53 protein-coding genes, 1 pseudogene and 1 riboswitch (1 of these 55 only partly in view) are annotated in these 57,671 nt (G+C 37.6%); of the genes and pseudogenes, 3 read left to right on the top strand and 51 right to left on the bottom strand.

All coding sequences use genetic code 11. The features are described from left to right. Nucleotides 1–281 precede the first annotated feature (281 nt). The 4 genes from ACIPKN_RS06720 to ACIPKN_RS06705 form a co-directional block, all read right to left on the bottom strand. On the bottom strand, nucleotides 282–917 hold the full coding sequence (locus ACIPKN_RS06720) for a queuosine precursor transporter (protein WP_142507623.1): 636 nt from the start codon (nucleotides 915–917) through the stop codon (nucleotides 282–284). Next, the gene (queF, locus tag ACIPKN_RS06715; protein ID WP_400934467.1) at nucleotides 917–1,417 is read right to left on the bottom strand and encodes a preQ(1) synthase; all 501 of its coding nucleotides are present in this window, start codon (nucleotides 1,415–1,417) and stop codon (nucleotides 917–919) included. Before queF ends, ACIPKN_RS06720 begins: the two co-directional genes overlap by 1 nt. Nucleotides 1,418–1,883: 466 nt before the next feature. Further along, nucleotides 1,884–2,441 carry a hypothetical protein gene (locus ACIPKN_RS06710; RefSeq protein WP_400934466.1) on the bottom strand — a complete coding sequence of 186 codons (558 nt, stop codon included), beginning with the start codon at nucleotides 2,439–2,441 and terminating at the stop codon, nucleotides 1,884–1,886. A gap of 183 nt (nucleotides 2,442–2,624) precedes the next feature. Beyond that, nucleotides 2,625–3,980, bottom strand: a complete 1,356-nt coding sequence (locus ACIPKN_RS06705; protein WP_400934522.1) for a YjiH family protein — start codon at nucleotides 3,978–3,980, stop codon at nucleotides 2,625–2,627. A gap of 912 nt (nucleotides 3,981–4,892) precedes the next feature. Between ACIPKN_RS06705 and ACIPKN_RS06700 the strand changes: the two genes are divergently transcribed. Then, nucleotides 4,893–5,279, top strand: a complete 387-nt coding sequence (locus tag ACIPKN_RS06700; protein WP_400934464.1) for a CotD family spore coat protein — start codon at nucleotides 4,893–4,895, stop codon at nucleotides 5,277–5,279. 140 nt (nucleotides 5,280–5,419) lie between these two features. Here the strand turns inward: ACIPKN_RS06700 and glnA are convergent, their stop codons facing one another. From glnA to ACIPKN_RS06685, 3 genes are all read right to left on the bottom strand, one after another. Continuing rightward, the gene (gene glnA, locus ACIPKN_RS06695; protein WP_142507362.1) at nucleotides 5,420–6,754 is read right to left on the bottom strand and encodes a type I glutamate--ammonia ligase; all 1,335 of its coding nucleotides are present in this window, start codon (nucleotides 6,752–6,754) and stop codon (nucleotides 5,420–5,422) included. A gap of 84 nt (nucleotides 6,755–6,838) precedes the next feature. Beyond that, nucleotides 6,839–7,213, bottom strand: a complete 375-nt coding sequence (locus tag ACIPKN_RS06690) for a MerR family transcriptional regulator (protein WP_142507363.1) — start codon at nucleotides 7,211–7,213, stop codon at nucleotides 6,839–6,841. A 290-nt stretch (nucleotides 7,214–7,503) separates the two neighbouring features. Further along, nucleotides 7,504–8,754 carry a methionine gamma-lyase family protein gene (locus ACIPKN_RS06685; RefSeq protein WP_400934463.1) on the bottom strand — a complete coding sequence of 417 codons (1,251 nt, stop codon included), beginning with the start codon at nucleotides 8,752–8,754 and terminating at the stop codon, nucleotides 7,504–7,506. A 413-nt stretch (nucleotides 8,755–9,167) separates the two neighbouring features. Here ACIPKN_RS06685 and ACIPKN_RS06680 point away from each other — a divergent pair, with 413 nt between their 5' ends. Continuing rightward, entirely contained in the window at nucleotides 9,168–9,773 is a 606-nt protein-coding gene (locus tag ACIPKN_RS06680; protein ID WP_400934462.1) for a trimeric intracellular cation channel family protein, read from the top strand. Between the two features lie 75 nt (nucleotides 9,774–9,848). Here the strand turns inward: ACIPKN_RS06680 and ACIPKN_RS06675 are convergent, their stop codons facing one another. Together ACIPKN_RS06675 and cobT are read right to left on the bottom strand one after the other, a co-directional pair. Continuing rightward, nucleotides 9,849–9,977: a hypothetical protein gene (locus ACIPKN_RS06675; protein ID WP_400934460.1), complete on the bottom strand. Its 129-nt coding sequence runs from the start codon at nucleotides 9,975–9,977 to the stop codon at nucleotides 9,849–9,851. A gap of 23 nt (nucleotides 9,978–10,000) precedes the next feature. Further along, nucleotides 10,001–11,056, bottom strand: a complete 1,056-nt coding sequence (gene cobT, locus ACIPKN_RS06670; RefSeq protein WP_400934459.1) for a nicotinate-nucleotide--dimethylbenzimidazole phosphoribosyltransferase — start codon at nucleotides 11,054–11,056, stop codon at nucleotides 10,001–10,003. Between the two features lie 113 nt (nucleotides 11,057–11,169). Next, nucleotides 11,170–11,347, bottom strand: a riboswitch (cobalamin riboswitch). A 506-nt stretch (nucleotides 11,348–11,853) separates the two neighbouring features. Between cobT and ACIPKN_RS06665 the strand changes: the two genes are divergently transcribed. Then, a complete protein-coding gene (locus ACIPKN_RS06665; RefSeq protein ID WP_400934458.1) occupies nucleotides 11,854–12,915 on the top strand; it encodes a hypothetical protein in 1,062 nt (353 codons plus the stop codon). Nucleotides 12,916–13,242: 327 nt separating this feature from the next. Here ACIPKN_RS06665 and ACIPKN_RS06660 read toward each other — a convergent pair whose 3' ends face one another. From ACIPKN_RS06660 to ACIPKN_RS06455, 42 genes and pseudogenes are all read right to left on the bottom strand, one after another. Next, nucleotides 13,243–13,467: a hypothetical protein gene (locus ACIPKN_RS06660; RefSeq protein ID WP_400934456.1), complete on the bottom strand. Its 225-nt coding sequence runs from the start codon at nucleotides 13,465–13,467 to the stop codon at nucleotides 13,243–13,245. A 113-nt stretch (nucleotides 13,468–13,580) separates the two neighbouring features. Continuing rightward, complete coding sequence (locus ACIPKN_RS06655; RefSeq protein ID WP_400934455.1) at nucleotides 13,581–14,057, bottom strand: SMI1/KNR4 family protein; 477 nt, start codon at nucleotides 14,055–14,057, stop codon at nucleotides 13,581–13,583. A 148-nt stretch (nucleotides 14,058–14,205) separates the two neighbouring features. Then, nucleotides 14,206–14,698, bottom strand: a pseudogene (locus ACIPKN_RS06650) (DUF6584 family protein). Between the two features lie 374 nt (nucleotides 14,699–15,072). Next, nucleotides 15,073–15,375, bottom strand: coding sequence for a rhodanese-like domain-containing protein (locus ACIPKN_RS06645; protein WP_142507375.1), 303 nt, complete (start codon nucleotides 15,373–15,375; stop codon nucleotides 15,073–15,075). Between the two features lie 99 nt (nucleotides 15,376–15,474). Then, a complete protein-coding gene (gene hfq, locus ACIPKN_RS06640) occupies nucleotides 15,475–15,705 on the bottom strand; it encodes an RNA chaperone Hfq (protein ID WP_049668557.1) in 231 nt (76 codons plus the stop codon). A gap of 87 nt (nucleotides 15,706–15,792) precedes the next feature. Beyond that, nucleotides 15,793–16,698, bottom strand: a complete 906-nt coding sequence (miaA, locus tag ACIPKN_RS06635) for a tRNA (adenosine(37)-N6)-dimethylallyltransferase MiaA (protein WP_400934454.1) — start codon at nucleotides 16,696–16,698, stop codon at nucleotides 15,793–15,795. Continuing rightward, the gene (locus ACIPKN_RS06630; RefSeq protein WP_400934453.1) at nucleotides 16,685–17,599 is read right to left on the bottom strand and encodes an alpha/beta fold hydrolase; all 915 of its coding nucleotides are present in this window, start codon (nucleotides 17,597–17,599) and stop codon (nucleotides 16,685–16,687) included. The genes miaA and ACIPKN_RS06630 overlap by 14 nt, the downstream gene beginning before the upstream one ends. A gap of 3 nt (nucleotides 17,600–17,602) precedes the next feature. Then, complete coding sequence (locus tag ACIPKN_RS06625; protein ID WP_400934452.1) at nucleotides 17,603–19,249, bottom strand: glycerol-3-phosphate dehydrogenase/oxidase; 1,647 nt, start codon at nucleotides 19,247–19,249, stop codon at nucleotides 17,603–17,605. A 373-nt stretch (nucleotides 19,250–19,622) separates the two neighbouring features. Further along, on the bottom strand, nucleotides 19,623–21,488 hold the full coding sequence (mutL, locus tag ACIPKN_RS06620; RefSeq protein ID WP_400934451.1) for a DNA mismatch repair endonuclease MutL: 1,866 nt from the start codon (nucleotides 21,486–21,488) through the stop codon (nucleotides 19,623–19,625). 14 nt (nucleotides 21,489–21,502) lie between these two features. Continuing rightward, on the bottom strand, nucleotides 21,503–24,082 hold the full coding sequence (gene mutS / locus ACIPKN_RS06615; protein WP_400934450.1) for a DNA mismatch repair protein MutS: 2,580 nt from the start codon (nucleotides 24,080–24,082) through the stop codon (nucleotides 21,503–21,505). A 120-nt stretch (nucleotides 24,083–24,202) separates the two neighbouring features. Further along, a complete protein-coding gene (cotE, locus tag ACIPKN_RS06610) occupies nucleotides 24,203–24,817 on the bottom strand; it encodes an outer spore coat protein CotE (RefSeq protein WP_400934449.1) in 615 nt (204 codons plus the stop codon). Between the two features lie 403 nt (nucleotides 24,818–25,220). After that, nucleotides 25,221–25,658, bottom strand: a complete 438-nt coding sequence (locus tag ACIPKN_RS06605) for a YlbF/YmcA family competence regulator (protein WP_142507381.1) — start codon at nucleotides 25,656–25,658, stop codon at nucleotides 25,221–25,223. Continuing rightward, nucleotides 25,659–27,203 (bottom strand): tRNA (N6-isopentenyl adenosine(37)-C2)-methylthiotransferase MiaB, encoded by a 1,545-nt coding sequence (gene miaB / locus ACIPKN_RS06600; protein WP_400934447.1) that lies wholly within the window; start codon nucleotides 27,201–27,203, stop codon nucleotides 25,659–25,661. It abuts the gene before it with no gap. Between the two features lie 131 nt (nucleotides 27,204–27,334). Then, nucleotides 27,335–27,661, bottom strand: coding sequence for a hypothetical protein (locus ACIPKN_RS06595; protein WP_400934445.1), 327 nt, complete (start codon nucleotides 27,659–27,661; stop codon nucleotides 27,335–27,337). Between the two features lie 58 nt (nucleotides 27,662–27,719). Further along, complete coding sequence (locus ACIPKN_RS06590) at nucleotides 27,720–28,727, bottom strand: histidinol phosphate phosphatase domain-containing protein (RefSeq protein WP_400934444.1); 1,008 nt, start codon at nucleotides 28,725–28,727, stop codon at nucleotides 27,720–27,722. Next, the gene (locus ACIPKN_RS06585) at nucleotides 28,720–29,508 is read right to left on the bottom strand and encodes a DeoR/GlpR family DNA-binding transcription regulator (RefSeq protein ID WP_400934442.1); all 789 of its coding nucleotides are present in this window, start codon (nucleotides 29,506–29,508) and stop codon (nucleotides 28,720–28,722) included. Before ACIPKN_RS06585 ends, ACIPKN_RS06590 begins: the two co-directional genes overlap by 8 nt. Continuing rightward, entirely contained in the window at nucleotides 29,505–30,506 is a 1,002-nt protein-coding gene (locus tag ACIPKN_RS06580; protein WP_400934440.1) for an ABC transporter ATP-binding protein, read from the bottom strand. Before ACIPKN_RS06580 ends, ACIPKN_RS06585 begins: the two co-directional genes overlap by 4 nt. Continuing rightward, on the bottom strand, nucleotides 30,503–31,288 hold the full coding sequence (locus ACIPKN_RS06575; protein WP_400934438.1) for an ABC transporter permease: 786 nt from the start codon (nucleotides 31,286–31,288) through the stop codon (nucleotides 30,503–30,505). Before ACIPKN_RS06575 ends, ACIPKN_RS06580 begins: the two co-directional genes overlap by 4 nt. Further along, a complete protein-coding gene (locus tag ACIPKN_RS06570; protein WP_400934521.1) occupies nucleotides 31,288–32,130 on the bottom strand; it encodes an ABC transporter permease in 843 nt (280 codons plus the stop codon). Before ACIPKN_RS06570 ends, ACIPKN_RS06575 begins: the two co-directional genes overlap by 1 nt. A 401-nt stretch (nucleotides 32,131–32,531) precedes the next feature. After that, nucleotides 32,532–33,368, bottom strand: a complete 837-nt coding sequence (locus tag ACIPKN_RS06565; protein ID WP_400934436.1) for an alkaline phosphatase family protein — start codon at nucleotides 33,366–33,368, stop codon at nucleotides 32,532–32,534. After that, complete coding sequence (locus ACIPKN_RS06560; protein WP_400934434.1) at nucleotides 33,358–34,446, bottom strand: ABC transporter substrate-binding protein; 1,089 nt, start codon at nucleotides 34,444–34,446, stop codon at nucleotides 33,358–33,360. The genes ACIPKN_RS06565 and ACIPKN_RS06560 overlap by 11 nt, the downstream gene beginning before the upstream one ends. Before the next feature lie 249 nt (nucleotides 34,447–34,695). Further along, entirely contained in the window at nucleotides 34,696–35,067 is a 372-nt protein-coding gene (locus tag ACIPKN_RS06555) for a 2-oxoglutarate ferredoxin oxidoreductase subunit beta (RefSeq protein ID WP_400934433.1), read from the bottom strand. A 420-nt stretch (nucleotides 35,068–35,487) separates the two neighbouring features. Next, nucleotides 35,488–36,750 carry a sensor histidine kinase gene (locus ACIPKN_RS06550; RefSeq protein ID WP_400934431.1) on the bottom strand — a complete coding sequence of 421 codons (1,263 nt, stop codon included), beginning with the start codon at nucleotides 36,748–36,750 and terminating at the stop codon, nucleotides 35,488–35,490. Between the two features lie 101 nt (nucleotides 36,751–36,851). Then, nucleotides 36,852–37,514, bottom strand: coding sequence for a response regulator transcription factor (locus tag ACIPKN_RS06545; protein ID WP_400934429.1), 663 nt, complete (start codon nucleotides 37,512–37,514; stop codon nucleotides 36,852–36,854). 28 nt (nucleotides 37,515–37,542) lie between these two features. Next, entirely contained in the window at nucleotides 37,543–38,298 is a 756-nt protein-coding gene (locus ACIPKN_RS06540) for a lantibiotic immunity ABC transporter MutG family permease subunit (protein WP_400934428.1), read from the bottom strand. A 3-nt stretch (nucleotides 38,299–38,301) separates the two neighbouring features. Then, entirely contained in the window at nucleotides 38,302–39,030 is a 729-nt protein-coding gene (locus tag ACIPKN_RS06535; protein ID WP_400934426.1) for a lantibiotic immunity ABC transporter MutE/EpiE family permease subunit, read from the bottom strand. A gap of 1 nt (nucleotide 39,031) precedes the next feature. Beyond that, nucleotides 39,032–39,739 (bottom strand): lantibiotic protection ABC transporter ATP-binding protein, encoded by a 708-nt coding sequence (locus tag ACIPKN_RS06530; RefSeq protein ID WP_400934424.1) that lies wholly within the window; start codon nucleotides 39,737–39,739, stop codon nucleotides 39,032–39,034. Nucleotides 39,740–40,196: 457 nt separating this feature from the next. Continuing rightward, complete coding sequence (locus ACIPKN_RS06525) at nucleotides 40,197–41,063, bottom strand: 2-oxoacid:ferredoxin oxidoreductase subunit beta (RefSeq protein WP_132357351.1); 867 nt, start codon at nucleotides 41,061–41,063, stop codon at nucleotides 40,197–40,199. Beyond that, the gene (locus ACIPKN_RS06520) at nucleotides 41,063–42,802 is read right to left on the bottom strand and encodes a 2-oxoacid:acceptor oxidoreductase subunit alpha (protein WP_400934423.1); all 1,740 of its coding nucleotides are present in this window, start codon (nucleotides 42,800–42,802) and stop codon (nucleotides 41,063–41,065) included. Before ACIPKN_RS06520 ends, ACIPKN_RS06525 begins: the two co-directional genes overlap by 1 nt. 311 nt (nucleotides 42,803–43,113) lie before the next feature. Next, nucleotides 43,114–43,380, bottom strand: coding sequence for a stage V sporulation protein S (locus tag ACIPKN_RS06515; RefSeq protein WP_004224903.1), 267 nt, complete (start codon nucleotides 43,378–43,380; stop codon nucleotides 43,114–43,116). Nucleotides 43,381–44,329: 949 nt separating this feature from the next. Next, nucleotides 44,330–45,127, bottom strand: a complete 798-nt coding sequence (locus ACIPKN_RS06510) for a TIGR00282 family metallophosphoesterase (protein WP_142507399.1) — start codon at nucleotides 45,125–45,127, stop codon at nucleotides 44,330–44,332. Nucleotides 45,128–45,316: 189 nt separating this feature from the next. Then, nucleotides 45,317–46,030, bottom strand: coding sequence for a CpsD/CapB family tyrosine-protein kinase (locus tag ACIPKN_RS06505; protein WP_400934421.1), 714 nt, complete (start codon nucleotides 46,028–46,030; stop codon nucleotides 45,317–45,319). Continuing rightward, the gene (locus tag ACIPKN_RS06500; RefSeq protein WP_400934420.1) at nucleotides 46,030–46,752 is read right to left on the bottom strand and encodes a YveK family protein; all 723 of its coding nucleotides are present in this window, start codon (nucleotides 46,750–46,752) and stop codon (nucleotides 46,030–46,032) included. The genes ACIPKN_RS06505 and ACIPKN_RS06500 overlap by 1 nt, the downstream gene beginning before the upstream one ends. A 161-nt stretch (nucleotides 46,753–46,913) precedes the next feature. After that, on the bottom strand, nucleotides 46,914–47,933 hold the full coding sequence (locus ACIPKN_RS06495) for a glycosyltransferase family 2 protein (RefSeq protein WP_400934419.1): 1,020 nt from the start codon (nucleotides 47,931–47,933) through the stop codon (nucleotides 46,914–46,916). Then, nucleotides 47,912–49,456 (bottom strand): oligosaccharide flippase family protein, encoded by a 1,545-nt coding sequence (locus ACIPKN_RS06490; RefSeq protein ID WP_400934417.1) that lies wholly within the window; start codon nucleotides 49,454–49,456, stop codon nucleotides 47,912–47,914. The genes ACIPKN_RS06495 and ACIPKN_RS06490 overlap by 22 nt, the downstream gene beginning before the upstream one ends. Nucleotides 49,457–49,497: 41 nt before the next feature. After that, on the bottom strand, nucleotides 49,498–50,250 hold the full coding sequence (locus ACIPKN_RS06485) for a glycosyltransferase family 32 protein (protein WP_400934415.1): 753 nt from the start codon (nucleotides 50,248–50,250) through the stop codon (nucleotides 49,498–49,500). Nucleotides 50,251–50,303: 53 nt separating this feature from the next. After that, nucleotides 50,304–51,212, bottom strand: coding sequence for a glycosyltransferase family protein (locus tag ACIPKN_RS06480; protein WP_400934413.1), 909 nt, complete (start codon nucleotides 51,210–51,212; stop codon nucleotides 50,304–50,306). Nucleotides 51,213–51,310: 98 nt separating this feature from the next. Beyond that, nucleotides 51,311–52,456, bottom strand: a complete 1,146-nt coding sequence (locus ACIPKN_RS06475) for an O-antigen ligase family protein (RefSeq protein ID WP_400934411.1) — start codon at nucleotides 52,454–52,456, stop codon at nucleotides 51,311–51,313. A gap of 34 nt (nucleotides 52,457–52,490) precedes the next feature. Continuing rightward, the gene (locus tag ACIPKN_RS06470) at nucleotides 52,491–53,261 is read right to left on the bottom strand and encodes a tyrosine-protein phosphatase (protein WP_400934409.1); all 771 of its coding nucleotides are present in this window, start codon (nucleotides 53,259–53,261) and stop codon (nucleotides 52,491–52,493) included. Between the two features lie 196 nt (nucleotides 53,262–53,457). Then, a complete protein-coding gene (rny, locus tag ACIPKN_RS06465) occupies nucleotides 53,458–55,017 on the bottom strand; it encodes a ribonuclease Y (protein WP_142507408.1) in 1,560 nt (519 codons plus the stop codon). Between the two features lie 482 nt (nucleotides 55,018–55,499). Next, complete coding sequence (gene recA / locus ACIPKN_RS06460; protein WP_142507409.1) at nucleotides 55,500–56,564, bottom strand: recombinase RecA; 1,065 nt, start codon at nucleotides 56,562–56,564, stop codon at nucleotides 55,500–55,502. 230 nt (nucleotides 56,565–56,794) lie between these two features. Beyond that, nucleotides 56,795–57,671 carry the 3' portion of a competence/damage-inducible protein A gene (locus ACIPKN_RS06455; protein WP_400934407.1) on the bottom strand. The gene runs 380 nt beyond the window's last position, so the window shows 877 of its 1,257 coding nt (coding positions 381–1,257); the start codon falls outside the window, past its right edge — the gene reads right to left on this strand; it ends in the stop codon at nucleotides 56,795–56,797.

Below are 57,671 nucleotides of genomic sequence, written 5' to 3'. Positions count from 1 at the left end.
CGAGGGATTGATTTCCATTCCGACTGGGCGCTTTCTCGGGGGCGTCAAGTCTTCGCTCTATTTTATATCAGCTGAAGTTTTTTGTGGGAAAGTGAAGCGACAGCAACACCAAATGTTTTATGTCTGAAAAACAAAGCCTCCTAGCTATGATGATCCGTGCGAAAGCGGAGTGTCAGTGGAATTGTTTATTGCTAAGTTACGAAGTGTACGCAACAACAAAGTGCAGTAAGTGACACACCATTTCTTATACCCCATTTTTGTTTTTCATCACATTAATCATTTCAGTAATGAGATGCTTCAAAGCCTTTTCGTTTATCAAATTTTCGCGCAACGAAGACTAGCCCATAAACAAGCGGTGTTGCTACAATGGACGCAAAAAATTTAAACAAATACTGTGTTATAAATAATGTCAGTAACACTTTAATTGGCATTATTCCATAAAAGGCTATCGTAATAAACAATGCAGTATCGATGAGTTGACTTAACATCGTAGACGCATTGTTTCGAAGCCAAAGTTTACCGCTTCCATGCTTTTCTTTTAATTTATTGAATATCACTACATCCAAATTAACACTTACCGTATAGGCTACAAGACTTGCAATAATGACACGCATACTGCCGCCGAGAATTGTCTCAAACTCCTGTTGATGAACAAAGGCTTCTGCAGGTGGTAGTGCAATGGCAATCGCGATAAAGCATGCTGCAAACACCTGTGCCATAAGCCCTGTTCTTACCGTGCGAGCGCCCGCTTCCTTGCCATATACTTCACAAATTACATCAATAAGAGGATACGTAAAAATAATTAAAATAGCTGCTGCCGGAAGCATCATCCATTCGCCTATACTAAACACTTTAACAGCTAAAACATTTGCTAAAATTAAAAAACCTACAAACAATCCATTTAAATAGTAAAGCATCAACGATTATCTACCTTTTCTGGATACAGATCGTGGTTCATCAAACGATGCTCCGCCATTTTTTCATATTTTGTGCCAGGGCGACCATAGTTACACCATGGATCAATGGACAGGCCACCACGTGGCGTAAACTTACCCCACACTTCAATATAGCGCGGCTCAATCAGTTTAATTAAATCATTCATGATGATATTAACACAATCCTCATGGAAGTCCCCGTGATTACGGAAGCTAAATAAATAGAGCTTTAAAGATTTACTCTCCACTAGCTTTTTATCTGGAATAAAAGATATATACATAGTCGCAAAGTCAGGCTGCCCTGTCATTGGACAGAGGCTCGTGAATTCTGGGCAATTAAATTTCACAAAAAAATCGTTTTTCGTATGTAAATTGTCAACTGCCTCAAGTATCTCCGGAGAGTATTCAAATAAATACTTTGTGTTTTGGTTACCAAGTAGGGTTAAACTCTGTAATCCTTGTTCTTCATTTCTTCCTGCCATAAAAATGCCTCCTCAAGTTGTGAGAAGTCCATTACGCATTAAATCTAATAAAAAAAAATCGCCATATCCGCATTTTGGGGATATGGCGTAAATGACGTCATCCATAGTTTTTTATAGAGGGTATGCGCTATGAACCTCTTTCTTATTCGCTAGTAATATTAACTTAATGAACGCATTCAGTCAACTAAATTCTTCATAATTTAGCATTGACAAAAATATACTGTCGTACTTTACTCTATCCTATCTATGGCGATTCGAAATGCTCCTGTTAATCCAGCATAATTCTAGATGCTATTAACCGTGCAGAATAGTTCCATAAGGATTACTTAAATACCCAATGCTTTTTCGATGTATTTAATTTTATAGAGTAAATCACATCTTGAAGTGAAGACTTTTTGTTTTAACAGCAACAATCTTTAAGAAAACAGTAAATGATGCCAAGCCCATATTGTCTTGGCATTTTTTATTATCCATGTTCATCCTCTTGCGTTATATAGTCAATGGAATTAGCTATGTCAACTAAAACTTCAGGTGTCACCTTATTTGAAACCCTTTTATCAATCCACAGCATGTATTGCCAATCTTCTCTTTCAAAAGCAAGAACATTAAAACCTGATATTTCCATATAAATAGAAGTCATTCCGTTTTTCAACTTGAATGTCTTTACTATATTTTCTTTTTTAGATGGGAACTTAAACTCAATAGGTCGAACCGTTATTTTATAATGATGCTCAGGAAGTTGATGATTAATAAATGTCGCTTCAAAAAAATCATTCATATCATCATCAAGATCATTAAATCGACCAAAATGATGTGTAAAACTAATAGGAGGTACTCGAAGTGGTAGCTTTAGCCCTTGATGAAAGTGCCGTTCAAAATCGGAGGCAGCTGCTTCAACCGTTTTATAGCCTATCTCTGGATAAATTTCTTCATAAGAACTGAGCGAATCATTGATATAGGCATCACTTGGTTGAGAAAATAATAAATAACAGGAACTTAAGCAGAGAGAAAAAATTCTGTCCATTTTATCACCTCAGTATCACTTTACGTGTAGTTTTTCCCAACTCAATGAAATTATGTGTCAAGTTGTATTCTGTTCACAGTTATTTATTCATTTTTCCTACGGATATTTTCCATTAACGCGCGATATAGATAAAGAAAAAAGCAATTGTTCGCGTTAATAAGTTCGAACAATTGCCTTTTTAGTCTAAAAGAGTATATGTGCAACTAATGCCGCGATTGGTAGAGAAATAATCGTACGTATTAAGAAAATAACAACTAGATCAAAAAATTTAAGTGGAATCTTTGTACCTAAAATAAGTCCACCAACTTCAGACATATAAATAAGCTGTGTCACAGAAACGACAGCAATTACAAATCGTGTAGTGTCAGCTTCAATCCCTGCTCCTAAAATTGAAGGTAGGAACATGTCAGCAAAACCAACAACCATCGTTTGTGCTGCCTCAGCTGCTTCCGGTAAACCAAGCACTGTTAAAATAGGTTCAAACGGCTTTCCTAAAAATGCAAAAATATTAGTGAATTCAGCAAGCATTAAAGCAACCGTACCAAATGCCATAACAACCGGTGCTACACCAACCCATAAATCCAAAACATTTCTAATGCCATCTTTCAAAAATTGACGTGGGTCACGATTTGCATGCGCAATAGTTAAAGCATTTTCTAAGCCATGTGACACAGAATTATAACCTTCTGGTAATTCCTCACGCGATAAATCTACTGGTGTTCCGTCGATATAAGTATCTTCTTTGTTAGCAAGTGGGAAAATTCGTGGCATTACTACCGCTAACACAAGACCACAAAGAACTACTGTTAAGTAATATGGAATAAAATAGCGTGACAAATCCACCGTATCTAATACTACGATACAGAATGTGATAGATACTACCGAGAAGCTCGTTGCAATAATGGCAGACTCTTTTTTCGTGTAGTTCCCCATTTCATATTGCTTACTCGTCATAAGAACACCAATTGTTCCATCCCCAACCCACGATGTAAGTGCATCAACCGATGAGCGACCAGGGCTTTTAAAGAGAGGACGCATGATTTTTACCATCATCGTTCCGAAAAATTCAAGCAAGCCGAAGTTTGTTAGAAACGGTAATAGTAGGCCTGCAAATAAGAAAATCGTGAATAAAAATGTTACTAAACCACCGTCTGGGTTCATTAATAATCCACCAGTATTTTCATTATTAATCGCCGATGGTCCAAAATCAAAGACAACCATTGAGGCAAATACTAAACCAATGACTCTTATAATTGTCCAAAACCAATTGACATAAAATAATGTATCTAAAATACTAGGCTCTTTTGAATTATTTCGCGGAATAAATTTGGCAATGAGTGAACCAATTGCCGAAATCGCAAACATAATTATAGTAAAATAACTAATAACCGGAGCAATAAAACCTGCTAGTAAATTTGCTAAAATAGCAATTGGAACTTTCCATCCATCTTCCGTTAAGACTGGTGTCATAAATAACAGGACACCAATAAGAGACGGAATTATGAAGAAAAAGTATGTAGAAGTAGGATATTTTTTCATCATTTAAAGCCTCATTTCTCTTGGTTTTCGAAGTTCTATATATCAAGCTTGTTAGTTATGGACTGATCAATTTTACCTCGGCATAATTGCGTCCGGAATCGGCCTAATTCCGTGACATCCGCCGGAGGCTTTAACTTCTTTTGTGCGAATGTCTTTTGTACCGAAAGCGTAGCGACAGGTACTGATGTTTGGACACCGGCTGAAAGAAGTTATCCCGCTAAGAAAAGTATATCTGCACTTTAACAGTAGGAATTTTTTTATGCCTCACTGATTATTAGTCTTTACCAATTAGGCATTTACGAGCCGTTAATCTCCCACTCTTTTTACTTTAGGCGAGAGCGTTGTTACCTGAGCTTCTCTTTTTTGTACAGATAAATTACTGTCCGTTAATGCGCGATAAAAATGGAATACGGATAAAATAAAAAACATCCCTCTAAAAAGTAATAAAGGAATGCCCAAACATACTTTTTTATAGTTAACATCCGCAATGCAAAATTTCTATTCATTAAGTCATAGCTATAAAATATCATAAACCAACAATACATCGGTTAATTCTACAACAAAATGCATTTTTATTCAATCCATAAAAATTTGTTATTATGATAATTCTCTTCTAATTATCCACACTTCTTCTTTGTATCATTCCCTTTCAACAATGCTCAATTTTACATTGTTTAAAAGAAGACCCATTTGGCCTTGCATACTTGCGTCCGGAAGCTTTAAGTTCTCTCAGCAGGTGTCCAAACATCCGCTGAGAGAACTTAAAGTTTGGTGAAACTCTCCATTAATCATATCTATTTTAATTGCCTAAGAGATTTAACCAGCCCTTAATAGGCATACAAATAGACCATACTGTCTTTCATCTCATATGTTAATTATGAACCACAACTTATCAAAACAGGAGGTTTTACCATGCATAGACGTATGCATCATCATCATGCAGGTCCACATTGTTGTCCACCACAGCATTGCCCAACTCAATTTGATCCACCACACTTTTGTCCGCCAGAGGAATTTGTTCGCACTAATTACATCCATACGGTCGTACCTCATGTACAACCAGCACATATTACAACAGTTAACAAACATATAATTGATCATCAATATCATTTCCCATGCACTGAATGTGTAGTGGAAGAATGTTGCGAAACTCATACACTTTGCGAGATGCCACCTGATCCTTGCCATATGCCACATCATCATATGGGACACCATCACCATCACATGGGCCATCATCATATGTGCCATCATATGGATCATCATATGGGCCATCATATGGGTCATCATATGGGCTATTAAAAAATATGCGATGAGGTTAGAAATACCTCATCGCTTCATTTTTTTATAGCATACTGCTATGAAAATACCTAGTTCTATTATTGATCTCTTAATTTCATAAGAAAAACCGAGCACCTATACTAGGTACTCGGTTACTATTTTTAGTACATTTTTAAATATTGATCGCGTTCCCATTGGTGTACTGTTGTACGATACATGTCAAACTCGATTTCTTTTGCCTCTTTAAAGTTTGCATAGATATGCTCACCTAAAGCTGCTTGCGCTACTTCATCTTGAGCAAGTAATATTAAAGCATCGTCCAGTGCTGCTGGTAAGTTTGCGATACCATTCGCTTTACGCTCTTCATCAGACATCACGTAAATGTTACGGTTAATAGCTGCTGGTGGTGTTAAGCTACGGCGAATACCTTCAAGACCCGCTTCTAAAATAACAGCCATCGCTAAATATGGATTAGCAGATGGGTCCACAGAACGTACTTCTACACGAGTTGAAAGACCACGTGCTGATGGGATACGGATAAGTGGTGAACGATTTTGAGCTGACCATGCTACATAACATGGTGCTTCATAACCCGGTACAAGACGTTTATAAGAGTTAACCGTAGGGTTTGTCACAGCTGTGAAGCCTTGAACGTGAGCAAGGACACCTGCCATGAATTGCATCGCTGTTTCAGAAAGACCTAGTTCAGTAGATTCATCGTAGAATGAATTCTCTTTACCTTTAAATAATGAAACGTTGAAGTGCATACCAGAGCCAGCTTCACCGAATAATGGTTTTGGCATAAATGTAGCATGTAAACCGTGTTTACGAGCAATTGTTTTAACAACTAATTTAAACGTTTGGATATTGTCACAAGCTGTAATTGCATCTGCATATTTAAAATCAATTTCGTGTTGTCCTGGAGCTACCTCATGGTGAGATGCTTCAATTTCGAAGCCCATTTCTTCTAGCTCTAATACGATATCACGACGGCAGTTTTCGCCAAGATCAGTTGGTGCTAAGTCGAAGTAACCACCGTGGTCATTTACTTCTAGTGTCGGTTCACCTTTGGCATCTAATTTAAATAAGAAGAATTCTGGCTCAGGCCCTAAATTGAAGCTTGTGAAGCCCATGTCTTCCATTTTCTTAAGGATACGTTTTAAGTTGTTTCGTGGGTCACCAGCAAATGGCTCGCCTTTAGCAGTGAATACATCACAGATGAAACGTGCTACTTTCCCTTTTTCAGAAGTCCAAGGGAACACTACGAAAGTATCCAAGTCAGGATATAAATACATATCTGATTCTTCGATACGTACGAAGCCCTCAATAGATGAGCCATCAAACATCATTTTGTTTTCTAGAGCTTTGTCTAATTGGCTTACAGGAATCTCAACATTTTTGATTGTGCCAAGAATATCTGTAAATTGTAGACGTATAAAGCTTACGTTTTTTTCCTCGATTAGACGTTTAATGTCCTCTTTTGTGTATTTACCCACAGTTTTCCACACTCCTATAAAATGTCTAGCTTTTTTATCATTACCCTACCCTATTAATAAAGTAATTAATGATGTTGCTTTTTATTAATAGAATCGAGATAAATCCCCACGACGGATGGATGATTTTTGCATGCGCTGCGCTTGAAGCATTTCCTCACGCATGATGCGACGTAATTCTGAGTCACTTAAATTAGGTTCATCTGTTGAAACAGGTTCATTCTTTTTAGCGAACAGCTTTTTAATTTTTGCCATGTTCATACCCTGTTCCAAGTAATCTTTTATTTCTAGCAATGCATCGACGTCATTTAATGAAAACATTCGACGGTTGCCTTCTGTTCGGTGCGGCTCAATTAAATGGTGTTCTTCATAATAACGAATCTGACGTGCCGACAGCTCGGTCAATTGCATTACGATATTCATTGATAATAACGGCATAGTTCGTCTAATTTCACGACTCATTTAAGTCCCCTCCAATACCTGCTAATAATATAACGAAAAATTTACACTGTCAACCGCTCATGTGAGGTTTCCTAACATGAGTTAAAAAAATTTTTTCGAAATTGTAAAAAACTAAAATTATTATCCTAACGCGGAGATTGATTTCCGTTCCGACTTGGCGCTTTTCCTGGGGCGGCCGATGTCCAATTCACTTAATTACATTTCTACGTTTTAACAAATGAAATCTTCAACTTTTCATCTATAAATAAAAAACTATTCAAAATAGAAATTTTGAATAGTTTTTTCTCTACTTATTTTTGGATTTTTTGAACAGCACTACAAATTGCAAATTTTACGTGTTCGTATGTTAACCCACCTTGAATAAATGCTGTAAATGGCGGACGAATAGGACCGTCTGCTGTAAGCTCAATACTAGAACCTTGAATGAATGTTCCAGCTGCCATGATGACATCATCCTCATAGCCAGGCATATAAGCAGGCTCTGGTGCATAATGCGCATTAATTGGTGAATTCGCTTGAATTTCACGGCAAAAAGCAATCATTTGTTCCGCAGTTTGGAAAGAAACCGATTGAATTAAATCTGTACGATTAGCATCATAGCTCGGTGATGTATTCATACCAATTTCTCCTAGTATAGCAGCCGTGAAAATCGCACCTTTTAAAGCTTGAGATACAACATGTGGTGCAAGGAAAAATCCTTGATAGAAATCACCAAGCGTATTTAATGTTGCTCCTGCTTCAGCACCTATACCTGGTGATGTCATACGATAAGCACATTTTTCTACTAAATCTGCACGGCCAGCAATGTAACCTCCAATTTTCGCTAAGCCTCCGCCTGGATTTTTAATGAGTGAGCCTGCAATTAAATCAGCCCCAACCTCTGTCGGTTCCTGTGCCTCAACAAATTCACCGTAGCAATTATCAACGAAAATAACTGCATCCGGTGCTAATTCACGGATTTTTGCACACATGACTGTAATTTGCGAAATGGTAAATGATGGGCGTGTTGCATAGCCCTTCGAACGTTGGATAGCAATCATTTTTGTGTTTGGTGTAATTGCAGCTGCAACACCTTCCCAATCGATCGCTTGATTATCGATTAAATCTACATGGCTATAACCGATTTTATAATCTTTTAAAGAGCCAGTATCTTTATCGCCACCATCAACTATTGATTGCAATGTATCATAAGGCTGACCCGAAATATAAAGTAATTCATCACCCGGACGTAGTACTCCGAATAAGCTAAGTGTAATTGCATGTGTACCAGAAATAATTTGCGGACGTACAATGGCAGCTTCCGCTCCAAAGACCTCTGCATAAACTCGTTCTAGATTGTCACGCCCCTCATCATCATAGCCATAACCATTAGACGGGTGCAGATGATAGTCACTTACTTGATGCTTTCGGAACGCGGCAAGCACTTTTTGTTGATTGAAGAACGCCATGTCTTCTACCTTTGCATGAAAAGGGCGTACCTTTTCTTCTATTTTAGCAGCTAATGCTAGTGTTTCTTCTGATAAATTGGTTGTAAAAGTCATACTGTTCTTCTCCATTTCACATTTGTTCAAATCTTATCTTAACAATTTGTGAGCTTGCCTGCAAAGCTTGCTAATTGCATTAGGCACTAAGATCAATTATGACTCGGCATAATTGCGTGACATCCAACGAAGGCTTTCATTTCTTTTTAGCTATCCTTTTGCGACAGGCACAGGGTGTTTGGATACCTTGAAGTAACTTAAATCCGCATTCATCTCATCCACCTATAGTGCTGGGATATTTCTGTTGAAAAGAAGTAGTTACGAACTTAAAGTTTTAATTCTGCTATAATAAAATATTTAGTATCTGATAATTCCAAATCATAAGTCGATGCTTTTTTTTTGCGAAAACTTGTAGATACAGTAACTAATCTACAACAACATAAAATGATTTATTCACATAAGGGGTGAAAGGGTTGGCTTGGGAGGTTTTTAGTATCATTGGCACAATTGCCTTCGCAATTTCCGGGGCAATAATTGCAATGGAGGAAGAATACGATTTATTCGGTGTATATATACTCGGTATCGTAACTGCTTTTGGTGGTGGAGCTATACGAAACTTACTTATAGGTTTACCTGTAACAACACTGTGGGGGCAGGATAGAATGTTCCAAATTGCCATTGCAGCTATTACGCTCTTTTTTTTATTTCCACATCGACTCATTCAACATTGGCATCGTTGGGGCAATGTCACTGATGCTATTGGATTATCGGCATTTGCGATTCAAGGTGCCCTTTATGCTGTGAAGCTCGACATGCCTATTAGTGCCGTTATTGTTGCTGCTGTCTTAACAGGGTCAGGCGGTGGAATTATTCGTGATTTATTAGCTAGACGACAACCATTAGTCCTCCGCGATGAAATCTATGGTGTTTGGGCAGCATTAGCCGGGCTTATCATAGGACTTCAACTATTTTCAGGGGATATCTTTTTATATGTATTATTTGGTGTGATCACAGTACTAAGAATACTTTCATATATAAAGAAATGGCGTTTACCGTTACGGAAGTTGAATCGAGCATAGATATACTGTTGCATATTTAAAGCCCAAATCTGATATTTGGGCTTTAATTTTTAAATTCATTCTTTCTTAGCGGTTCTATTCAACGACTTTGGCTGTTCTATCCACGATTTTGACGGTTCTATCCACGATTTTGACGGTTCTATCCACGACTTCGGCTGTTCTATCCACGATTTTGACGGTTCTATCCATGACTTCGTTTATCACACACCGTGATCCGCGTAATAAAGTTACTTTTTCAACAGCAACATTGCTTCTTCTAAAGTAGCCATATTTTTCATCATAGAGCACGCTGCGTCCAAAATAGGAAAGGCTAAAGCTGTACCAGAGCCCTCCCCCAATCGCATATTCATCTGCAACATCGGTTCAACTCCGAGCATTTCAGCGGCAATTTTTGCACCTGGTTCTTCAGAGGCATGCGAAGGAATGATATAGTCTTTTACGTTAGGTTCAAGTTCGTAAGCGATAAGGGCAGCGATGGTAGAAATAAAACCATCAATAACAACAGGTTTACGATGTGCAGCGGCAGCAAGTATCACCCCAGCCATAGCGCCTATTTCTAATCCACCGACTTTTCCAAGAATATCTATAGCATCATCACGATTTGGTTTATTTAATGCAATAGCATCATAAATGACTTGTACTTTATGCGCTATCCCGCCTGGTCCAACACCTGCACCGAAGCCTGTCACTTCATTCGGATGACATTCACGAAGAACCGATAATATGGCAGCACTCGGTGTTGTATTACCAATACCCATTTCACCTGTCCCGAGTACATTTATCCCATTTTTTATTTCTTCTGTAGCTACTTCAATTCCTACTTCAATAGATTGAATGGCTTCTTCCCTTGACATAGCAGGGCCCTTTGCCATATTGTCCGTGCCATATTTAATTTTTTTTACGATAACACCAGCATCATGTGGAATATCTTCTTTTACACCAACGTCAACTGTGACAATTTTAGCATCTGTGATTTTTGCGATGGCACAGACACCAGTTCCTCCTCTAGGAAAATTTAATGTTTGAAAGACTGTTACATTTTGTGGATTAGATGTCACCCCTTCATCACAAACACCATGATCTGCGGCACAGACAATAATTGCTTTATTATCAATCGCAGGAAATAGTTCGCCTGTAATTCCGGATAGTTGCACAGCAAGGGCCTCCAGTTTCCCCAAGCTTCTAGGCGGCTTGCAAAGTGCATCTATGCGTTCTCTTGCCTTCTCCATCATTATGTAGTCAGCACTTTGAATGTTTTGAATCGTCTGTTGTAATAATTGCATGAAAATTTCCCCTTTCTTTTTTGCCCTTGTAACTTGAAGAATGATTTATAGAAAAAATAAAAAGCCTGTAGTTTATTCCATAACAAATAAACTACAGACTTTTCCATCGTCTATATAACCGAAGCAGATAGGCAGGTCTCCTGGCTCAATTTCAACATTTCATAGAACCTTCCCAGAACGATGCTAGTGGCATTCTCTATGAAACTCTCTTTTACAGTGGTGGGACCGCTAAAGCTTTTCACTTTATTCCCTATTCTCCCGCAATGGGCACCTAATGCTCTTATGCAATTACTTTAAATCTACGTCAAAGTAGTTTTTGTGTCAATACATTAGTGAAATTGTATATTTCTTGCCAACTTTTCTGAGTCCGACTTTCCAAGTGACTCAACAATCAACCGGGACAAGAAAGCGAATATTATATCTCATACCTTTAAATAATAAATCGACACGTATATACGCGGTTTCACTTGGTAATGTAAACGTATCTGATAACCGCGTCCAATCAACTGTCCCTGTAATTGGAGCCGATAAGAATTTTTGAAAATATAAGAAAAATCAATTTGTACTTTTAAGAAGATAGCTTAAAGGCTACTCTTTACTGAAGGCATCTGAGCTTTTTCGTCACCCTTAGCCTAAATGATTGCAAAAAAAAATAAAATGAAGGTTGTTTTATTCCCCCTCTTAATCACTTTATTTATATGAGTGTGAGAAATCGTTGATAACAAGGTTCGTGGATAACCTTAATCAACGACATCCACTAGTCTCACATCTCAAATAACTTTTAGGAGGAAATAATAATGGCTTCATGTTCTCAATCTGATTTAACTGCTGCGACAATCCCAAATGTGGTACCATCTTTAAAATTATACGGTAAAGCAAGTAATAATCAACGTTTCTTCTTGTCTGATAATCCAGAAACTATTAGTAGCTCTGTTCCATTTACTAATGGTTTTGCAACGCTTTGGGCTGATACTGCATCTGGATTACAGAGTGTAACTTATCGAATGTTTGTTTGGCATCTAAATAACACAGGTGCGACTATCAAGTTTGGTGTTACCATTGGTAATGGTTCAAGTGGCAGTACTTATCAAGTCTCTGGTGTTAAAGACTGTGTCGAGACTATTACCAACTTTGTAGCTCATGGGAAATGTGCCGCAAAAGCTTTACTCGGAAATACATTAACGCCTAGTTCTCCGGTTGATAGTTCCATTGCAGCGGGGAAAGTTGGATTAGTTAAAGAATGGAAAGTACCAAATGGTTATTTGGTGGGTGGAATTATTGAGTTTACGTTATCGTCTAGTTCTCCAATGTCTTATAAAGTCAGAACAGTAGCTGCTAAAAGTACTACTGCCGATCTTCGTAGTAATCAAAATGCAGTTGTGTCACCAGTTGGAACTCATCCGCGTGGTTCTTGGAACTTTTCCAATATCGACGGCTATGGTACTTCAGATGGTGCTGCTGCTCTATATACTGTTGGAGACGGCAATAAAAGTTTCTCTATAAATAATGGCATTAATGACAACTTAATGACTAAAGACACTAGCTATATGCCTAGCGAAGCTGTAGCAACTAATAAGGGGCATTATGGTGTTATTTATAAGGCGAATATCACTTTCAAAAACCCAACTCAAGCCGATAAGGCATTAAAGGTCTATTTGACAGGTCGTGGAGGTTCATATGGCGGCGCTGTACGTTGGAACAATGGTCCAACTTACGGTGTTCCTACACTGGCTTCCAATACCCAAGGTGTTCGGATTGCTACATTTACTATACCTAAAGGAACTAGTGTTACACATTCAGTCTATACTTCTACAGCTGGCTCGCTTAACACCCCAGCGGCGATACTGATTACAGAGTAATTTAAAGAATTTCTCGTTAAATAAAGGAACCCTGTACTTATCGCAAATTCTCCGATGAGCTACAGGGTTCTCTACATATCATAATATAATATTCATTCGAAACATCTTGGAACGTAAAACCAGGGAAAACGGTATAACTGCTTAATTGGGTATCACTAATTATTTGAGCTTTATCTATTCAAAAAAGAATAAAGAGCTGCGTATGTAACTCAATGATCTTTAATTAACGCACCCCCTTAGGTTTGCATATGTTATTAATCATATTTTACTAAAAGTTAAACAAGCCTACGATATTCCCCACCACAATAAACGAAATACTTCCCAACCCTAAAAAACATACATTAAAACACTTTCTTTTGAAAAAGTTCGAACTTTCATGAATTCTTTACCGGCATCATAAAAAGAATAAACAACGACTGGTAATATTAATGCCATCGCTAACCAATGTTTCCACTCCCCATCATTCCAGGAAAGCTTCCATAATGCATCATAAATTGGTAACATAATTGCAAATAAAAAACCCTGTATATATTTCTTGATGTATCTCTCCACACCTATCCTCACTCGTCACCTCATAATTTTAAAACACTTAAAAGTTATCGTATTTATTCAGGTGTTTTCCTATCTAAATTTTTTAAGTGTAAATCAAGTCTTAAAAGTGCTATTCAACAATTTTCCTTTTTTATAGTCGCAACCAGGAAAAGGTCGGATAATTTTTTTACAACAGTTAGTTTATTTTCAATTATCGTTTCAGTCTCTTCACCGTATTCATGATCTAATAAATAGACAGGAGGATTATTTCCTTCATGTATATTTATTGCGTATGGATTTCCAATACCTATTTCTAACCCGATACAAATATAACCGTTTTTATGTACTGCGCATCCTGGAACATATAATAAACATTCTTTACTAATACTCTCTGGATTCAAGAATTCTATTCGCAATTCAGCTTCTTCATCTAGAGGAACTACCAATTTACTATCACACACTTCTACCGTAGTCATTAGTTCTATCAACCACTCTGGAAGTTTAATATCTAGTTTTTCATTTAGGTCATTTATTTCTCTAACTGTGGCTATCCTAGTGGATGTTCCAGACCTTTGAATCATTTCTTTAGCATTTGTAATTACTTCATTCACCAACGTGACTCCTCCATACAATTGGGAATATTCACCTCTTGAACTAACGCTATTTCTATGTACCTTATACATTCACATACAGCCAGCTATTGCATCTCGTTAGTAAAAAATTTCTTTCCATTATCCTCTAATGAAAAAAATTTTTGATTTAAAATATCCATTTAAAAAATGTATAAACTCCAACCAATGCAAAAATAAATATTAAAATTATGATTGAAAGACAACCAAAAATAATCCAGTTATGTTCACCCTCTATTGAAGCATCTGGTTCCTCTACTAATTTTTCTTTTACTTTATTGATAGATAAAAGTGCTGGGTCTAAATCCAGTCCTTTTAAAAGTTCAATATCACCTTTATACTTTAAAGCTCTTGCTATATTATTAATGTCATTTCCCATAGAGCTTTCAAATTCAATACACGCATGTACCATTTTTGGAGTCTTATTCTTTTCTAAATACCAGTATCGACCAGCCATTGCAGGATATTTTAACTCAAAATAAATGTCTCCCAACTTTTTACGGAGTTCTAATTCATTAGGAAAGGTTGCTATTAACCCGTGTAATCTATCCCTTGCTTTCCCTAAATCATCATTTAATATCCTCTTCTATTCGTTTTAAAGTCTTTGAAATTTTCTTTTCAATAAAAAACACCCTCTTATGTCCTAATTCTTTACTCTTATTATTTTTCGATAGTATACTGCATGGTTAGTAAAAAACGTCTCCACTTGTTGGCGAAACGTTCCCACTCTAATTTCTTTCCTTAGAATACTTGGCCTATCAAATCTTAACAATGTATGGCCTTATTATATATATGTAATTTTTTCCTCATCAACTAAACTGTAAAATTTTTCACAAGATAACCATCGATATTAACATAAATATCCAAATCAGGTGCAATTACTGAGCAAGAAGTAAAAGGGTGATACATATTATATATGACTAATATGTATCACCCTTTATATTTTATGATTTTTACAATTTAAGTCTTGATAATGCGTTCGAGGTTTAATCGACCATTATTTAAATTCTAACTCTCCATCATAAGCAAGCATGCCGCCTTCAAGGTTTGTTACGTCAAAGCCTTGAGCTTCTAGGTATGCACAAGCATTTGCTGAACGACCGCCTGCCTTGCAAACGATAATGTATGGCTTAGTAGCATCTAATTCACCTAAACGCTCTGGGATTGTCCCAAGAGCAATGTGCTGCGCACCGGGAATCATGCCTTGTGCTACTTCATCATCTTCACGAACATCAATAATGTATAGATCTTCGTTCGCATCTAATAGTCCTAATATTTCTGTTGTTTCCATAGTTTTCATCTGTGTAGTCCTCCAATATGTCGATTTCCTCTTACATTATAGCCTGTGGGCAAAAAAACAGCTAGTGTCATGAACACTAACTGTTTTACTCTCATGTTTCTATTCTTCTGTTTCTAAAAAATCTACTTGCTTTGCTGGAACAAATGTAGAAATAGCGTGTTTGTAAATAAGATGTTGCTTGCTTTCAGCATCTAGTAATAAAACTGTAAAATTATCATAGGATTTCACAGTTCCTTTTAACTGAAATCCGTTTAACAAAAACACAGTTACAAAAACATTATTTTTACGTAGATGGTTTAAGAATGTATCTTGCAAGTTAATTGATTTCATCAAATATGCCTCCCTATGCTCTCTTTCTACCTCTTCATTCCTATAGTAGCATGTTCTACCAATTTAGCAATTAGTAATTTTTAGGAATTAATTAAAGTTTTCGCCATTATTAACAAAATATACATCCATTTTGTTGCGGAAGTATGTTAGCTGTCTTTTCGCATAGCGGCGAGAATTTTGCTTTAAGCTGTCAATGGCTTCTTCTAAAGAACATCTTCCATCAAGGAAATCATATAGTTCTTTGTAGCCGATTGCTTGGATTGACTGTACACCTCGTATATTTTGCTGCCATAGGCCTTTTACTTCTTCTAAAAGTCCTTTTTCCATCATTATATCAACACGGCGGTTAATACGATCATAGAGCACCTCACGTGACATATTTTGCCCAAGCCCTATTATCACATGATTGTAAAGTGGGACTTCTCCACGATTTTGTGCTTCGGATGCCTTTGAAACGCCACTAAGCTCAATCATCTCTAACGCACGTATAACACGGCGAGTATTATTTGGATGAATCGTCTCTGCTGTTTGTGGATCAAGTTTTTTAAGCTTAGCATGCATTGCCTCTGGACCTAATTTCTCCAGTTCTGCATAATAGGCTTTTCGTGCCACCTCATCTACCTGCTCCTCTGTAAATTGAAAATCATAGAGTACTGCCTGCACATATAAACCTGAGCCCCCTACAATAATCGGTAGCTTACCGCACGCTTGAATTTCTGCAATTTTAGCTCGCACTAATTTTTGATAGTCTGCTACTGAAAAAGACTCTGTTGGCTCTTTGAAGCTTAGTAAATGATGGGGTACACCCTCCATCTCTTCCTCCGTAATTTTCGCTGTCCCAATATCTAATCCTCGATAGATTTGCATGGAGTCACCGTTGATGATTTCGCCATTATATTTTTTTGCTAACTCAATGCTTAGTGCCGTTTTCCCAGAAGCAGTTGGCCCTACGATTGCTACGACCTCTGCCTGCTGTAGTTTATCTTGTATCATATTTTTCTAACCACCGTAATAAAACTTGATAGACTGCCTCTTGATTGTCCTCGTTTAGGATTTCATGGCGCTTATCCTCAAATAAGTAAACCGTGACATCCTGTATGCCCGCTTCTGCCAATTGTTGTGCTACAACGTAAACACCTTGGCTTTGTTCTCCGACCGGATCCTTACTACCACTTATTAATAATATAGGTAAGTCTTTTTTTGTTTTTGCTATCTCTTTTTTACGATTTAACGACATAAAACCTGTTGTTAAATCTACAAAAAATTGGTTTGTTGGAATAAAGCCGCAATACGGATCATCTATATATTTTTGTACCTCGTCTTCCGCTGAACATAACCAGTCATACGCAGTCTTCGAATTCGGGAACTGTTTATTAAAACTACCAAAGCTCAGCTTATTTAATAACTTGCTCTCCGTATCTTTACCAAGTTGTTTGGCCAATATTTTTGCTACTAAATTTCCCATCGTATGCAATGTTGTAACGTTTCCTGTTCCACAAAGAATGACATTATCCACTTGATCGCTGTACAATTGAATATATCTTCTAGTAATGAATGATCCCATACTATGACCAAATAAAATCAAAGGTGCATCTGTAAATTGTTCATGCAATATTGTTACTACTTCATGTACATCCTCCACGACGCGATCGAACCCATTTTCTTCAGCGAAAAAACCTAGTGTGCCATTATAGGCTGCTGTTTCTCCATGCCCTCGATGATCATGCATTGTCACTGCATATCCAGCTTCATTTAGGCTATTTGCAAATTTAACATAACGTCCACTATGCTCCGCCATACCATGTAAAATATGAATATGACCAATACATGGCTTCGATGGCTTTAATGTCCGAGTAAACAAAAAATGGCCATCTGACATTTCAATATAACGCATTGCCTACACTCCTTCCTCCGCAAAATTTGTTGCATCTACAATAGCTTGCTCTAGTTGTGCGACATAAGTATTTCTTTGTGACTCTGTATAGTTAAAATGTTGTTGCATAACTTGAATGACCTGCTGTTTATAACGTTTTACCGCATCAATATCGAAGTATAATAAGCCTGTTCGACGGATAAAGAAATCACTTGGTGTGTACACCATTTCCGCTTCTATACCATAAAGTAGTATGGCATGTAAGGCTAAGGGCATCGAACTTCCATGTTCATGCAAATATTTCACCTGGTTATATAATGCATCAACATTCGTGCCATATTTTTGTACAAGCTGTTTTGCTTCATCATAATTTAGACCATACTGAACGCCCTCTTTAGCTTTATAAGTACAATAATCAGTGAAATTAATGGCATTAATGCCTTTTGCACCAGAAAGTGATAACTCGCGTGTTACACATGGACTTGCATGCTTATATTTATGTGTTTTCACAATTTTATCAACGATTGTCTCTGCCATTTGACGGTAGCCCGTTAGTTTGCCACCCGCAATCGTCATTAGTCCACTCGGAGCCGTCCATATCTCATCTTTGCGTGAAATTTCCGATGGATCCTTGCCTTTTTCAAAAATAAGTGGACGCACACCTGCCCATGACGATTCAATCGTATCTCTTGAAATATTTGCCGTTGGAAAGACGGTTTTTGCAGCAGCGATTAAATAATCAACATCCTCTTGGGTAGCGACGGGATGTACAGGGTCTCCCTCGTAAACTGTATCTGTTGTCCCTACATAGGCTTTACCATCACGTGGAATAGCAAAGGCCATACGCCCATCCACTATATCAAAGTAGACTGCTTGTCGTAATGGAAAATCCTTTTGATCAAGGACAATATGGACTCCTTTTGTGAGACGTAATTGCTTTTTGTCTGCTACTTTATCTTTTTGGCGAACCTCGTCCACCCAAGGTCCAGTTGCATTAACAATTTGCGCAGCATGTACTTCAATCGTTTTCCCTGTAACATGATCCTTCACTTGTGCCCCAACAAGCTTTTTCTTCTCATATAAAAATTCTGTCATCTCCGCATAATTTAGACAAAGCGCCCCATATTCAACAGCTTTTTTCAGCACTTCAATTGTCAGACGGGCATCATCTGTACGATATTCTACGTAGTAGCCACCACCAATAAGCTCATCTCGATTGAGTAAAGGCTCTAGCGCTGCCGTTTCCTGAGCGTTTAACATTGTTCTACGTTCATGCTTTTTAACACCTGCTAATCGATCATATACCTTCAGTGCCATTGATGTTGTAAATGGTCCAAGAGAGCCCTTCTTATATAATGGTAGTAGCATCTTTTCAGGTGTTGTCACGTGGACAGCATTGTCATATACAATTTCACGCTCACGCCCAACCTCAGCTACTACACCTACTTCAAGTTGCTTTAAATAACGAAGTCCACCATGAATAAGCTTTGTTGAACGGCTTGATGTGCCAGCAGAAAAATCCTGCTTCTCAATCAAAGCGACTGATAGCCCTCTAGATGCTGCATCAAGTGCAATGCCAGCACCAGTAATGCCGCCACCAATGACTAAAACGTCAAAGCTATATTGCTCTAAAAACTGCATAATTTTAGGACGATGTTCAAATGAAAACATAACTTTTTCCCCCATTAGCTATAATTTAAAAATACGTGTAACCTCTACTGCGTATGCCAGCCTGTATAACTAGCAATAACTTTAAACATAGAAATTCTAATATCATTTGTATAGCTCATCACCATAACGTGTGGTTGATTTCCGTTCCGACTGTGCGCTTTCCTGGGGGCGTCCGATGAGCCGCTTCGCTTCGCTGCAGGGTCTCGGGCCAACAGGATGTTGGTCACGAAGGCGTTATCACAGGACGTGATGCTTTTAGCCTTCGTTCCTCTATATCGCTAATCCCCAAGGAGTCGCCCAGTCTCCACTCCAATCAACTTATATAAATGGCATACATTTTAACAAATGTGAACTGTTGTTCTAGGCGTTACATCTACATTACCCGTTTAAACATTTTTTCCACTTCATACGTTGTAAAATGTATCAACACTGGACGTCCGTGTGGACAAGTAAATGGATTGTCGGCATTGCGTAAATCTAGCAGTAACGTATCCATTTGCTCTTTCGTTAAATAATGATTGGCCTTTATCGACTTTTTGCAGCTCATCATAATCGCTGCCGCCTCACGTAATTTTTTGACGTCCGCCTTTTTAGTTGTCAGTACCTGTTCAATTAAGTTCTCAATAATTTCTTGTTCTTCTCCCTTAGGGAACCAGCTAGGATGCTCCCTCACTACAAATGAAGCCTGTCCAAATTCCTCTAAAAATACGCCAACAGCTTCTAACTCCTGACTATTTTCTCTTAGTATAAGAGCTTCGTCAGCAGCATAATGGAAGGTCAATGGAAGCAATAAAGCTTGACGCTCATTTGGGTTCACCTGACCGACCTTTTCACGGAAAAATTCATATTTAATACGCTCCTGAGCAGCATGCTGATCAATTAAATAAAAGCCATCCTCCATTTGTGCAACAATATACGTGCCGTGAATTTGCCCTACCACCTCAAGCGCAGGGAATGGTTCTTTAGCAGGATCATCCTCTAGTATTTCCACTAGCTCCTCTAGCTTCACTTCTTCAGGAGGATTCTCCATCACTGCTGTCGGTTGCCAGCTATCTTCAATGGCAGTAGGAACGGATTCAGGTTGTGGCACTATAGGATCTATTGTGTTCGATTCCTGCACTGTTTGCACATCATAAAGTTTTTCTACAATAGCATTCATTTTCTCCACATTAAGCTTTGGTGCTGGTTTCCAAATATTTAACTGCTCCGTCGCAGGCTTTACCACTTTTTCCTTCTTTTCCATTAGCGGTACCCGAATAACATTGCGGATTTTCTCTCGTATTGTTTCTTCAATTAGCTTAAGAAGCTCAGGCTCCTTACTTAAACGTATTTGGTGTTTGGCAGGATGAACATTGACATCCGTTAAATAAGGGTCACCCTCTATATAGAGCGCGACAATCGGAAAACGTTCAATTGGCAAATACGTATGATAGGCGTCGACAATCGCTTTTTGTACCAAATAATGCTTCACCCAGCGACCATTTACAAACAAAGACATATAGTTTTTCGAAGCTCGAGTCACCTCAGGTAGTGATACGAAGCCAGAAATTTTATAATCATGTGATTCTCCATTGAATGACACCATTTTTTTCGCATTATGCACACCGTAAATGGCAGCTAATACTTGTTGTACGTCACCTCGTCCATTTGTTTGTAACAACTGCTGACCGTTATGCAATAATCTAAACGCAATTTGTGGATTTCCGAGTGCAAGACGGTTCATCAGATCAATTGTATGCCCAAGTTCGGTCTGTATTGTTTTCATATATTTTAATCGAGCAGGTGTATTGAAAAATAGCTGTGCCACTGTAATATCTGTTCCCTTGCGCAAAGGGCCAGGTTTATGTGTAGCAATATGCCCACCCTCAAGCTCTAAATACGTTCCTGATTCACCATTAGATGTAATAAGCGTCATTTTTGACACCGATGCAATGGAAGCTAAGGCCTCACCACGGAACCCGAGGGTACGAATACGAAATAAATCGTGTTCTTGATGAATTTTACTAGTCGCATGGCGAGAGAATGATATTAATGCATCCTCTTCATCCATACCACTACCATTATCAATTAGTTGAATTGAAGTGAGGCCCGCTTCTAGTAAAAAAACATCAATGGACGTACTTCCTGCATCAATGGCATTTTCAACAAGCTCTTTAACTACAGAGGCCGGTCTCTCAACTACTTCCCCTGCCGCGATTTTATTGGACAGCCACTCGTCCATAATTTGTATTTTTCCCATAGCGTATCACTCCTTTACTTTTTTGCGTTTACTAGTTGCTGCTGTAATTCGTATAAAATATTCATCGCTTGCATTGGTGAAGTGCCCAGAATATTTACTTTTTCTAGGTTTTTAAGCACTTCTGACTCTGCCGGAGAGATTGGTTCTCCCTCCGTAAATAGTGACATTTGCACTGGCTTTTCAATAACTTCCTGTACCACGGCTACTTTGTTTTCAGCTTCGTTTCCGGCCTCGAAGTTTTCAAGCAATACTTGTGCTCTTGTTAAAATTTCCTCTGGCAATTGTGCAAGCTGTGCTACATGAATTCCGTAAGATTTATCGGCAGCACCCTTTTTCACCTTATGCAAAAAGACAACCGTGCCATTTTTTTCAGTAGCAGATACGTGTACATTTTGCAGTCGAGGAAGCTCCTTTTCGAGTGCCGTTAATTCATGATAGTGAGTTGAAAACAGTGTATTTGCCCCAATTTTGTCATGGATGTATTCCATCATAGATTGGGCAAGGCTCATACCATCATAAGTAGAGGTCCCACGACCAATTTCATCAAACAGCATTAAACTATTTTTTGTAGCATGCGTAATGGCATGCTGAGATTCTAGCATCTCCACCATAAATGTTGATTGTCCCGCAGCTAAATCATCCGCTGCACCGATGCGTGTAAAGATCTGATCTGTAATTGGTAATCTAGCTTTTTCAGCAGGCACATAACAGCCCATTTGCGCCATGACAACAATTAGTGCAACTTGACGCATATACGTACTTTTACCGGACATATTCGGACCTGTAATAAGCATCATATTGTTATTTTCCTCAAGTACACAATCGTTTGGTACATACATTTGCTTATTAAGCATCTTTTCAACAACCGGATGGCGTCCTTCAATAATTTCTAGCGAACGTCCGCCATGAAACTCCGGCTTCGTAAAACGATATTTCTCTGAAACACTTGCGAAGCTTAATAGCACATCTAGCTCACTAATGCTCGCTGCTAACGCTTGGACACGTGGAATAAACGCCTTCAATTCATCACGTATTTTCACAAATAAGTTATACTCTAACGTTAAACTCTCTTCCTCAGCATTTAAAATTAATGCTTCTTTTTCTTTAAGCTCTTGTGTAATATAACGCTCGGCATTGGCCAAAGTTTGCTTACGTTCATAACGTGTTAAATCTGCTAAATGGATATTAGACTTCGTAATTTCAATATAGTAGCCGAAAATTCGATTGTAGCCGATTTTTAAGTTTTTAATGCCCGTTTTCGTCCGTTCCTCTTGCTCTAGCTGTGCAATCCAATCCTTCCCATTACGAGAAGCATAGCGTAATTCATCTAAGCGTGCATCATAGTCATCGCGAATGACGTCACCCTCTTTAATTGTAATTGGTGGATTGTCTGTAATAGCACGCGCTAATAGTGCCTCTACATCTGCACACGTATCAAGCGCCGCGCCTAGCTTTTGCAATGTTTCTTTATCGGTATCAAGTAATTGCTGCTGAATGGCAGGTACTTGACGCAATGAATCACGTAGCTGCGCTAAATCTCGTCCACCAACATTACCAAAAGCTACACGTCCAGCTAAACGCTCTAAATCATATACTTGTTTTAAAGAGGCTTGTAGCTCTGTTCTTACAAAGTATTCCTCTAATAAATCAGTGACGTATGCTAGTCTTTCTTCAATGGCAGCGCGTGAAGCAAGAGGTTGGTGTAACCATTGCTTTAACTTGCGTCCCCCCATTGCTGTCACTGTATCATCTAACAACCATAAAAGTGTGCCCTTTTGATCGCCACCGCGAATAGATTGAATAAGCTCTAAATTACGCTTAGAGCTAGAGTCAATACGTAAATAATTTTTCATTTCATTGTAAGTAAATGCTTGAATATGTGATAATGAACGCATTTGTGTTTTATCGATATAAGCGAGCAAACGAAGGCAAGCAATTTGTAAATCATTTGGCACCGCATCTAAATAATGTGCGGCTTTAGCCATTGTCATTTCATCTGTTCCAATAGAAAGGACGATACCCGCGTTTACTGCATGCTCTGCTAATAGAAGCTGCAAACTTTCCGTTACAATTAATTCACGAATACCGTATGCCTGCATTTGCAATAAAAGTGCCTTACCGTCGCCCTCAATCGAGGAGGCTACTGCTTCACCTGTAGATAAATCTAAATAAGCGTAGCCAAATGTCATATCGTCAAATTGCTCCGCAGCACCAATAAAATGATTGGTTTTACCATCAAGCGACTTACCTTCCATGATCGTTCCTGGTGTAATAAGCTGAACAACTTCACGTTTTACTACACCCTTTGCTTGCTTCGGATCTTCTGTTTGCTCACAAACAGCAACCTTATAGCCCTTTTGCACAAGAGTTTCAATATAATTTTTTGCCGAATGATGTGGAACGCCACACATTGGAATACGCTCTTTTGCACCCGCATCTCGGCTCGTTAATGTAATTTCTAAAAGTTGAGAGGCATTAATAGCGTCCTCAAAAAACATCTCGTAAAAGTCGCCTAATCTAAAAAATAAAAAGGCATCCTTGTAATCTTCCTTTACCTGCAAATACTGTTGCATCATTGGTGTATATGTTGTCATTTTAAAAATTCCCTCGCTCTAACCATTTAGATATTTTTATTATAACAAAAGATACATGCGAAACGCTTAATTCACCTTTTTTTAAGATGCTAGCGCTTCGCATGTATAGAATGTTTAGTATTATCTTTGTCTTTCATCAGGAAACGATGAGGACTCTAAAACATACCTGCCTTCTTCACTGGAGCTAGACGATGAGCTGGAACTGGAGCTAGATGAAGACGATGAGGAGCTCTCATCAAAACTCCATTCCTCTTCGAAATCTAGTGGATGTACACTAATGCAAATCGTCGTTTCTCCCATTACCTCTACAACTACTTCACGTTCTACTACGATTTCAAACTTCGTACCACATGGAGAGATAATTGCCTCTATGCAGTTTGGCTCTTGAATAACACGTACACGAACATCATCACCAGCACTCACTTCGCCTTCTCTAAAAGAAAGCTTCACTTTGTCTTTATAGTGTACCGTTTCAGAAAACACTGCTGTTTTCGAATGACTACTATAGGCATACCATACATTGACATCAAATTTCCCCGATACTTCTACAAATTTACCGACTTTTTTCGCGGAGCAAGTATGATTGATAACCCAGCAACCGAGAATACTCGTCGGTTTATTCGATGGACTTAATGTTACACGGTCTTCCGTTCTTTTCTTCCCTTTGGCAACTACTGCTCTCGTCACGATTTGTCGTAAACGTTTCAGCGCAATTCCTCCTTTGATTCTTTTCACTCCATCATATGCAGGTAGCGCCTATTGGGTGAACATATATTTTTATAGAATCGAATTACTGACTTTTTCATACTATGTTGTCTGAAATGCGCTAATTTCCAAGAGTATTATGCAATTATGCCTCGGCATAATTGCCGCTGTCGCTTTGCTTTCGTTTCAAAGAACATTTGCAACGCGTCCGGAATCGGCTTTGTACTTAGTCCTGCATCAGGGTCTACACAATGTCGGTCATTTCGGTAATACCAATGAACGTGGCGTTCTTAAACTGAGTTCCTCTATTTCAGAAGATGTCTTTTGTCCCGAAAGCGTACTACAGGTACGGATGTTTGGACACCCACTGAAAGAAGTTAAACATATAAAAATAGCCCGAATGCTTGCATTCGAGCTATTACTTTTATTATTTTTATGAGCAGCTGCCTGGTGTTGTATTGGCTACGTATGAGCCAGTTTCTCCACGAAGTAAATCTCCATCAGTTGAGCGAACAATCTCATTTGTAACATTGTTAGCAATTGTGTTTGAAACTAATTGCAATAAATCATTTACATCAATTTGAGATTCTTTAAATTGTTGAACCACTGGGATTGAGTTGATTTCTTCTTCAATTTTTTCGATTTTATCTTCAATTAATTTAAGCGCTTTTTCTTTTCCTAAGTGTTGGAAGTTAACAGCTTGCTTCTGTAGGCTTTTTAGGCTGGCAATACGCTCACGTACAAATTGATTTTCATTAATTTGTGCTTCGGCTTTTTTGAAAAATTCAACTTCTTGCGTATTGGCAATCATATGCGCAATTTCGTGTGACTTCTTGATTAAATCATCTTTTGTATATAATACTTGTGACATTTACGCTTCCACCTTTTCATTTTTTACTACTTCTACGAATTCACCACTTAGTGAATAAGAAGTAGCCTCAACTATTTTTACCTTCACTAATTGACCAATTAAATCTGCTGGCGCTTTAAAGTTTACAAGACGATTTTTACGCGTATAGCCAGCTAATACATCTTCGCGTTTTTTACTTGTACCTTCGACTAAGACTTCTACTAATTCACCCTTCAAGCCCTCTAATGCTTTTCGAGAGTATTCCCCTACAACTTCATTTAATCGTAGAAGACGTTCTTTTTTCACTTCTTCAGGTACATTATCCACCATTTTTGCAGCAGGTGTACCCTCGCGAGGAGAATAAATATAAGTAAAGGCCATTTCAAAGCCTACTTCACGGTACAAGGATAATGTTTCCTCAAATTGCTCCTCTGTTTCATTAGGATAGCCTACGATAATATCAGTCGTTAGTGTTACTTCCGGAATAGCCGCTTTAATTTTCGCTACTAATCCAAGGAAATGCTCACGTGTATACTTACGCGCCATAATTTTTAGCACATCATTTGAACCAGATTGTACTGGTAAATGAATATGTTCAACTAAGTTACCACGTTTTGCAAGAACTTCGATTAAATGATCATCGAAGTCACGTGGATGACTCGTTGTAAAACGAATGCGTGGAATATCAATTTTTCGTAATTCATCCATTAAATCACCAAGTCGATATTCAATATCCTCAAAATCCTTGCCGTAAGCGTTGACATTTTGCCCTAGTAGCATAATTTCTTTATAGCCAGCAGCCGCTAATTCACGAACTTCAGCAATGATTTCGTCTGGACGGCGACTACGCTCCTTACCACGTGTATAAGGTACAATACAATACGTACAGAATTTATCACAGCCGTACATAATATTTACCCAAGCTTTGATGGAGCCAAGACGTTTTTTCGGCAGATTCTCAATAACATCGCCTTCTTTGGACCAAACCTCAATGACCATTTCCTTAGACATATATGCTTCTTTTAAAATGTTCGGTAAACGGTGAATATTATGTGTACCAAACACCATATCGACATGTGGATAACTTCTTAAAATTTTATTTACAACGGATTCTTCCTGTGACATACAGCCACAAACCCCAATAAGCATCTCTGGATTTTTACGTTTATATTTTAGTAGGAAGCCCAGTTCTCCAAATACTTTGTTTTCTGCATTTTCACGGATAGCACACGTATTCAGTAGCACCACATCAGCTTCATCAATCACATCTGTAGGCGTATAACCTAGCTGCATAAAAATCCCAGCCATCACTTCCGTATCATGCTCGTTCATTTGGCAGCCATACGTACGAATATAAAAAGTACGCCCCGTACCCATACCTGCAAACTCTTTTGCAATGTTAAAGTCCTTATGGTACTTAACTTCTTCTTTCCCACGTTTTTTAGCATCTTTTAATGAAGGTGCCGTAAAGACCGTTTCAAAATATTTACTATAATCCTTTTCAGGCTTGTCTTCTTTTTTTGGTTGATTGACTTGTTGATTTGCTAAGCGTTGTTCTTCATTCATTGCAATCAGGTAACTCCTTTCAAACGAATTCCATACATTTGAATTCCCATTTTACTATTATACTGAATAATTGCAACATCCTACAAGGTTTGCGAACTAAATGTCGCGGTTTAGACTTAATTACACTTTGGTTAGATGAATATTTTTGTTGGGTTGAGGGGGACTGCCAGTTTTATGGGGCTTTCTTTCAGTTTATTGGTTCTATCCGTCGCTTTGTCGGGGCTATCCATCACTTTGATGGTTCTATCCACGACTTTGGCTGTTCTATCCACGACTTTGGCTGCTCTATCCATCATTTCGACAGTTCTATCCACGATTTTGACGGTTCTTTCCGTCGCTTTGACTGCTCTATCCACGACTTTAACTGTTCTATCCACGATTTTGACGGTTCTATCCACGATTTTTGCTTTTCTATTCTTCACTTTGATCTTTCCATCCTTCACTTCGCTGAAGCCCATTCACCACTCTTCCTAAAAATAAAAAATCACCGAAGATATCCATCAACGGCGACGTTTATTATAGTTCTATATATTGTTTTTGGCGTTGGTCAAATCCAATAATTGTTTGAACGCCATAGCTTTTTAGTAAAGCTGTATTCGCAAATGTGTATTTACCTAAATCGTCTGGGAAATGCGCATCTGAGGAAACTGTAAAGGCTACTCCATGTTCAATTAAAATTTGCAAGAAACGTGGTCCTGGGCACATTTCCTTTACTGGATAGCGATAAAATAAACCGGCATTTATTTCAGTGGCAGTTTGTGTGGTCACAAGTGCCTTTGCAATTCTTTCATACCAAGAGTCAAGAAAAGCCGTGTCCTTCACTTGATAATCGAACACTTTAAAGTTGTCTAAATGCGCCACAAAGTCAAACATATTCGAGAAGATCATTTTTTCTACTGTAGCAAAAAAACGTGCAAAGTTTTCCTGTAAGGCTGCTGCGTCCATGCTCTCAAATATGTATTGGGTTTGAGGATTATCAAAGCCCCAGCCATCCATAAAATGGACAGATCCGATGACATAATCCCACGGATAACCTTCTAATAATGATGCTAATTCTTCTTCACCGCCGACAAAATAGTCTGCCTCGATGCCAAGCTTTAAGGAAATACCATGACGACTCCATTTTTCCTTTGCTCGATTAATAGTTGACACAAAATCATCCATGCTTTCCGTCATCACACGATCAAGCCAGTAACGCTGAGCTATACCAACTTCATTGTCATCTAATTGCATATAACGTTCAAAGTATGCTCGCGTCTCCTTGAAACGATAGAGATGGTCGACAACCCCAACCTCGCGCAAACCAAGCTGCTTTGCTTGCTGTAAATATAAATCTAACCATTCCTCACTATAGCAACCATTGTGTAAACGCTTTGATAACTGTTGCATTTGTAGCTCTATAAATGCTTTAGAACCTTTTGTTGCTCCTCCATCTTCATTAAAAAATCTAATTGCCCGAGAAGTACGCTCTAGCCAACGAAATGAATATGGCCCCTCCTCTAAATGTACATGATAATCAATCATCCGATTTCCCTCCATTGCATACCGTCCACTTTTCCTCATACGCATGCCACTCTAATGGGCAAGCTATATCACAAAAAATTTCTGAGCACTGCTCTATGTGACAAATTTGATAAAAGGACTTACCATTTATTTTAGATGCATCCGATAATAAAAAGTTCATCTTGCTACGATCAAGCATTTTTTTAGAAATTAATGATTCATCCAAATCATAATCGTACACGATACCATCACTTATACCACCACACGAAATAAATGCCTTATCAAAATTCATATTTCCTAATAATTCTAATGTCATAGCTCCTGTTACTGAGGATTGTCTTGGATTTGTCATTCCACCGAGTAATATGACCTTTCCAGTCATTCGTCGCTCCTCTATCGCCAAATTAAATTGTACAGCTGCAGCGATAGAGTTGGTTACGACAGTTATATCGTCGACTGCCAATAAAAAATCTGCAATATGCACCGTCGTTGTACCTGTATCAACCGCAATTGTATCCCCGCCACATATACGACTAGCTGCTAAGCGAGCTATATTACGCTTTGCCCCTTTTTGCATTTGAAGCTTACGCAAAAATGCTGGTTCATTTCTAACGTTCGTATACTTTACTGCTCCGCCGTGTACTCTCGTTAATAAATGCTGTTGCTCCAGCTCATCAAAATCTCTACGAATCGTTTCTGGTGCTACTTGTAATTCATCTGCAATATTGGCAACGACAATTTTCCCATCAGCCTCTAACTGTTTTAAAATAAATTCAAAACGTTCAATTTTTGCATATGTCATGATAATGCAATCACATCTTCCCTCGCTATATAGCACACATATTGCTTACCAAGCTCAAACGAATGCCCTCGTTGGTGTAGCTGTTCCATCGTAAAGAGACATTCACCCTCTAACGTTGTCCGAATAACATTGCCACTCATTAATGACTGCTTCGCCTCTCCAGTCAGACAAACATCCCCCTGTCTCTGATCGAGATGTATGGCTTCTGGTCGAATCGCAAATTTTGAGTATTCTTTTGGCAATGCCTCGCCAATCATTTTCTCAAGGGCTTGACGCGTAAAAACATTGTAATGTCCGATAAAATTAGCGATAAATTCACTTTCAGGGCTTGTATAAATCGCAGTAGGTGTTCCACTTTGTGCAATCATCCCATTATTCATCACAAATATTTTGTCAGAAACAGCCATTGCTTCCTCTTGATCATGCGTAACTAAAATCATCGTTATACCTAGCTTTTGTTGAATAGCTCGTAAGTCTGCTTGAAGTTTCTTACGAATTTGGGCATCTAACGCACTGAGCGGTTCATCTAATAGCAATACTTTTGGACGTACAATTAATGCTCGAGCAAGGGCAACACGCTGCTGCTGACCTCCAGATAATTCTTTCGGATATGCATGCGCTTTTTCACTTAAATGCACGATTTCAAGTATTTCTTGAACACGTTGATCCACTTCAGCAGTATTTACTTTTTGCATACGTAAACCGAAAGCTACATTTTCTTTCACCGTCATATTTGGAAATAGTGCATAAGATTGAAACACCATACCAACTTGGCGATCCTTTGGTTGAACACTATTCATATCCTTGTCTTCTATGTTAATTTTTCCCGCAGATGCATTTGTTAAGCCTGCCAAAATACGAAGGATTGTACTCTTACCACAGCCACTCGGACCTAAAAGAGTTATAAATTCACCTTTTTCAATCTTCATATTTATATTTGATAAAACCGTCGTTGATCCATATTTTTTATGAAGTCCTTCAATCACAATATAACTCATAGATTTGTAGCACCTTTCGATCGTTTCGTTAATGTTGCAATAGCGTACGTTAATAAGCCCATAAGAACGATATAAATAAAGACAACTGCACTAGCAATATGTCCACTTGTACTAAGCTTCTTCATTAAATAAATTTGCACCGTCTCAAAGCGAGTACCAACCACTAGATTAATCAGTACAAATTCTCCAAAAAGTACGGAAAACGATAATAATGCACCAGCAAATAAGCCTGGGTAAACAGTAGGTAATAATATTTTAGTAAATGCCTGCAATTTTGATGCTCCCAGTAATTGCGCTGCGTCTAAAAGCTGTCGTGCATCAACATTCTGCAAACTATTGCGTGTCCCCTGATAAATGTATGGTAGGATACCGATAACATATGCCCCTAATACTACTAAAATCATCGGCACACCAAATTTGCTATAAACACGAATGAGCCCGACTGCTAAAATAATTCCCGGGAATGAATACACCATCACAACAGCCATCTGTATCCATTTTTCGTATTTTGGAAAATACAACACGATCACAAAAATAGCCGGTACGATAACGAGCAATGCAATCATGACAGCCCCACTAGACAATAAAACCGAACGTCCAAATGCCTGTATAAATTCTGCATCCTGAAATAATGTCGCAAGCCATTTCAATGTTAATCCTTCTGGCAAAATGGTCTTATTCCAATTCGTCGCAAAGGCATAAAGCATTGTTGCAACAACTGGCAACACTAAATACACCACTAACAGGAGGAAAAATAAATCAGCAAAGCCTCTTTTTTTCATTATAACTTCCTCCTTGTTTTTGAAATGCTCCACTCACTTAATAGCATTGCCGTCACCATCGTTACTGCTAGTATTACTGCAATAGCACTTGCCAGCTCTGGTTGTGCAAAAATATCTCCCTTAATAAGAGAACCAATACGAATGGCTACTAAATTGTAATTACTGCTAGTTAGTGCATAGGCAGAGGCATACGCTCCCATTGCATTGGCAAACAATACGCTAAATGTTCCAACAATCCCAGGAAGCATAACAGGGATCCCAATCTTCATCCAAAACTGCCATGTAGAAGCTCCAAGTAATGCTGCTGCGTCCTTCCATTGTTGCTGAATCCCATCATAAATTGGGTATAAAAGCATTAAGGCTAATGGTAGCTGAAAATAAATATAAATCAGTAACAAGCCACCCCAGCTATAAAGAGAAAATGATGAAAATGTGTCAATACCCCATTTATCGAATAGCAATGTAAAGAGCCCGCTATTGCCAAGTAATACAATAAAGGCAAAAGCTAACGGAATACCTGAAAAATTTGATGTTAAATTTGTTAGTATTAATATTTTTTCACGCACTGGCTCAGAAAATCTCATAAGCGCATAAACAGCAAATAGGGTAACAATTAAGGCAATGACTGCCGAAATAACAGACAGTGTAATACTATTTGTAAAGCCTTGTAAAATGTAATCGTTCGTTAGTACAGTTTGATATTGTGCGAATGTAAAACCATCACTATTTTGAAAGCTTGTGATGAGCATATACAGTAACGGTACTAAGAAAAATAACAAGACAAGTACTAGAAAAGGAGAAAGCCAGGCAACTGTTTGCCGCTTCGAAATCAAAACAATCACTTCTTTCAATATTTAATAGCAGTTCATGTTGATTTAATCATTTTTATTAATTAGAAGGCTCATCACCATAACGGGGGTTGATTTCCTTTCCGACAGGGCGCATTGTTGCTGGCGCTTCGCTTTCGCACAGAAAAAACATTGTTGCTGGCGCTTCGCTTTCGCACAGAAAACATCCGCTTCAGAATCTCGGGCCAACACGATGTTGGACACGAAGGCGTTATCACAGGACGTGATAGTTTTAGCCTTCGTTCCCCTATCGCTGATCCCCAAGGAGTCACCCTGTCTTCACTTCAATCAACTAACACATAAATATTTTGAAAATGTCATCCCAACTTTTGATGATGGACTAATAGAATTTCCCTGCTGGAAGCTTCCCAAACACGCCCAATTAATATTGATGATTAAACCTTTTTTAATGAATGCATCCCTTCTAATAACAGAGGAACCATTTCATCAGAAGGTTCGATATTCAATAAATGACAGCATAACGGAGCAATTTGTAACTGTGATACAATCTCATCCTTAATGCCTGCTTTAACGTGATTCGAAATAACAAACATTGGTACATGACGATCCTCAGCTGTTGTACCTCCATGATTTCCATCACTCGTCATCCCATGATCTGCTGTCACGATCACTTCATAGCCCTGCGCAAGACATTTTGGGATAAATACAGATAATAATGCATCAACTGCTAAAATACGATTTCGATATTGCGCCGAGTCAGCTGTAAATTTATGACCGTCATCATCTACATTCATCGGATGAATATATAAGAAATCTGGTTGCTTTTGATCCATTAGCCAAGCAGCTTCAGCAAATAAATGACTGTCTGGATAGTGATCCTCAAAGTAGAACAGTCCATTCTCAATCGGCAATTGAGTATCTAATTGTAGTCTGTCCTCCATATGCACAAATGGTGCACGATTATATAGCTCACTTACCCAATAATAGGCAGCTGCTGCTGTAGATAGACCGTTTTCTTTCGCTAAATGAAATAAACTATTTTGCGTCGATAAACGCACTGTCATATTGCTCGTTACTCCATGTACAATGGGTGGTGTCCCCGTTAAAATCGTTTCATATAAAGGCCTTGATAGTGAAGGGACCTCTGAGCAAACCTTGTAGCGTGCTGCTATTTTACGTTCAACTAAATGGTGCATAAATCCCATATGGGTACAAGCTGTATCAAAGCGAAGTGCATCTACGACAATTAAAACAACTTTATTATTTCCCATGAATTAATACCTGCTCCTGATATTGTTGTGGAATTTGCTTTGTTGTTTCTTCCCATTTCTTTTGTTCTTTTACTGGCTGTGCATTTTTGTACATTTCCGCAGGTAATAATAGCTTTTGAACATCTTGAGGTAATTGAACCTTGTCACGAATTGGACGAGCATAACCCTTCGCTAAATTTTCTTGTCCTGCATCCGATAAAATGTATTCACGAGCTAGCATTGCTGCATGAGGATTTTTGGCATATTTATTAATGATTGTTGCATAGCCTGATGTTACAGAGCCTTCTGATGGAATGACGACATCAAAACGTTTCTCATCAATTTGGTGTCGATAGCCAAGTGCATTAAAATCCCATAAGATGGCTACATCAATCTCGCCTTTTTCTAAATTCGCTACAGTTGGATCTCCTTTTAAACGCCCTTGTTTTGCTAAAGATGCAAAAAAGTCTATTCCAGGTTGAATATTCGATTCATCACCACCAAATGCAATAGCAGCTGCTAAAATAGCAAACTGTGCTTGATTCGCTGTTAAAGCATCACCAATGCTAACCGTGTAATCTCCGTTTTTAATATCCTCCCATGATTTCGGGGCATCTTTGACGTTGTTTTTATCAGTTAAAAATGAAATAGTTCCAGTATAACCCACGATCCAATGGCCATCATTATCCTTTGCCCAGTTAGGTATTTCATTCCAATAAGATGTTTTATACGGTAATGTTAAATCCTTGTCCTTGGCAATCGGTCCAAAAGCAATTCCGACGTCACCAATATCCGCAGTGGCATCATCCTTTTCCGCCTCAAACTTCGCTAGCTCCTCGGCACTCGACATGTCTGTGTCCTTATGCTTAAGGGTATATTCAGTACCAAGATCACCCCAAGTCTCTACCCAGTTAGCCCATGTATCTGGCATTCCGACAGAATTTACAGTTCCTTCTTCTTTTGCTTTTTTCGTAATCTCTTCAAGTGTCAAATCACTTTTCACTTCATTCGAACTAGATGAACCGTCGGAACAAGCTGCCAACATTGAAATTGCTAATGCTCCGATTAGACCTTTCTTCCACAACTTTTGAATTGCCATGAGTTGGAACCTCCATTTGTTTATGTTTGTTTTCATTTGCCTTACAACATTTATGTTAGGAAACAAACATTAAGCAAGTATGGAGGACATTAAAATATTCAGTAAAAATTATGAAGGAATTATGAAAATCTATAAACGATTATTAATTGAAGGGGGATTGTAAAAGTTTTAGAGGAGTAAGTAGGGATCTAGTTCTGTATGCGCACGTTTATGTAGCTTTCTAAGACGTGCACACACTCTAGATTCATTTTATAAACCAAGAAAATCTGCATATGTATGCGGCTCGTTTTCTTTTAAAATTGTTAAAAATGTAAAGGCAAGCTGTACAACTGACCACCATTTCATATTGTAGGACATCTCAAAGTGGGCAGGTGCTAATGTAAAAACATCTTGAAAAATATCAAGTGGATCGATTTTTTTATCATTTAATATCGAGAGAAAACCTAAAAACAACGTATGGTCCTTGACCTCAATCATTTTTCTATCAACAAGTGCATCAATATTTTCCGGTTGATGAAAATTACATTGTGTCGCAACATACCTTTCCAAATCCTGTGTGCGCTGTCTTTCTTCACGTTCTTTTTTCTTTGCAATAAAATCAATGACGTTATCCACGTGCATCGCCTCTTCTTTTTTTCTTTTATTGTAGCATTTTTTACAATACTATTGCCCGAACACGCTCCCTATTTTTTCCCTTTTTTCAAAAACAAAAAGAATGTTTTGACAAATTCGTCAAAATCATTCTTTCTAATGAATTTCATTAATATGCTATTGGTAAAACGTTTACCATCTATATAAGTTGATTGAAGCGGAGACTGGGCGACTCCTTGGGGTCAGATCACAGCGTCACAGATGAGACTCTGGAGCGAGCACACAAGGGAACGAAGGCTAAAACCATCACGTCCTGTGATAACGCCTTCGTGACCAACATTGTTTTATCTGTGCGAAAGCGCAGTGTAACGAAGCGTCCAGCCGGAACGGAAATCAACCCCACGTTATGGTTATGACCTTATTTTCTTCTTTAACATAACTCTATTGTGACTAATTATTGATTGGGATTGTTATGGTTACTCTTCCTCCACCAGCTAATAAATCATTGTCAATTAGCAATGTTCCAGCGTGACGCTGAACAATTGATTGGGCAATATAAAGTCCCATCCCATGGTGATCTCCTGCATTTCTGCTTGGATCTCCGCGATAAAACTGTTTGGTAGCCTCGTTTAAATCTCTCGGAGAAAATCCACAGCCGTTATCAGTAACGATAAATCGAATAACATCAGTAGCAACTTGCACAGTTAATGTTACCTTTCCATATTCAGGTGTGTGCTCTACAGCATTAGCAATGACATTTAAAATCGCACGATAGAACTGCTCTTCATCGATAAATATACGTGCAGGAAGAATTTCCTTTTGGATATCCACTTGAAGCCTTTTTTCCAACGAAAGAGCTCTCATTTGTTGTTCTACTTCTGTCATAAATGCATCCGTTTTAACATTCGTTTTTTCACGAGTTACATTTCTTTCCATTTTCGATAAATCAATCAACTCTTTCGTGAATTTTTCTATTTCCATTGTATTTTTTAAAATATAGTCATTATATTCCCTTTGTATATCATCTTGAGCCGTATCCTGCAAAAGCTCTGCATTTCCCCGAATAATTGTGAGCGGTGTTTTCAGATCATGAGCAAGAGCAGAAATTTGTTCTCTACGTGCCTGTTCAGATTCCCATTGCTGTTTTAAGGAGCTATTTAAAGCCTCTTTCATCTGCTCAAGAGAAACCGATATTTCATCTATTTCACGAATTCCTGAACGATTAATCGTAAAATCCAAATTTTGATTTTGTATTTTTTCAATCGCTTCCTGCAAGCCAAACATTTTTTTCTTTAGACTTCTTCCAAAATGGATAGCAAGGACAGTTGCATAAGCTACTATCCCTATAATAAACACTAGAAATTCTAATAGTTGCGGATTAGGTAAATATTTTCTTAAAATTTCTGAACGATACTGAGGTACTAAATAATATCGTAATATACAAATCTCATTTTCTCGCTCTATAAACGAGTAAAATTGGGAACTATTTCTAGTTTCCCTTTTTTTCATTACATCCCATGCTTTAAAAGCTTCCTTTTCTGAAAGATTCCCTGTAAGGAATTGTCCATCTTTAGAAAAGACAGCATAGTCAACAAGGTCTGGAATAATATCAGCGGTAACCGAACTACTAGACGCAATCCGATCCTTTGATAATGTAATTTGACTTTCTGCATAATTTGCTGGCAAAACAATATTGGTAGAAAAAGTAAACAAAAATATACTAAACAGTATTACGACTAACAGAATGGTGCCTAAACTTAGGAAAAGGAGATATCGTAGAAAAAAAGTATGTAGTCGAGTGCCTTTAGTGGGCTTTATTGTCTCCATTTATATCCGATCCCCCAAACAGTGTCAATGGCGTCAACATGAAAGGCATGTAGCTTTGAACGAATATTTTTAATATGCTCCGTAATAGCAGTACTGTCACTCTTCCCATCAAAGCCAAAAATAGTTTCATAAATTTTTTCTTTCGAAAATACTTGTCCTCGATTTCGAGCTAGAAATTCGCATATTGCATATTCGCTTTTTGTCAGCATTACCTTCTCTTCATTTATAAACAGCTCTTTGCCTGATAGATTGAAGTGAATATTATCTACAAAAAGGATACTACGTCTTTCTCTTTTTTCGCGTCTCAAATGCGCATTCACTCTTGCACGTAGCTCTCCAATGCCAAACGGCTTGATAATGTAATCATCAGCGCCAAGACCTAGACCATACATTAAATCTTCTTCTAATGATTTAGCCGTTAAAAAAAGGATGGGACAATCTACAGCATGACGTATTTGACCACATAGTGTAAATCCATCTATTTCGGGCATCATTACATCCAGTAAAATTAAATCGAAGGCACCAAGATCCATTTTACTTACTTCCGGCGCATCAAAGACTGCCGTTACTAAATGTTCGTCTTTTAGTAGTGCATTTTTTATCAATACTAAAATATCTTTTTCATCATCTACTGCTAATATTTTTGCCATATTTCTACCCTCATCATTTCTTCATACCCTAATTCACCGATCTTCTTCCTTCCCACTTCCAAAACCAGAAACAAGATAGGACTAATGCGCACAATGTTCCGCAAACTGAAGCAATAATACCTTCCTGTAGTCCTACTTTCACCGTTGATAGGTCTAGCCCTGACGTCTTCATTGTCCATAACGAAACAAAGTGACCACCCCAACCATAAGGTATAAATGACCAAATACCATTACCTAGTCCAGTTAGTAGTAAGGCTACTATTAGTGATCCCACAATCCCTAATCCGATTGAGGCACCTTTACCAAAATGAAGACTAACAAATAAATGTAAAATATATAAAAATACATAGCCTACAAATAAAATACATCCAGCTATGAAATAAAATTGATAACCAAAAGTATCTTCATGCAAAAGCTCAATAAAACCAGTACTAAAAATACCGACGGACAGTAATATTGCGCCAAAACTAAATAATAATAACAATAGCAACTTGCTTAAATAGGCTACTATTTTTGTTTTAGTAGTGGTTAGCATCTCCTGAAAATGCCCTGCAGTTGCTTCTTGCTCCGCTGCCATCGCACAAACTAACCCAATAATAATTGGAAATCCGCATGCTACTCCTTGAAGATAAGCCGTTACCCTAGCATTGAAACCCCATGGTGAATAAGTATAGTATGCTAAAAATATCCCTGAAATAATGATAGGTACAATTAGATGTGTGAGTAAAAAAGGCGTTCTTTTTGTTTTAAGAAGCTCTGCTCTAAGTAATCTTAACATTATCATGCACTATTTCGCCTCCCTTTTTTGGAACCATCGTGCAGTAAGGAAGCTTATTAAAGCAAACCATACTAAGGCAATTAATATACCTGGAGCTATAACCCACGTGTTTAATAATGGACTTCCTTCAGGCACTAGCAGACCATTTGGTAAAATCTCTAATGTTGGACATATTAGTCTTGCTGTAATGGCGTAAGGAACACTATACCAAAAATCCCCATTCGCAAATGCAATCATACCTGCCATATTACCGACTAAATTTATTAAAATTGCTATATAAGTTCCTAATTTTTCCGCAAGAAATAGACAGAATGGAATTTGCCATAATAACGTTAAGAAAATTACCGAGCTACCTGTAAAACTACTTGTTAAAGAATAGCTAGTGCCAAAGAGTACTCCACTAGCAGATATACTTACAAAGAAAATAAGTGTAGTTACTAACAACCAGGCGCTACATGTTAGTATTTTACCAAACCAAATCTTCTTTAGGTCAATCGGCATTGCGAGAATACTATGATATTTCAATTTAGCATCTTTTTCCACCACTAATGTGCAGCATATCGTCAGTGCACCTGGTAGGAGCAATGTATACCAAAAATTATAAGCACCACTTTGAAAAAACTTTCCTCCCATTAATAATGCAGTTAGTACTATCGCCACAATGGGTGCTAGCCAAACTAATTTAGGAATAAAAGTCTTTTTCCATTTTAATCTTTCAGCCTTCATAATTGAAATCATGTTATATGCCTGCCTTTCTATTAGCAGACACTACTTGCATAAATAATGATTCTAATTCCTGACCTTGTGGAGCAACTCCCTGATAGCCTAATTTCCCTCCTGCAATGATGCCAATTTCATCAACAACCTGCTCTACCTCTGACAGGATGTGACTAGATAAAATGACTGTAATCCCTTGCTCTGGAAAAGATCGGATTAGCTTTCGAAGCTCTTGAATGCCGATTGGATCGAGACCATTTGTCGGCTCATCAAGAATTAAAAGCTTTGGATAGTTTAATAGCGCAATAGCTATTCCAAGACGTTGTTTCATCCCTAACGAAAACTGTCCTGCTCGTTTTTTTCCTGTATTGGTCAAGTCTACGATTCTTAATACTTCGTCAATACGTGACTGTGGCAATCCGAGGGCAATCGTTCGAACCTTTAGATTTTCTGTTGCCGTTAAATTTTCATAAAGCGGTGGTGTTTCAATTAATACACCAATGTCTTTTAAATCATTGCGATTCCATTCACGTCCATTAAAAAGTATCTTTCCTGCATTCGGACGCAGCATACCCGTAATCATTTTTAACGTTGTCGATTTCCCTGCACCGTTAGGACCGAGTAAACCGTAAACAGTATTGCGAGGTATCGTTAACGACAAGTCCTCCACAATTTTTTGTCCCTTAAAGCTTTTACTAAGATTTTCTGTTTGTAAAATAATATCTTCCACTTTATAATCATCTTCCTTTCGATGATTATAGTGTAAAAAATGATTATAAGGATTTTATAAGGATAGCAAAAATTTTGAAGAAACCCTATAAAAATCAAAATTGGTTGGCAAAACGAGGGGGTTGATTTCCGTTCCGACTGAGCGCTTTCCTGGGGGCGTCCGATGAGCCGCTTCGCTTCGCTGCAGGGTCTCATCTGTGACGCTAATCCCCAAGGAGTCGCTCAGTCTCCACTCCAATCAACCACTTCACAGAGCATGTATCTACTCATTTATAATGATAAAACTCAAGCTTCAGCACTTCGCTTCTTATGTGCGAAAGAGTAGTGCTAACGTAGCGACAGCTAGAAAAATATTTTAACATCTTAATTTCATTGACTTAACAGTCTTTCAAAAACACAAAAAGCATTTGGAATGAGGACATCCCAAATGCTTTTTATCATGCTATATAAAATTTAATTTACATAAATTCTTTTACTAATTCATTAAAATCATTTTCGCTCATTTTAATATCGATATCCGTTAATGGTAGCTCTGAATAGCCTGGTACTTTTTCTTGATATGAAGCTGTTTCAGTATCTTGATAAATAATACCTGTTACTAAACCTTCATGCTCCATCACTGTACGCATTGCCATACCACGGTCAGAATTGTCATAGCCTTCAATATCAGCAAGCTTCGTTAAGTTTTCTTTAAACCAATCGTACGTGTTCACTTTGTTATACGTAACACAAGGTGAGAATACGTTGATGAATGAGAAGCCTTTATGATTAATGCCCGCTTCAATTAAAGCTGTTAACTCTTTAATATCCGTTGAGAATCCTTGTGCGACAAAAGTAGCTCCGCTTGTTAAAGCTACTTCTAACGGTTTTAATGAAGGCTCAATCGCACCACCTGGCGTAGATTTTGTAATAAATCCTGCAGCGGAACGTGGAGATGTTTGCCCCTTTGTTAAACCATAAATTTGGTTATCCATCACAACGTATGTGATGTCAATATTACGACGGATAGCATGAATTGTATGACCCATACCAATCGCAAATCCATCTCCGTCACCACCAGAAGCAATAACGTTTAAATCACGGTTAGCCATTTTTAAGCCTTGTGCAATTGGTAATGCACGACCATGAATACCGTGGAAGCCATAAGAATTAATGTAGCCTGAAATACGACCAGAACAGCCAATCCCAGAGATAACAGCTAATTCGTTCGGTTCAATACCGACGTTTGCCGCGGCACGTTGAATCGCTGCCTGAACAGAGAAGTCGCCACAGCCTGGGCACCAGTTTGGTTTCACTGTATTACGAAAATCCTTAAATGTTGCCATTAGCGAGTCAACTCCTTCACACGATTTTCTAATTCACCTGGCAAGAATGGTGTACCATCATATTTTGTAATAGTCTCGATTTTATCGTGACCACCAACATTCATCTTCATAATATTTGCTAATTGACCTGTGTAGTTATTTTCTACAACGATTACTTTTTTCGCTTTTGCTACAAGTGGTGCCACCTCAGCAGATGGGAATGGGTGAATTAAACGAATATGTGCATGGTTCACCTTCATGCCTTGAGCATTTAAGCGTTCTTGTACTTCTTCAATAGCTCCACGTGTTGAGTTAAAGCCCACTAATAAAATATCAGCTTCTTCGTGTGGCGCATTTGAATGTACTGGATGTTCAAATTTCAATGCTGCTAGCTTACGGAAACGTTTATCCATTTGTACTTGACGGTTACCAGATGCTTCAGACGGTTTACCTGTTTCATCGTGTTCAACCCCCGTTACATGGTGAATACCATTCAACGTACCAGGTAGCACACGCGGTGAAATACCATCTTCCGTATCTTCATAACGTTTAAAGTATGCTTTATCGGCTACTTCTTCAATATCGCCTGTAACAATTTTACCGCGACGAATTTCAATTTTATTGTAATCGAATGGCTCAACAGATTGTTTACCTAGAGATAATTGCAAGTCTGTCATTAAAATAACTGGTAATTGTAATTCCTCTGCAATGTTAAATGCTTGGATTGTGTCAAAGAATGCTTCTTCCATTGTAGATGGTGCAATTACTACTTTTGGAATTTCACCATGCGTACCATATAACATCGCCATTAAATCTGATTGCTCTTGTTTTGTTGGTAATCCTGTTGATGGACCACCACGTTGTGTATCAACAACAACCAGTGGCTGCTCTGTCATACCTGAAAGACCAAGTGCTTCCATCATTAATGAAAGACCAGGGCCAGCAGAAGCTGTAAAAGCACGAACACCACCAAAGTTTGCACCAATTGCCATTGTCGCTGCAGCAATTTCGTCTTCTGTTTGAATAACCGCACCACCGAATTTCGGTAATTTTTTAATAAGATATTCCATAATCTCAGAAGCTGGTGTAATTGGGTAGGCCGCCATAAAGCGTGTCCCAGCTGCAAGTGCACCAAGTGCAACTGCATCGTTTCCGATCATGAACATACGGCGTTTACCGTCTGCTGGTGCTAAAGCCCAGTCACCTACACGATCTCCTAGCAGCTCATTCATTAATTCATGACCGCGTGCAATGGCCTCCATATTTTTCTGAACAACTTCTTCACCTTTTTTGCCAAAAATATCATCTACAACATTTTGGAACACTTCGTCCTCTAGATTTAGCAATGAAGCTGTTGCTCCGATCGCCACCATATTTTTCATCAACGAAGTACCAAGCTCTGCCGCTACCTCTGTAAAAGGTACTACAAATAATGGCGCTTTTGAATCTTCTGGCTTCACTGGAGTAAATTTTGAATCCGCTAAAATAACGCCTGTTTCTGTTAATTCTTTATAATTGACGTCGATTGTTTCTTGGTCGAACGCTACTAAAATATCTAAATCATCCGCAATTGAACGTACTTCTGTTGGACGAACTGTAATTTTATTATTCGTATGGCCACCTTTAATTCGAGAAGAGAAATGACGATAACCGTATAGGAAGTAACCTAAACGATTCATTGCCGTTGAGAAAATTTCGCCGGTACTTTCAATCCCTTCACCCTGTTGCCCACCGACTTTCCATGAAAGCTGATGTAACATGTCAACAACTCCTTAGATCCAATGTATATACTATTATTTTTCCTTCATAAGTTTAACACGAAGAAACGGTCTACACTATTGTTATTCCCCGATTTAAACGAAAATCAGACCTTTGACTGAAAATGGCGTTCATAAAGTTGTAATTTTAAATCAATTAAGTTTAAAAAATTAATTTGCGGATTTCAAGTGACATTTAACATATTAGTATGTAGAGCATGTAGGATTCTCTTCCTCAAATTCTGATTGTCTATATAAACGAAAAAAATGCCTTGCAGCTTATTATGTGCAAGGCATTTTACTTCATTACTTTTTTATCGAATACGTTTCTCCACAAGAAGCTTTAAAGCTGTACGTTCCTCACCAGCAATTAAAATATCGGCAAACGCCGGTGCGCAAATTAAATCTGTGCCACTTGGCGCTACAAATCCGCGTGCAATGGCCACTGCTTTCACGGCTTGGTTAAGTGCCCCTGCCCCAACTGCCTGCATTTCTGCTTGCCCTTTTTCTCTGATTACCGCGACTAATGCACCTGCAACTGAATTTGGATTAGAGCGTGATGATACTTTTAATGAATCCACAATTATTCCTCCCCGTTTCGCGAATAGTGTTTACGCTCAACAACTCATGTCCCCCTTTTTTTGGACCTCAAGTTATTGTCGATAGGTCATTTTATGCTCGGTAAGAAGAAAATAGACTATTTTCATTTCTTATATATCAAAACAATCTAAAAAGACTGATATTTACAGTTAGAAAATTACTTTGTCACTGAAATAAATACGCCATTATAAATAACTTAGGGCTCCTTTGCAAAACGTGGGATGATTTCCGTTCCAGGCTACTCGCTTTCCTGTGGGCGAGCGCCGAGCCGCTTCCTTCGCTACGCTCCGTGCAGGGTCTCGCCTGTCTCGCTTTCCCACGGGAGTCGAGTAGCCTTCCACTCCAATCAGCGATAGTGTAGAGCTTTTATAAGTTTTTATCATTTCAAAAGTGAACACTATTGCTACTTATTATAATCGAAAAGAAAAGACTTATAATAGTGACACAATTGTACACCTGTTATTTCTGAACTTTTGCACAGACAAACCCCTTTGTTGAAGTTTCGTTTTATCACTATAAATTTTGAGTGACATGCCAGAAGGTACAAGCTTGTGAAATGGTTGGTTGGAGTGGAGGCTGGGCGACTCCTTGGGGATTAGCGATAGAGGAACGAAAGCTAAAACCATCACATCCTGTGATAACGCCTTCGTGACCAACATCGTGTTGGCCCGAGACACTGGAGCGAGCAACGCGAGTGAAGCGGCTCATAGGGCGCCCCCAGGAAGCTCTGCTCTGCGCGAAAGCGTAGCGTCCGCGGCAAATTTTTTATCTGTGCGAAAGCTAGCGACAGCAACAAAGCGCCCAGTCGGAGTGGAAATCAACCTCTCGTTTTGCCGAAGAGTCATTTTTTATTATGACGCTTTAATTGAATTAACAAATTTTCAAACAAAAAACTATTGTGCATTTTTTAACACACAATAGTTTCTCTTCTTATGCTTGGAACGGATAATCTTCGTTTATATATATTCGCTCACAATGTCGAGCTTTTCCTGTTTTATCATCAATCTCTACAAAGAAACCACTTAACACTTCGCGTCCTTTTTTAGGCACTTCAAAACGAGATGGCATGTTTGTTTGGAATTTATAAATGACACTTTCCTTCGTCATCCCTAAAATTTCATCGTATGGACCTGTCATACCAACGTCCGTAATATAGGCTGTTCCATTTGGATAAATGCGTGCATCGGCTGTTTGCACATGTGTATGTGTACCAACAACTGCCGAAGCCTTCCCATCTAAGTGCCATCCAAGTGCAATTTTTTCACTTGTCGCTTCTGCATGAAAATCCACGAATACAAGCGGTGACGTTTTATGTGCTTCTTCGATTAATTTCTCCGCCATCGCAAACGGATCTTCATGAGGAGGCAAAAATACTCGTCCATGTAAATTAATAACAGATAGAGTTGCACCGTTTTTTGAAATTTGCACCATTCCTTTACCTGGTGCATCATTTGAAAAGTTCGCCGGGCGTATTAAATAATCTGCATCATCTATAAAATCAAAAATATCTTTATTATCCCAAGTGTGATTGCCCATCGTAATAACATCAACACCCATTTGCAATAACTCATTATAAATATTACGTGTAATTCCGCGTCCTGCTGCTGCATTTTCACCATTGGCAATAACAACGTCTAGATTGTATTTTTTCTTTAAACGGGGTAAATATTTTTCTACTGCATCTCGACCGATTGAACCTACAATATCCCCAATAAATAAAACTTTCATTTTCATAACCACTCTTTCATTAATTAGCACCTTATATTTTACCACTAATTCAAAGTCAAACGCAAAACTATGTCCGTTCAGCGTATTAAACTGGTCTTGAAAAAGTAGGTACTCATACTCTTTCTCATTGTCTATAAAAAAACACCTAACAAGTAATTTAGGTACTTGTCAGGCGGACGGTACTGATTTCTATTTTTTCACATGATAATACTGGCTCTTATATTGTTTTTTTTGCAAAGTATAGTTATTCATGACGACCCCTAATATTTTCGCTTGTGCCACTAATAAGGAATTTTTTGCTTTGACAACACTAGATTTCTCAACTACTCCAGTATTAACAATAAGTAGTGCACCATCTGTTTTATTTGCTAAGATTTGAGCATCGGTCACAGAATTAACAGGTGGCGTATCAAAGATTATTACATCATAATACGCTATCATTTTTTCTATTAAAGTATCCATCATTTCTGAAGAAAGAAGCTCTACTGGATTAGGTGGGATCGGCCCACTAGTGAGGACAAATAATCCCTCAATAAACGTTTCTTGTATAGCCTCGCTCAAAGTGTCATTTTGTATCAATACACTCGATAAACCTGAAATATTAAGCAATTCAAATGTATAGTGCATTGTAGGCTTTCGCATATCAGCATCCACTAATAAAACTTTTTTTCCTTCTTGTGCAAAAACTATCGCAATATTTGCTGCATTCGTTGTCTTTCCTTCACCAGGGATAGATGATGTCACTAAAATTGTTTTACACGATAAATTAGGGAGTGCAAATTTCAAATTTGTTCGTATTGTTCGAAATTGTTCAGAAATGATAGAAGTTGTATGTTCGCTAGTCAATAATTTCCGTGGCATCATCGCTAATACTTTCTTTTTTTTATTTTTCATTTTAAACATTATGTGACTCGCCTCCCTCTTCTAGTAGAGATAGACCCTCTGCCTCCTTTTATTGAACTTACGAATCCTAATATCGGTAAATTCAATAGTTCTTCAATTTCCTGCTCAGTCTTTATTGTTGAATCGAAAAATTCTAGACTAAATGCAATGCCTGTTCCTAAAAGGAGTCCAAGGAGTCCTGAAATTGAAATATTTAGAATTTTTTTCGGCTTCACTGGTTGTGAGTCATCAGCTAATGTAGCTACTGATAGGACATTGATATTATCTACGTTCATCAGTTTTTGAATATCTTCTTTAAAGACATCTATTATCGTATTAGCAATCTCCACTGCTCGTGCTGATTTTTCATCAAGAACTTTTATAGAAACTACTTGTGATTTGTTTTCATTACTGACCGTAATTTTCTCTGCTAATTGTTCAGGAGATAATTCTAATTTCAATTCTTTAATCACTTTAGATAGAATAGCTGGGCTTTTTATAATGACATTATACGTATTAATTAATTGTAAATCCGTCTCAATTGAATACCCACCCGTATAAAGTTGTTGATCCGTATTTTTTTGGTTGATTAATATTTGAGTTTCAGCTTGATACACAGGTGTGATGACATAATAACTAAGATAAGCAGCCAATGCCATCGCCATTACGATTATCGATAGAATAAGAAGTAAACGTTTGCGTAAAATTTTCACTATCGCTTTTACTTGAATAGAAGTCTCCACCGAATAGATCTCCTTCCCCTAAACTGTCTAAATTTATGTAATGTAATGTCATGTGATATTCATAGTTAATTGTTATAGTAGCTATATTTAATATATAAATTTATGCCCTATGTTATTCCTAGATAGTGTCAATATTTAGTGAAAATGACTTCAAGACCTTTTTAGTCAGTTTTCTTTATGGATAAAAAAATGAAAAATGCTAGCGTAGATACAGCATTTTTTTTCAACAATTGATAATAGAGCTTTTTTTTCAATGAAAATTTTATTGGTTTTAACTCGAGAACATGAGGGTAGTCATCAACAAAACTGACTATTTCTTCTTTAATCGCTCTTAATAAATGGAGCCCCTTATATGGGGAATCCTGCATATGAAGCGTTAAATTTACTAAACCTGAAAATACATATCCGTTAAAACTAGTTTCAATAAATGTAAAAATATTTTCAGCTACTAATGTCTCACGAACACGTTCATAGATTACATCATATTTTTCTCTTCCATTCATACGATAGCCTCGCGTTAATGATTGCTGTGTTAACACATTGTAATGATAAAGTTGCTGAGGCACATAACAAATTGCCTTACTCTTTGTGATAGCTTTTGTTATAAATAAAACATCTTCAGAAAAATTCATATCCTCTTCAAATCGAATTCCAAACTTATCAAGAAAAACTTTAGAATACAATTTGCAGCAAGCAAAACCGAAATGTTTTTCATTAAATTCAGTAAATAATAAATGTAAACATTCCTGAGGATCAAAAAGTTCATTTACTGTTGAGGGATAATTCAAACGGTTACCACCGTTTTTTCCATCTACAAAAATATCACATTTAGCTATTTCAGTTCCTGATTCTTTAATAGCGCTATATAAACGTTCCAACATAGAAGGCTCTATCCAATCATCCGCATCGACAAACGTAACGTATTGACCTCTTGCCTGGTCAATCCCTCTATTTCTTGCATGACTAACCCCACCATTTGCTTTATTATGAATGATAATTCGCTGATCTTGTAAGGCAAATTGCTGTAAAATAGAAAGGGACTCGTCAGTACTGCCATCATTAATCGTAATAATTTCGATTGGCTTTAACGTTTGTTGGCAAATACTTGCTAGACATTTCTTTAAATACGGTGCTGCATTATATACTGGTATAATGACAGTTACGAGGATTTCTGACCCCAAAATTTCATCCCTCCAGCTAGGCTGAGCATTTTCACTTTTCGAATCAAGTATTTTCTATCAGAAGTGGGAATGCCAAATGTGAACAAAGATATACCGAAAATAATACTGTATAAAGCAATATATATTCCTAGAATGTACCAGGTATTTGTAAGTGGGAAAACAATAATAATGCCTTTCATTAAAAGGGACGCAATAACAATAGCTACGAAAAGCTTACTAATGCGTAGCCAAAATCTTTTAATATCTAGGTGTATTTTTTTTGCATAGTAAACATTGATAATACATACATTCCCAATAAATAATGATACAGCAGTTATAATAGCTGTTCCAATAACCCCGTAAAAATAGATGGCAGGAATAGATAGAATAATATTTATGCTAGCAAGTATGATTAATAATACCGTTCGAAACTTAAACATGTTTTTTGCCTTTAACACACTTAGCCCTATATTTTGAATTAAATCGACAGAAAAAGGCAACATGATGATCAGTACGATAGGATAGACAATTAAATATTCATCACCTATCCATAGTGAGATGAAAGTTTTACCAAATAAAAAAAAGCCACTTAGTACATAGCCAAGAATCATTAGCTGAATGGCACCAACATTGACAAATAACCGGTTAATCTCTATTAGGCCATTCGCTTGTGTCACTAACATTGAAATCTTTGGCAAATACAAATCACTGATTGCGAGTGCTAGTGCCATAAAAATCATAATAAATTGTATAGCAATCCCATAAACCGCTACATCTTCTGTTCCTTTAATAATCCCGAGTAATACTTGGTCAGTTTGCCAATAAATTTTGTCCACTATGACTGTCACAAATAGAAAAAATGAATAGACAAATATTTCTTTCATAAGGCCAGAGTTATAACCAGAAAATATAAATCGTACTTTCAAAGTTTTCATACAGATTACAGAATTTATTATTAATACACATACATTTAAGCTAGCTACAATAAAAATCATCACCAATGCATCTGCACCTTGTAACAAGAAAAACAGCATCAGTAACGGTTGTACTATTACTTTTATAAATGAAGTTAAATTAATCAGTATGAATTTTTCATAGGCCTTAAGTATAGAAGAGAAAACACTTAATGGAAATTGCAAGGCAAAGCTTACGATCATCGCCATAACCATTACTTTTGCCTTTTCGATTTGCAAGGAAGATAAGCTTTGTCCAAAAATTGTCTCAACCTGGAAATACATAACACAACCAATGGCAAGGGTGAAAACACCTATAATCGAAAAAAGCCGCAGAAAAAAGCCATTTAGTCTAGCTTCCATCTCCTTATCGCCTGCTACTCGATTATTAGAAATATAACGAATAATTGCATTCCCTAAACCAAAATCTAATATAGTTAAATACCCAACAAAAACTGTCATTAATGTGTATAATCCGTATTCTTCTTGACCAAGAATTCGAATCATAATAGGGGTAAACACAATTGCCACAATAAATGTACAAAAAATAGATAAGTAAGAGAGAATAGCACCCACCCGAATTTCCTTCATTAGTCCATCTTGCCTCCACTAGTCCATTTATGGATTACACTTTACTCGAAAATCTTTGTACCATTTAATTTTTTACGTGTTTTATTTAACATATCAAAAGCATTCGGTCCAAATAATTTGTTTATTGCATATTTATATCGCATGACTTTTTTATGTCGTTTTTTTTGTTCTTCTGACAACCATGACCCATTAAAATGATGGATTGTAAAAGTATTAACAGTCTGGTTAATCTCTCCTGATTCGAAGTCTTTCGAACAGAAATATTCAAATGGATAAATGTGTAGATCGTCATCCAATTGGCTATGTTGATTTGACTCTGTAAATCCATATTTTTCTCTCGTTAAATCCGTAATGATGACAGTATTTGTTTGTTGGCCTTGTTCCGTATAAAAGCTTTTATCTTCATAATAATCCAGTAGCAACTTAATCCACGGATGCCCCTTTACTGCACCCATAATACCAGTTACACATGTATCACTACTTTCTCCGCCAGTAAATGCTCGATGGGATAAAAAGGGTGTTAACGATTGCACAACTTCAACATCTGTATCCAAGTAAATGCCACCTTGTGTATATAGTGCATATAACCTTACATAATCAGCTACATAAGCATATTTTTTAGATTCGTAGGCTTCTTGTACAAATTGATTGGATTGAATATCAAATGATTTTTCATTCCATTCAATTAGTTCATAGTCAGGCATTAATTTTTGCCATGAGGCAATACACGCTTCAACTACCTGTGGGTAAGAATTTTCTCCAAACCAACAGAAGTGAATTTTTTTAGGGATCATTATACAATTTCCTTTCTGTTATGCAAATAAATTAATGCATATCACCTATTAAACTATCCCATTACTAATTTGATAAACTCTATCAGTTTTACCCTATCTAACAATAGGTTCCACTCTAGATAACTAACATCTGGCGTCACAAATTCAAAGCTATTTAAATTTGTCATCGTTAAGTTTGCTAAATTTCGGTGTAATTTAAAAAAGCGCCCTTGTGTTTTCTGTTCAAAATTGTTGACCCAAGGATAATCAGTCGAAACAATTTTCAAATCTAATGCGCAGTACTCAAGGAGCTTTGTTGAAGCTTGTAAATTAAAGGGGTACACATCTGGTATATAATTCAGCCCGTATTCTGCTTTTGACGCTAGAAGAGGAACTTCATGATAAGGAAGCGATCCTGAAAAGATAATATTTTTATAGTCTTTGAAAGATTTATATAATTCATTTGTTGGATTTCCTATTAATAAAATAGTGTTATCTTTTAAAGTTGTCGTAAAGGGCTTTAGCGCATGATCGATACCTCTTCCATGTCCCATATCACCAACATATACAAAATCGTACTCTTTTTTTGACGTTTTTATAAAAAAGTCTTTTGATATTCCCATATCTCGATGAATTTTTGGAATATTGCCCTTCATCTTTAAATCCTTTTCTACAAGTTCATTCAAAAATATGCGACCATGCGGTTTAATATTACATGTTTTTTTTACATAATTTTTCAACATCGCAAAGTGACCAATTGATAACGAATTATATTCATGGATAATCTTTGTCTCGCTTGAATATTTTTTAATATCTAAACCAGTAAATTTCCATAATAAATCTATATTGGCTATCGGAGTTTCATTCATCTCCGCTGTTAAAATGGTTATAGCTTCAATATTATCCTGCTGATTTAAATATGCTACATAGGCTGAGATTTCTGGTAAAAATGATTTTCCGCTATTGACAAATCCAATCTTCAAATAGATTATCCCTCCTTTTTACAAACGCTATTTTACATTAAATTGGTCTTTTTACTATTTTTATTACTTTGATTCTCGTTTTATTCATATTTGAACTATCAATTATGAGTTTTATGATGGGTAAATGAATTGCCAGAAAGAACAAATAAAACGATCATTATCGGCGTTGTATAAATAATTATTTCCGTCATTGAAAGTAGAATATAGGTGATAAGTATTAAAAATGGTAATAGTTGTAGCATTTTCGCATACTTTACTTTTTTTTTGGCAAAAGAAAATGCATTCCATACTAATGTTGCTACGAATAATAGAAAAAATGTAACCGCCAACCAACCATACTGAGCTAATAGGGCGATAAAAGTATTATGTGCATCCAATTGGCCAACATGATAATTCTCTCCATGCCCAAATAATGTGGAATCTTTTATTATATTTTGCCAAATAGCCATTCGTCCATCAGATATATCAGCAGATTTCCGCTGAAATTTCCCTACAATATTTTGAACTGCTTCGTTTAGTATCGGAAATTTACTAAGACTAAAAATGAATATCATACTTAGTACACATAGAACTGAAACGAGTGCGCCTACTATTCTAATACTTGAAGTGTTTTGAATAGCTAACATGGTTATACTCATTATGATACCGATTAGTACGGTGATGGCAGCCGTTCTACTTTGTGTTAGTAAAATAGTATAAAAAACAAAAAAGAATAGGCTTACTAGGAATACGATTGTAACTTTTTTCGTATCAACCTGAAAAAATTGAACAGCCCCAGCTAGTAATACGACTGCAAATAATGCCATGACCAATCCCATCATGTTCGGGTTGCTATAAATCCCCGCAAATGCGTTGAAAACAACTCGATTCATGAAAAAAGATAAGAGTAAAATAATGAGATGTGAGACACAAATACTAATTGCTAGCACATGTAAAGTAGATGTTTGAAAAGAGTTATATATAATCGATAACCCTATATACATCATAAGCATACATACAATATTCTTAAGTGATCCCATATCTGAATTGGCTAAAGTACTTATTAGCCCACAAATAATAAATAGATAGAAAAATAAATCGCTCACATACATTCTACGAATATTTTCGTTGCGATTATAGATAAAAAGGATGATTGGAAAGATAGAAAAAAAGACAGTAAAGTAAATTAGTATGGGTATTTCATAAGATAATGCACTAGAGAGTAGTAATACGCTCATACACATTGTTAGTATAAAAAACCGCACTTTCATCACCCCACTATTGCTTTATTTCGTTTTTTTATATTGTGAAAAGATGCCACCATTTTCTTTCGCTTATAACGATTGGCTCCGCAATTAATAGCTGCTTATTTTCTAAAACACGCTCATTGTTTTCAAGGAAAAGGTTGACCATATCCAGCTGTTTCATTTTCTCCAAGTAATCTAACCCAGCTTCAAAAAGCAGTGGTCTTGTAGACATATTATGGACATCTGAGCCATACGTATGAACAAGTCTTGCTTCTATTAAATTCATTGCACACTGTCGGGCTTTTTTCCCAAAATGCCCAGTAATGCTACCCGCTGTAATTTGTGCTAATGCCCCTTCACGAATTAATTGTTCAAGAAGTGCTACATTTTGTTGAATAGCTCTATTTCGCTCTGGATGTGCAATAATGGGTGTAATACCTGATGCTACTAATAGCCTAATCATTTCTTTACAATAAAAAGGTATCGTTTCCGAAGGTAATTCCAGTAATAGATAGTTTGAGTTTGCCAACATATGAAGCTGTTTAGTTGTGCTATATTCTAAAATATTTTCATTTATGTGCACTTCATGTCCAGGAAATATTTTGATTGGCCATGCTCTTTTTGCTATTTCTAGCTGTAAAGTATGTACTTGATGTAATACATTTTCATATGACACATCGTATATTGGATGTTTGGCATGAGGGGTAGTAATAATGGCTGTTATGCCTTGCATCACAGCATGTTCTATTATTTGCAATGACTCAGCAAGTTGTTGTGGTCCATCGTCAACTCCGTATAATAAATGACTGTGAATATCAACCATGCTCTTTCATCTCCCTATCCCAATTCATCGCCTAAATATTTTCACCAATTTAGTAAAAATCTAATTGATTTTAAATAAAGGTACTTATTGTATATATGCCATTTCACGATAAATATGACAGTAGCTCACTTACAACCAAGTTACTAAAAAAACGCCTTTTACTCTATTTCGAGTAAAAGACGTTTCTGTATTACAATTATTTCGCATATTCCACGGCACGTGTTTCACGAATAACCGTTACTTTAATATGACCTGGATAATCAAGTTCTTCTTCAATTCGCTTACGGATATCTCTCGCTAAGCGATGTGAAGCTAAGTCATCAATTTTTTCAGGTTGTACAATTATACGGATTTCACGACCAGCCTGAATCGCAAAGGATTTTTCTACGCCATCATAGCTTTCAGAAATTTCCTCTAACTTTTCAAGTCTGCGGATATAGTTTTCAAGTGTCTCACTTCGAGCACCTGGACGAGCTGCTGATAATGCATCAGCTGCAGCCACTAATACCGCGATGACAGATGTTGCTTCTGTATCACCATGGTGGGAAGCAATACTGTTTATAACGACCGGATGTTCCTTGTATTTTGTTGCTAATTCCACACCGATTTCGACATGGCTACCTTCAACTTCATGGTCAATTGCCTTACCAATATCATGTAATAAGCCTGCACGGCGAGCTAATGCTACATCTTCACCAAGTTCAGCAGCGAGCAAGCCTGATAAATATGCGACCTCAATGGAATGTTTTAGGACGTTTTGTCCATAACTTGTACGATATTTCATGCGGCCTAAAATCTTCATTAAATCTGGATGTAAATTATGAATGCCAATTTCAAATGTTGTCTGCTCACCTGTTTCACGGATTTGTTCATCCACTTCACGACGAGACTTTTCGACCATTTCCTCAATTCGAGCAGGGTGAATGCGGCCATCCTGTACAAGTTTTTCAAGTGCAAGTCGAGCCGTTTCACGACGAATCGGATCAAAGCCTGATAAAATAACCGCCTCTGGAGTATCATCAATTATTAAATCTATACCTGTTAACGTTTCCAAAGTTCGGATGTTACGACCTTCACGACCAATAATACGACCTTTCATTTCATCATTTGGCAAGTTCACGACAGATACTGTTGTTTCAGCAACATGATCTGCTGCAAAACGTTGCAGTGCCAGTGATAAAATTTCACGTGCTTTTTTATCTGATTCTTCCTTCGCACGTGTCTCAGCTTCCTTCGTCATCACAGCAATATCAGTTGTTAGCTCTTTTTCTACTTCTCCTAAGATAATAGCTTTTGCTTCATCTCTAGTTAAAGCAGAAATTCGCTCTAGCTCTGATTTTTGCGAGGCAACGAGCTCGTCCACTTTGCTTTCCATCTGTTCAATATGCTGTTGTCTTTCGCTTAGAGCTTGTTCTTTACGCTCTAAACCTGCTTCTCTCTTATTTAGAGCATCATCTTTGCGATCAAGATTCTCTTCTCTTTGCAATAAACGGTTCTCTTGTTTCTGAAGTTCTGAACGACGTTCACGAATGTCATTTTCTGCTTCAGTACGAAATTTGTGAGTTTCATCTTTGGCTTCAAGTAGTGCTTCTTTCTTCAATGCCTCCGCTTCTCGTTTTCCTTCTTCAACGATTGTTTCAGCGACATGTTTAGCACCAGTGATTTTTGAGTCATTCACTTTTTTCATGTAGATATAGCTAACAGCGGCACCAACGATGAGTCCAAGCAAAGCGGAGATGATAGTAATTCCATCCATATGAACACCTCCTCTTGCTATTTGGGTATTACAGTTTCAGTCGGCGCATACATCAATTTCGCCTTGGCATAATAATAGACATCTGCCAAAGTCTTCATTTAATAGATCTTCAAAAGCCATTATAAATGAAGTCAGAATGTACTGCCTATTTAAAGTCATAATTCAGAAATTATACATTTTTAATTGTATAGCTAGCCTTAAGCTCTGTCAAGGATAGTCGGGCATCTGTTCGCCCTCTCAAGAAAAAAAGTAAGTCATATCCATTAGGAGAATTAATTACCTAATACTTTTTACACTAACGCTTATTTTATCTTTTATCATTAATGCGTAGAAGCAGTACTTAGGAATTATTTTTATAAAAATGTCATTCATAACTTTCGAAGAATATATGGATAACCTAACAACAAAACCGCATTCTCCAGTATGTGTAAATAAAAAAATGCATTGCTCTCACTATAAAGAGTGGGAACAATGCATTTATATTATTCATCTTCAAGAAGAAGCTTTAATTCCTCATCCATATCTTCCTCTTCATCATGCGCAGCAATTGTGTAAGCTGAAGATGCAATACCGTAAGAAGCACGAATTTTATTTGCGATGTCGTCTAGTACTGCTGGATTTTCTTTTAAATATTGTTTAGCATTTTCACGACCTTGACCTAGGCGCTCATCACCGTAAGCATACCAAGAACCGCTTTTTTGAACGATGTCTAGTTCAACACCTAAATCGACTGTTTCGCCCTCTTTTGAAATTCCTTCACCGTACATAATATCAACTTCTGCTGTACGGAATGGTGGCGCTACTTTGTTTTTCACAATTTTAATTTTTGTACGGTTACCCATAATGTCATTACCTTGTTTAATGGCTTCTGCACGACGTACTTCTAAGCGAACGGAGCTATAGAATTTAAGTGCACGACCACCAGGTGTTGTTTCTGGGTTTCCGAACATGACACCGATTTTTTCACGTATTTGGTTAATGAAAATAGCAATCGTTTTTGATTTATTGATAGCACCTGAAAGCTTACGTAAGGCCTGAGACATTAAACGGGCTTGTAAACCAACATGCGAATCACCCATATCTCCTTCGATTTCTGCTTTCGGAACTAATGCTGCTACGGAGTCAATAACGATGATATCGATAGCACCACTACGCACTAATGCCTCTGCGATTTCAAGCGCCTGTTCTCCTGTATCTGGTTGAGATAATAGAAGTTCATCAATATTGACGCCCAATTTTTGTGCGTAAATTGGATCTAGTGCATGCTCAGCATCGATAAACGCTGCTTGTCCACCATTTGCCTGCACTTCTGCAATGGCATGAAGAGCAACCGTTGTTTTACCTGATGATTCTGGGCCATATACTTCAATAATACGTCCACGTGGATAGCCACCAACACCTAATGCAGCATCAAGTGCTAGCGAACCACTTGAAGATGTAGCGATTTCTAAATCGGTCTTTTCACCAAGTTTCATGATGGAACCTTTACCAAAATTCTTTTCAATTTGTTTTAACGCCTGTTCTAAGGCAGCTTTACGATCACTCATTCATTTTCCTCCTTTGAAAACTGTTCACTGTTTTTCTCTATCTCTACTATACTTGTTTTTGAGAGAAGACGCAAGAAAAAAGCGAACGTTTATTCGTTTTTCTTCAAAATAAAAATTTGGGTAACTTTCCATTACCCAAATTTCTATTTTCAACATATTTAACTTCCTTCAGCCATATTTTCTGTAGCGAAAGCAAAGCGTCAGCTACAAGTTTGCCGAGGAATAATTGATTAACGTTTTTTAAAGCCTCTTTCTTCCAAAAGTTGCATTAAATAATGACAAGTAAATTTCGCCGCGCGCAGTCGATTTGTATTGCGCATACCTGATAAATGAAGTAAATACGTTATTGGTTTTTCATCGCCAATGGCAAGGCCAATCCAAACCGTCCCCGCTGGTTGATGATCATGGGCTGTAGGACCTGCCGCACCTGTTAATCCAATACCAATATCCGTATCAAACTTTTTACGTACAGCACTAGCCATAGCCGCCGCACATTCACTGCTTACAATCCCATGTGTAGTTAAAAATTCTTTTGAAATACCGAGTTGCTTAATTTTAGCCTCTTCCGTATACGTAACAACGCCACCAACAAGGGCATCCCCTACACCCGGTATTTCAGCAAGTTCTGACTGAAATAATCCTGCTGTTAAACTTTCTGCTGCAGAAATTGTTAACTTATTGTCTAGTAACATTTCTACTGTTTTAGAGGCAAGAGAATCGTCATCTATACCGTATTGATAGTCCCCAACAAGCGCTTGAATCTCTGTTACCTTTGCGGCAATAAGATGCTGCGCTTCTAGCTCCGTTTCTGCTTTAGCTGTTACACGCAATGTAACCTCGCCGTCAGAAGCAAGTGGAGCAACAGTTGGATTTGTTTGCGAATCTAAAATATGTTGGACACGAACCTCAAGCTCCGCCTCTCCAATTCCATAAAAACGCATAACATGCGATGTAATTACCCCTCCAGCGTTTAACATCGCACCAAGCTTTGGCTTTGCTTCAAACTGGAACATTGGCTCAAGCTCTTTAGGTGGCCCCGGCAGTAAAATATACGTACGTTCATCCTTAGTTACTATCATGCCAGGTGCCATACCGTGATGGTTTGCA

The organism is Lysinibacillus sp. NPDC086135 (genome assembly GCF_044746345.1).
Taxonomy (GTDB): domain Bacteria; phylum Bacillota; class Bacilli; order Bacillales_A; family Planococcaceae; genus Lysinibacillus.
The sequence above is the reverse complement of the archived record's forward strand: the minus strand, read 5'-3'. Positions and strand labels throughout refer to the sequence as shown.

Excerpts from the sequence above, each read along its gene's own strand:
- ACIPKN_RS06720 (WP_142507623.1), bottom strand. The coding sequence starts at position 917 with ATGCTTTACTATTTAAATGGATTGTTTGTAGGTTTTTTAATTTTAGCA.
- queF (WP_400934467.1), bottom strand. The coding sequence starts at position 1,417 with ATGGCAGGAAGAAATGAAGAACAAGGATTACAGAGTTTAACCCTACTT.
- ACIPKN_RS06710 (WP_400934466.1), bottom strand. The coding sequence starts at position 2,441 with ATGGACAGAATTTTTTCTCTCTGCTTAAGTTCCTGTTATTTATTATTT.
- ACIPKN_RS06705 (WP_400934522.1), bottom strand. The coding sequence starts at position 3,980 with ATGAAAAAATATCCTACTTCTACATACTTTTTCTTCATAATTCCGTCT.
- ACIPKN_RS06700 (WP_400934464.1), top strand. The coding sequence starts at position 4,893 with ATGCATAGACGTATGCATCATCATCATGCAGGTCCACATTGTTGTCCA.
- ACIPKN_RS06690 (WP_142507363.1), bottom strand. The coding sequence starts at position 7,213 with ATGAGTCGTGAAATTAGACGAACTATGCCGTTATTATCAATGAATATC.
- ACIPKN_RS06685 (WP_400934463.1), bottom strand. The coding sequence starts at position 8,754 with ATGACTTTTACAACCAATTTATCAGAAGAAACACTAGCATTAGCTGCT.
- cobT (WP_400934459.1), bottom strand. The coding sequence starts at position 11,056 with ATGCAATTATTACAACAGACGATTCAAAACATTCAAAGTGCTGACTAC.
- ACIPKN_RS06665 (WP_400934458.1), top strand. The coding sequence starts at position 11,854 with ATGGCTTCATGTTCTCAATCTGATTTAACTGCTGCGACAATCCCAAAT.
- ACIPKN_RS06645 (WP_142507375.1), bottom strand. The coding sequence starts at position 15,375 with ATGAAAACTATGGAAACAACAGAAATATTAGGACTATTAGATGCGAAC.
- hfq (WP_049668557.1), bottom strand. The coding sequence starts at position 15,705 with ATGAAATCAATTAACTTGCAAGATACATTCTTAAACCATCTACGTAAA.
- miaA (WP_400934454.1), bottom strand. The coding sequence starts at position 16,698 with ATGATACAAGATAAACTACAGCAGGCAGAGGTCGTAGCAATCGTAGGG.
- ACIPKN_RS06630 (WP_400934453.1), bottom strand. The coding sequence starts at position 17,599 with ATGCGTTATATTGAAATGTCAGATGGCCATTTTTTGTTTACTCGGACA.
- ACIPKN_RS06625 (WP_400934452.1), bottom strand. The coding sequence starts at position 19,249 with ATGTTTTCATTTGAACATCGTCCTAAAATTATGCAGTTTTTAGAGCAA.
- mutL (WP_400934451.1), bottom strand. The coding sequence starts at position 21,488 with ATGGGAAAAATACAAATTATGGACGAGTGGCTGTCCAATAAAATCGCG.
- mutS (WP_400934450.1), bottom strand. The coding sequence starts at position 24,082 with ATGACAACATATACACCAATGATGCAACAGTATTTGCAGGTAAAGGAA.
- ACIPKN_RS06605 (WP_142507381.1), bottom strand. The coding sequence starts at position 25,658 with ATGTCACAAGTATTATATACAAAAGATGATTTAATCAAGAAGTCACAC.
- miaB (WP_400934447.1), bottom strand. The coding sequence starts at position 27,203 with ATGAATGAAGAACAACGCTTAGCAAATCAACAAGTCAATCAACCAAAA.
- ACIPKN_RS06595 (WP_400934445.1), bottom strand. The coding sequence starts at position 27,661 with ATGGGCTTCAGCGAAGTGAAGGATGGAAAGATCAAAGTGAAGAATAGA.
- ACIPKN_RS06590 (WP_400934444.1), bottom strand. The coding sequence starts at position 28,727 with ATGATTGATTATCATGTACATTTAGAGGAGGGGCCATATTCATTTCGT.
- ACIPKN_RS06585 (WP_400934442.1), bottom strand. The coding sequence starts at position 29,508 with ATGACATATGCAAAAATTGAACGTTTTGAATTTATTTTAAAACAGTTA.
- ACIPKN_RS06580 (WP_400934440.1), bottom strand. The coding sequence starts at position 30,506 with ATGAGTTATATTGTGATTGAAGGACTTCATAAAAAATATGGATCAACG.
- ACIPKN_RS06575 (WP_400934438.1), bottom strand. The coding sequence starts at position 31,288 with ATGAAAAAAAGAGGCTTTGCTGATTTATTTTTCCTCCTGTTAGTGGTG.
- ACIPKN_RS06565 (WP_400934436.1), bottom strand. The coding sequence starts at position 33,368 with ATGGGAAATAATAAAGTTGTTTTAATTGTCGTAGATGCACTTCGCTTT.
- ACIPKN_RS06560 (WP_400934434.1), bottom strand. The coding sequence starts at position 34,446 with ATGGCAATTCAAAAGTTGTGGAAGAAAGGTCTAATCGGAGCATTAGCA.
- ACIPKN_RS06555 (WP_400934433.1), bottom strand. The coding sequence starts at position 35,067 with ATGCACGTGGATAACGTCATTGATTTTATTGCAAAGAAAAAAGAACGT.
- ACIPKN_RS06545 (WP_400934429.1), bottom strand. The coding sequence starts at position 37,514 with ATGGCAAAAATATTAGCAGTAGATGATGAAAAAGATATTTTAGTATTG.
- ACIPKN_RS06540 (WP_400934428.1), bottom strand. The coding sequence starts at position 38,298 with ATGATAATGTTAAGATTACTTAGAGCAGAGCTTCTTAAAACAAAAAGA.
- ACIPKN_RS06535 (WP_400934426.1), bottom strand. The coding sequence starts at position 39,030 with ATGATTTCAATTATGAAGGCTGAAAGATTAAAATGGAAAAAGACTTTT.
- ACIPKN_RS06525 (WP_132357351.1), bottom strand. The coding sequence starts at position 41,063 with ATGGCAACATTTAAGGATTTTCGTAATACAGTGAAACCAAACTGGTGC.
- ACIPKN_RS06520 (WP_400934423.1), bottom strand. The coding sequence starts at position 42,802 with ATGTTACATCAGCTTTCATGGAAAGTCGGTGGGCAACAGGGTGAAGGG.
- ACIPKN_RS06510 (WP_142507399.1), bottom strand. The coding sequence starts at position 45,127 with ATGAAAGTTTTATTTATTGGGGATATTGTAGGTTCAATCGGTCGAGAT.
- ACIPKN_RS06505 (WP_400934421.1), bottom strand. The coding sequence starts at position 46,030 with ATGTTTAAAATGAAAAATAAAAAAAAGAAAGTATTAGCGATGATGCCA.
- ACIPKN_RS06490 (WP_400934417.1), bottom strand. The coding sequence starts at position 49,456 with ATGAAGGAAATTCGGGTGGGTGCTATTCTCTCTTACTTATCTATTTTT.
- ACIPKN_RS06485 (WP_400934415.1), bottom strand. The coding sequence starts at position 50,250 with ATGATCCCTAAAAAAATTCACTTCTGTTGGTTTGGAGAAAATTCTTAC.
- ACIPKN_RS06470 (WP_400934409.1), bottom strand. The coding sequence starts at position 53,261 with ATGGTTGATATTCACAGTCATTTATTATACGGAGTTGACGATGGACCA.
- rny (WP_142507408.1), bottom strand. The coding sequence starts at position 55,017 with ATGGATGGAATTACTATCATCTCCGCTTTGCTTGGACTCATCGTTGGT.
- recA (WP_142507409.1), bottom strand. The coding sequence starts at position 56,564 with ATGAGTGATCGTAAAGCTGCCTTAGAACAGGCGTTAAAACAAATTGAA.